Origin of the sequence: Cronobacter sp. HA18003 (genome assembly GCF_011605905.1) — a bacterium.
GTDB classification, from domain to species: Bacteria; Pseudomonadota; Gammaproteobacteria; order Enterobacterales; family Enterobacteriaceae; genus Cronobacter; species Cronobacter sakazakii.
Genome location: NZ_JAANQO010000011.1, coordinates 2,066,552 through 2,112,810, shown reverse-complemented (window position 1 = coordinate 2,112,810; position 46,259 = coordinate 2,066,552). Strand labels below are relative to the sequence as shown.

Sequence of the window (46,259 nt, the reverse complement as noted above, 5' to 3'; positions counted from 1 at the left end):
CGGAAATCCGCAACATCAAAATTTGCAGCCCCCTGCGTGTGACGGCCATTACCAGTGATGCTGACGGCAGTAATTATGGCCGCCTGCTGGAGTGGGAGGACACCAACGGCAACAGCCGCAAATGGGCTATGCCGATGGAGCTGCTTGGCGGAAGCGGGGAAGAGCTGCGTCGTGTGCTGCTGGTTAACGGGCTCTCCTATATCAACATCAACGGGATGGCGCGTGCGCATCTGATGGAATATATCTCGCTGTGTAAACCGGACAGAAAAGTGACCTGCGTGAACAAAACAGGCTGGCACGGTGGCGTCTATGTGCTTCAGGACGAAGTGATAGGCCGTGACGCGCAGTCTGTGATTTTACAGACCAGCAGCGTGCAGGGCCGTGACTTCCGGGTGAACGGCACCGCAGACGAATGGCGCGAACAGATAAGCCGCTACTGCGTGGGGAATGCGCGGGTGGCTTTTGCCGTCAGCCTGGCTTTTGCCGCACCGCTGCTGCAACTGGTCGGCATGAGCGGGGGCGGCTATCACCTCAAGGGCGAATCCACGGACGGCAAAACCACCACCATGAAAGTGGCTGCTTCCGTCTGTGGGGGAACCGACTTCTGGCATACGTGGCGCGCCACCGGTAATGCGCTGGAAGGCACGGCCAGCCGCCGCAACGACGCCACGCTGATGCTTGACGAAATCCGCGAGGTGGACGGGCGCGAAGCCGGTAACATCGCCTATATGCTGGCGAACGGGCAGGGCAAGGCCCGCGCCAGAACGGACGGTTCTGTACGGGAAACCAGCCGCTGGAACCTGCTGTTTCTGTCCACCGGGGAGCTGTCACTGGTTGAACACGCCGCAAATGCCGGAGAACGCACCTATGCCGGTGTTGAGGTCAGGATGATCCAGATCCCCAGCGATTCGGGCAGATACGGCGTGTTTGAGGAGCTGCACGGCTTCAGCGGCGGCAAGGCGCTGGCTGAGCACCTTGAACAGGCAGTGAAGCTGCATCACGGCGCGCCGTTCCGTGACTGGCTGCATCACCTGACGCAGGATTTACCGCAGGTGACCAGCGAGGCGAAAGCCATGCTGAAGGCGTTCACCCGCAGGCTGACGCCGCAGGATGCGGGGAATCAGGTCGGGCGTGCAGTCACGCGCTTTGCTCTGGTGGCAATGGCCGGGGAGCTTGCCACCCGCGCCGGTATCACCGGCTGGCCGGAGGGTGAGGCTTTCCGGGCCGCTGAGCGTTGTCTGGCTTCATGGATGGCTGACCGTGGCCATACAGCCAATCAGGAGGATAAGGCCGCACTGGAACAGGTGTGCGACTTCATGACCCGCAACCAGTTCAGCCGCTTTGCCGACTGGCATGACGAGCGCAACCGGCCTGTATCCATGATGGGGTTCCGTAAGGTGGAGAAGGGCGGTAATGACAGCGAGCCGGTAACCACCTTTTATGTGCTGCCGTCCGGCTGGAAGGAAATCTGCAGGGGTTTTGATGCCCGTAAGGTGGCGCGGCTGTGCGTAGCCGCCGGGTGGCTGGAGGCGGGCAGCGAAGGGCGTACACAGACCAACGTCCGCCTGCCAGAGATAGGGCTAAAGCGGGTGTATCAGTTTAACAGTCAGGTACTGGGGAGCGCGGACCCGGTTTAAATCGCGCGAGTCTTATTTATCTGAGGTAACACTGGTAACAGAGGTAACAGCCTGTGTTTATGCGGCGTGTGACCGTTACCAGTCAGAAAACATGAGTGGTAACACTGGTAACAGAAAACAGCCTGTTACCGCGTGTTACCACAGTAAATACCGCAGTGGTAACGGGATTTATCTTTTAATATCAAGGATGTTACCGGTGTTACCACTGTTACACGTCTCTGACAGAAAGCGCCATGTCCGGAGCCTTATTTCTGGCGGGCCTGTTTTTAAGGAATAACCATGCGGATAATGAAAATGACCTGCCCGGTATGTCTGGCAGACGCAAAAATACGCAAGACTAACCGCAAACATCCCCAGCTGGCTGATGTGTACTGCCAGTGCAGTAATATGGAATGCGGGCACTCCTTTGTAATGAATGTCTCGTTCTCACACACCATCAGCCCCAGCGCGCTGAGCGGCCAGGGGCGGGTAAAGGAGCTGATTGACTCACTGGGAGAGCATGACCGCAAAAAGGCGCTGGCGTTGTTACAGGAGGCCGAAGAAAAGCATTAACAGTAACTGCCGGGCGTTCTGACGAACATGCCCGGCACCCTGTTTTCGGTGTCTGTGTTTTTCAGTTTCATCCTGAAAAAATCCTTTTATTATCAATCGCATGTAAAATTTTCTTTGCTTGAAAATCCTGTCAGTAGGTCACAAAAAGTTAAATTTAAACTGTAAAATCAGTGAGTTACTTCTATGCCGCACAGTTACGGAAAGGCATTAAAGTGAAAAACAGTGAAATTTCTTTCAACTTTTTCAGTCTGCTTTCTGGCTCGCCAGCCCGGCAGTGGCGCGGGCTGGCGATACCGACTGTAAAAACTCAAAACTGAAAAAATTTTGTGATCCAGAACCCGCAGGCGGGTGCGGTGTAGTGCCGTTTTTGTCTGCAAACGTTTTATTTTGTGGGCCTACGGCTGCGCCAGCGCAACGAGGCGGGCGGGATCTGTTTCATGGGTGGCGGCGCCTGGTTTACGTGATGTGGCGCTGTAGTGCAATTTTTGCCGAAAAAATTTTTATCAGGGTTGCTTAAGAATCTAATACGTCTGATCACATTTCTTATAACCATATTCTTGCAACGGTCTTAGCTTAAATGTCATGATTCTAAGGGTGATGCTCATCAATCGAGGCGGAGTTAACCTTAAGGGCAATATATGGCGAGTAAAGCAAATTTAGTAAACTTGGATGCAATGATTAAGCGTGCAGACTTTGCAACAGAGACTGATGATGAAACTACTTTTGATACAATTAATAGTATATCGGTCAGAGATTTGAATGATTTTACGGCTATATTAAGAAAGCCAGACTTTCAGCGAGAGACAAATCACTGGTCACCTAATCAAGTCGTTTCAATGCTTGAAAGCTATGTTAACGGTGATTTAATACCAGCAGTAATTCTATGGAAAAGTTCATATATATTTGTTATTGACGGCGGGCACCGTCTGAGTGTTTTGAAGGCTTGGATCGAAGATGACTATGGTGATGGGCCATTATCTTTGAAATATTTTGGCTCGGAGATTTCAAAGGAGCAAAGGAGTATTGCCGATAAAACTCGGAAACTCATTAACGAGCGCGTGGGCAGTTGGAGCCATTTTAAGCAAAGGCTTCAGGATGAAGATATATCATCCATAGAAAGAAATAAAATCACAAATATATTAACTAGAGGGCTGACAATTCAGTGGGTTAAAGGTAACGCTGATAAAGCCGAAAGCTCTTTCTTTAATATTAATATGCAAGGAACTGCACTGGATGAGGTTGAAGAGCTCCTTTTGAAAAATAGGCATAAACCAACATCTATTTCGGCGCGTGCTGTGATTCGTGCGGGAAAAGGTCATAGGTATTGGTCTGCTTTTAATCAGGAATACTCTGATAAAATAGAAAGTGCTGCTAAAAAACTACACTCAATATTATTTGACCCAGATTTAAATACTCCGGTGAAGACGCTAGATTTACCACTTGGCGGCGCACGAGGCGTGAGGGTTGCAATTCAGTTACTTATTGATTTTATTCTTATTGCCAATAGAGATCAACAAGGTAATCCAAAATCTTTAGATAAGCAGGACGATGACGATTCCGGACTAACAACGATCCAGTCGCTTAATAACGCAATAAAATTGGCTGAAGTTATTACAGGCAACGGTGATGGGAGTTTAGGGTTACATCCTGCGGTTTATTTTTATGGCCCAACAGGTAGACATACCAGTCCAATGTTTTTAGGAACATCTGCATTAATTGCTGAAAAACTTAAAAACAATGACAGGGTTTTTTTCAAAAAATTTACCAATATAAGGTCTAGATTAGAGTCGATTTTGGTTAAAGATAAAGAATTGATTTCTTTGATTATTCAAAAGAACAGCCATAGGTCCAGAGATGTTAAATATAAGGAATTTTTGAACGATTTAATTAAAAGGTTAGAAGACGAGCAAGATCTTTCGGAAACCGAATTAATTCAATTAGCTGGGTTGCAGGGGAAAATAGTTGCAGGCGATATTGCATCAAAAGCGAAGAAATTCACTGATGATCAAAAAAGCATGATATTTATTAATACTGCGTTACAATCTGCTATAAAATGCCCTATTTGCAACGGATATTTGGACACTACAAAATCAGTGTCATATGATCATATTATCAGGGTTAGGGAAGGTGGGGTAGGGTCTTATAATAATGGTCAGTTAACCCATCCATATTGCAATCAAGCTATTAAGAACTAAAGTTTATAAAAAGATATGAATTTTTTTGAAGTATATTAAGGTTGTATTTGATAGTGTCATGCCGCTGAAGGCATGACACTTTTTATAGGTGGCATTAAAAGATAAAACAGATCTAATAACTCGTAGAAACACAAGGTGGGGGCATCTTTGGGGGCATTTTTATGTATTGAAACTTAGATTATTCAAAAATCAATAACTTATGTTATTGTTGTGTTCCTATTATCACCACTAACCCTACTAACCCTACTAACCTTAGTAGTTTTAATAATTACTCTCTTTAATGTATTTTCATGTAAGGTTTGTCCGAGATTTTAATAAAAGGTTTGTGTTCTACTGAATTCTTATATAACAGTAAAATTCATACCATAGCGGTTTTTTATCTTTAAATCGTAATTTTCAACAATATATATTATTGAATATCTTTTCCATATTTGAGATTTAATTTTTTACATTTGTATTGCTCTATCGTTTAGCCAATTTAAAAAAAATGCATTATTTAATAATTTAATAATTTAATAATTTAATAATTTAATAATTTAATAATTTAAATGAAAATTTCTTATTTATAAGAAATATATTTAATCTTAAAATTTAGACCTCCACAATCTTAAAGGAATGTATTATGAAACAAATTGCTATCTTCAATCATAAAGGAGGAGTGTCCAAAACAACAATGACATTCCACTTGGCTTGGATGTTAGCCTCTCTAGGTAAGCGAACTATGGTAGTTGATTGCGATCCTCAATGTAATCTTACCGGCGTATTTTTGGGAGAGGTAGATGCAGAAGATTATCCTTTTGAGAGCGCTTCACTTCAAAAGCCAAAAAATATACGCGATGCTGTACGGCCTGCTTTTGAATCTCGACCTTATATAATAGAAGCTACTGAACTTTATGAATCTCCTGCCCAAAATGGACTGTACTTATTACCGGGGCATGTTGGTTTGGCCGAGTATGAAAGCCAACTTGCAGTATCTCATGAATTAAGCAATTCTCTGTCAGCTTTACAAAATATTCCTGGAGCGCTTCATCATGCAATAAAAAAAACAGGTGAAGCTAACCATATTGATTTTGCTTTAGTTGACATGAGTCCCAGCCTAGGAGCCATCAATCAGAATCTGTTCATGACAAGTGATGCTTTTATTATTCCTATGGCACCAGACCTTTTTTCTTCTATGGCATTACGATCTTTATCAAGAACATTACCAAAATGGGCAGAATGGGGACGAAAAGCAGCAAGTAATGCCACTCTTAAATCAGCTGATTATCCTTTTCCTGATTTAACACCTAAATATTTAGGATCATCGGTTCAGAATTTTAGGAAAAGGGCCAGAGGGAACGAGGAAGCGAAGCCAACTCAAGCTTTCCAAAGATGGTTTGACAGGCTTGCAGAGACACGTAATACAGAGCTACTTGATGCACTTAAATCTGTTCATATGTTACTTAATAACAAAGATTATGATGATGCGGGCGCACCATTGAAAGATTTTATCATGGAAATCGGATCATTAGATGGATTAATTGCAACAGCACAAGAATTAGCAAAACCAGTATTCGCTATCAACCTTCAGGCTGACACTGATTTTAGAGGTAATGTGGCGGATACATACCGAGCTAAAATTGAAGATGTGCGTCAAGGTTTTGAAGCTGGTGCTCGAAAAATAATTGCTTTAACGGACAAATTCTAAATGTCTAGATTCGATAATGCCATGATAACGTTTCAGCATGCAATGGCACGTGCTAAAGAAATGATAAGTTTATATGATGCATTGTGTGCGTTACGAAAAACGCAGCCTGAAAATGATGATGCACTTAGATCAGCTTATTTTCAAATTGTTAGCTCTTTCGACTTTTTTGCACATGAAATTGCTGCCATAGAGGCAAGATATCGCTTTGAGAATGGAATAAGAACTAGAAATATCATACTCCCCATGGAGATTATGACCATTCAGGATAAAAATGATAGAATAAATGCTGCAGAATTAAGTATTAGAAATACAAATTCATTCAAAGCCTTTGTTGATCCTGGAAAACTTGCAGAGATGCTTGCTTGTTATTGTAAGGAACCGTGGAAGAAAATATGTGAAGAAATGAATGCAGGAAAAGAGTTGTCTGAGCAGAAGACAATGCAGGAACTAAAGGGAAATCTTAAAAGCATTTGGAAACGTCGGAATAGAATAGCACATGAAGCTGATGTAGATCCGACTCTTGCTGGAGTATCGCTTTGGCCTATCTATAAAGAAGACACCGAATTCACGATGGCTTTTATTAAGGATGTCGCCAATCAGTTACCTAAAGTTATTGCAGTTGAACTTCCTGAAGAAGCGGAAGATAAACAAAGTGAAGAGGGCGAACAATAATATTAAATACAAGGCATTGAAGCTGCCTTGAATTGATTTGGTTCTTGATGGCTTCAATGATTCTTATTGTAAAAATCACACTTGAATATTCTTTAATTTATATAGATTTAATAACATAGTCTCTCAGGCAATACGGGTGTTCAGTCCGGTAAAGGATATTTATAAATAGATATTAATTATCTATGCATATACTTGAAATTTCTCTGTTAAAACATTTAAATACAAATTGTCCGATACTCTCGCCTTCTTTTCGCACCTTTTGCATTCTCCGGACAACCTCATGTGGTACGCGAGTGGCGAGAATTTGAGACTTTCCATGAATCGCTTTGGTGGTCATTCTGGTCATCCTCTGATTTGAACGCTTTGTCTTTAATAACACACTTTTCAAGATTGCAGTGTTGAACACATTACGAGTAATGTTTGCCTTATCTGAGCCTACCGCTCAATAAGCGAGACCCGAAAGTGCGCCAACACTTCCGGGCCTCTGACCACAAACGTTATACGGAGTAACGCTATGGCTAACGTCAATAGTAACACACCCGCACGCCCTGAAAATGAGGGCCATAATCTCAATCTGAACGCTCCCGCCACCCCGATGCCGCCGTCGGCGCATTCCAGAATGTTGAGCCTGCATACGCTGTGCGAAGGGCCGATCACGGCGGAAATGGATTTCTTCCCGCTCGCCACGCTGTGTGAAGAAACAGTCAGCGAACTGATTGAGTGTAAGGACGCGACGCTGTTTCTGGCGCTGGCCGGGAGACTGGCGCTGATGCTGGAATCCCTCGCGGCCGCGCTCGACAGACCGGTGCCGGCGCATCTGTTTGCTTCACTGACGGCCGACACGCTCCCTTCAGAGGTGCCGTTCTGCATCGGCAGCGACGCGCAGATGCTGAGCCACTACTGTAAGGCACTGAACATGGCGTTGATAAGCCGCGCGCACCCGCCGGAAATAGCGGAAACGCTCACAGGGCTGCTGTTTGATCTCGTGAATCATCTGGTGGAATTTGTGAGAGCGCCCTGTTTTGTGCGCACTGAGGAGGGCTATGAAGACTGGGCCGGGCAGCACGTCATGTCGCTGAACTGACAATAAGGCCGGGGGTTCCCGGCCTTTTTTATCTGGCGCGCCAGTACAAGGCAATAATCAGAAAGAGATTAAACACCTTTTATTCCAGGCTCGTTATGTGAAGCATCTGTATTTCTTTTATACGCTGTCTGTTCATATTGATATTACAGGCCGTGGCGGCATTCCCCAGGTAGTGCGTGCTCGCTGCTTCTGCCACTGCAACGCCGCAATAATCATCACGATATTTAAGCCATTCGGCCTGGCTTTTTTTGAATAATTCAATCATCCGTTTTTTGCGGTCTTCATCGCCCATCCACCATTTGGTGTAATCAAAGTTCTCCATCTCCTTAAGCTTGTCCGCATAAGCCTTATTGAGCGCCCCGGTGGATTTATCATCAATGTCACCTAAGCATTCGCTGTTCTCGTCGCCATATTGATCTTCGCAGGCTTTTACTTCATCGTTTCGCGTTACGTTTGCTGTCTCAGCCGCCAGCGAAGCGTGGCTGACCAGCAACACAGAAATGATAAAAACGATTTTTTTCATTACAGTAAATCCCTTACTTTTCGTCTTGAGCCTGAACCCTGTATACCGCCATTCTACTGCGCGTAGCCGCCTTTAACCGACGTCTCTTTAAGATAAAAATCTGTCGCCCTGCCAGAGGTGTTAGCACGGGTAACCAGGGGTCTTCACCTGGTCGTCTCAACCACGATTAACTGTATCTCTTTAATGCGCCGCTTGTTCATATTGATGTTACAGCCTACCGATGCCGCGCCAATAAAATGCGTTTCCTGCTCGCCGATAGTCGCTACCTCGCAGTAACTATCCCGGTAGGTCAGCCAGTCACGCTGGCTTTTGCGAAAGGCCTCAATCATCCTTTTTTTACGGTCTTCATCGCCCATCCACCATTTGGTGTAATCAACACGCTCCAGCGATTTAAGCTTCGTCTCATACGCCTGTTTGAGTTCGGCTTCGGTTTTATCGTTGAGATCTTCCAGACACTCGCTGCTGAATTCGTAATACTTATCTAAGCACTGGTCGACGGCGTTATCCGCGTTAATATCTTTCTGATCGGCAGCCATTAAGTTATGGCTGATCAAAAGCGTGGAAACGAGAAAGACGATTTTTCTCATTGCGGTAATTCCTTTACTTTTATCCTTTATCTCCGCGTTACATGCAATCTGTAGAGGGCATAACTATCAGGGTGTTAGCCCGTACAGACTTTCAATCTCATGCTGCCGTGCATGATTCATGTCGATAACACACTGAGTCTCAATGTCGTATTGCGTGGGTGCCCATTCCCCTACAAGAGAAGCGCGCGCCGCACAGAATGCCTCTCTGGATTGCAGCCAGAGCGCCTGTGAGCGCGCAAACCTTTCCCGGAAGACGGCGCTCATCGTCACGCCTCCAAAATCGTTTAATTTGAAGGGAACGTCATAATTTTTATCAATCGCTTTATAGAGCCGTTCAATGGTTTTACTAAGCGCCTCATCCGAACGTTCTCTCGCCTGCGCTTTGCATTCTGACTGGCTTTTTCCGTCTTCTGCATATTCCGGCAGAGAAAAGCAGGGAGCGAGTTCTTTACCAAACTGAAAAGAAACGGCCAGTGCGGCAGCGGGAATAAAAGGCACCGCGATGAGAAGTGCCGTTATTAACTTCATCTCTTTATCAGGCTCCGTTGGGTTAGCGTTCCGGCATAATTCTTCACCGTTTCATCTCAACCACTGTCAACTGTATCTCTTTGATGCGCCGTTTGTTCATATTGATGTTACAGCCTACCGACGCCGCACCGAGAAAGTGAGTACCCTGGGCTGCGGTAGTCGCTACGTCGCAGTAACCGTCCCGGTAGGTCAGCCAGTCACGCTGGCTTTTGCGAAAGGCCTCAATCATCCTTTTTTTACGATCTTCATCGCCCATCCACCATTTGGTGTAATCAACACGCTCCAGCGATTTAAGCTTCGTCTCATACGCCTTTTTGAGTTCGGCTTCGGTTTTATCGTTGAGATCTTCCAGACACTCGCTGCTGAACTCGTAATACTTATCTAAGCACTGGTCGACGGCGTTATCAGAAGTAATGTCTTTTTCATCTGCCGCCAGCGAAGCGGTAGCTATCATTAACAACGGGATTATTGCCATGATCCTCTTCATTTTTGCAGATTCCTTATTCTTATTTGTGTTCTTTGCGCGTCGCGTCTTGAGCTTACGTCATTTCGAAGATAAGTAATAATTTCATTCCTGCTACCGCCTTTCGCTATAATTGCCACCATCTCATTTGCGGTAACATTACCCTGAAAAATGGTGTCGATAAATGTATCTCTAATCACGGTATCAATGCGGCTCCAGGGTAACGCATTCGGTATATTTAAATGACGGGCATGTCGGTCATAAACCCCCTTAGCATATATGACCTTTTCCTGATACGCGATTTCAAATAACCGAATTTGTTGCTGATGAGTAATCTCGCCTACCAGAGGCCCATAAAATTGAACAAACATCTCCGCTTCTCGTCCGGTAAGATAAGCGGCTTTAGAGCAAATGACAGCCTTATATTCCTCAATATCTGCGTGTCGCAGCGTAGCGATTATTTCGCCGGCGCTGCGCTTCTTCATATCAAACCCCCGCCCAAGCGTTACACCAGACTCAAACCTGGGATGGTGGAGTATCCTCGAAAATTGCAGCAGATGTTTCGGTTGTCTGAAAGGCGCAACGGCGGTGATGTAATCCACGCCTTCACTGTCAAACGTCGTCTGGCCTTGCCGGACAATAAGGGGCCCTGCGACATGCCGTGGCCGCCAGCGGGGCGTCGTGGCTTCATGCAGGGCGTGCATAAACCAGTAATCAACCGGATGAATCAGCCCGGATGGTTTCATATTCAGTAAGCGCTGATACCAGTAAATAGCTTCCTGCGTTTGCAAATCACAGCGTCCATTTATGGTAATGTATCGCCCCGTCGTTTGACTGTAACCCGCATCGGCGATGAGTTTTTGTAGTATTTTAACTTCATCCGGATTATTCGTTCCACAGAAGCCAACCGAACCTGTGAGTCTGAATACCCTCGGGTTGGGGTAATGACGTTTTGGCATATTTTTCTCCCTGCCTGCCTGACAATCCGTTATTCCCGGGATGGTAGGCGGCGGGAGTAAATATAAATATGATTCCTGTCATTCTTTAAAAGGGTATTATACCGTTCAGCATTCAATGCTAATGCTATTAGTCGATGCTGTTAATGGAATTGGTTATACATCTTATGAATGCTTTTTATATTTTCATTTTGCTGCGGGTTATTTGTTTAATAAATATTATGGCGCCTCTGTAAGGTGAATGTTGATGAAAAAAGAAGAGGCCGAACAGGCCGTTCTTGACTGGTACAGAGAAACATGGAACGGGAAACCTTTTATTTCAGGAAAACCCTGGACGCTGGATCCCGATCGTTTTGCTTCCTGCCTTAATGCGCATAAAGCACGTTGCGCCAGCGCCATTAACGCTGCGTATGCTTGTTGAATCCGCAAAGGCGGGCCACTGGCTTTATGAGTAATCAACGGGCTGCAACTGATAAAGCCGGTGTCTTCCGGCCTTTGTATGTGGTGCAGGTCAGAAAAAATCATTTACGGAAGAAAGCGCTCATGACCCGAAGAGGCCTGTTTATATCGGTATTGTTCTTTATGCTGGCAGGCTGTGTCACGTTGCCGCCAAGAGATAAGGCCAGCGTGACAGCGGTCAGGGGAAATATCTGCATCCGCTTGCCGGCACAACAGGGCGAAAGGCTCGACTGGATGGAAATCATGGAAAGCGCCAGGCCATCCAGCACTATTATTCATTATGACGTTGCTCACCCGGTTTGGATTGCCGCCGGGGAGTGTTTACCCGTTAAAGGGTTTCACTTCGTTGCAGGAAAATCTTACTCGGTGCTGATTGCGACCGTTATCAACGCGAAAGAGGCGCGTCAGTACGAATCAAGATTTACAATGGGGCAAGGGCTGGCTGTCATTCAGGAATAATCGAACATGTAGGCGCTATATAACACGTTGAAACAACGTGACGGCAAACCGCAGCGGCCTGGCATAGTATAAAACCCATTAAGTTTTGGATGGCCTGCAACAGTGATCAGTAAATACGAAGCCTTGCGCATCGCAAAAGCCTGTGCGAAACAGTATCGCTTAATCTGGAATGAGAAAAACCTGACGGTAACGAAAGGCCGGCTTGATGAAACGCCCTGTTTTATTGTGTCGACGCTTGACGACGGTATGGCAGAAACCGGCGCCTGGATGGATTTTGTCTTTTCTACGCCGGTGCGGTTTTATATCGATGCGTTAAACGGCACGTTTTTGGGGTATGAAGCAGGCAACCGCGGCGTGAACCGGGTCAGGCCTGCGTCATCTTAATTATTTGAAGTTACCCCGCCGCCAGCAAACAGATCTTCAGCGCCACGTTATACGACGCCTCAAACGATTTCACCGGCAGAAACTCAAAGCGCGAATGGAAGTTATGCGCGCCGGTAAAGAAGTTCGGCGTTAACAGGCCTTTGGCGGAGAGCGCCGCGCCGTCAGTGCCGCCGCGCATCGGAATGGTTTTTGGCGCAATGTCGAGCGCCTCCAGCGCCTGGTAAATCAGGTCAATCGGGCGGCGGTCGTCGCCAATCGCATTGCTGATATTGCTGTAAACGTCGCTGATGGCGATTTCCACTTTCGCGGTCGGGTGCGCGGCGGCGATTTTTTCCGCCACGTCATGCAGCTGCTGTTTACGGCGCTCAAAGGCCTTAAGGTCGAAATCGCGAATGCTGGCGTTCAGCGTCGCGCTGTTCTGGCTCGCCTGCATTCCGTTAAACCACACATAGCCTTCGCGCCCGGCGGTATGCTCCGGCGTCTCCTGGCGGTCGAAGTGGCTGATAAAATCGGTCGCCATCAGCAGCGGGTTCACCAGCACGCCTTTCGAGGCCATCGGGTGCGCCGTCACGCCGGTAAAGCGGATCTCCGCCTGCGCCGCGTTAAAGTTCTCATACACCACTTCGCCCAGCTCGCAGCAGTCGATGGTATAAGCGAAATCCACGTCAAAGCGCGCGAGATCCAGCGCCTTCGCGCCGCGCAGGCCAATCTCTTCATCCGGCACAAACGCCACCACGATATCGCCGTGGCGCATCTCAGGCGTCAGGTTCTCCAGCAGCGTCATCACCACCGTCACCGCCGCTTTGTTATCCGCGCCGAGCACGCTGGTGCCGTCGCTGAAAATAATCTCTTCGTTCGGGTAAGCGGTTATCTCCGGGTGCTCCGCCACGCGCAGCCAGATATCTTCTCTGGCGTTCAGGCAGAGATCTTCACCGGTAAACGTGAGGATCTGTGGATGAATCTCCGGTGACAATCCGACGTCCACAGTGTCGATATGCGTTATAAAACCGATGCGCGGCGCGCCCGGCACCGTGCCCTTTTTCACGGCGGTGACGGTCGCGTGTTCATCAATAACAACGTGCGTGAGACCCAGTGTTTGCAGCTCATCGGCGAGGGCGCGGGCCATCTCGTGCTGGCCCGGCGTGCTGGGCAGCGTGGTGGCGGACGCATCACTCTGGCTGGTGATTGCCAGGTAGCGAAAAAAGCGGCGGGTTAATTGACTGCCGAGCGATGATGGCATGGTGGATCCTTCTTTATTTGTGTTATCAGGTGTTTGCGTTGTGATTTTAATGTTATTGATGAAGTGACGAAGAGTCAGGCTCCTTTGGCACGAAATAAAAAACATAAAGGAATTACGATGATTAGCAAGCACACGATTCACGCGCTGGCGCTCGCCGCCCTCACTACCAGCGCCGCGGCAGGCGCGAGCACGCTGGTGTATTGCTCTGAGGGCTCGCCGGAGAACTTCAACCCGCAATTGTATACCTCCGGCACCAGCGTCGATGCCAGCGCCGTGCCGGTCTACAACCGCCTGGTGGATTTTAAAACCGGCACCACCGAACTCGTGCCGAGCCTGGCGGAGCGCTGGGAGGTCAGCGACGACGGTAAAACGTACACCTTCCATCTGCGCAAGGGCGTGAAATTCCAGAGCAACAAATATTTCAAACCGACGCGCGATTTCAACGCCGACGACGTCATCTTCTCGTTTATGCGCCAGAAGGATCCGAAACACCCGTATCACAACGTCTCGAACGGCAACTATTCCAACTTTGAAAGCCTGGAGTTCGGCAAGCTCATCACGGCTATCGATAAAGTGGATGACCACACCGTGCGCTTTACGCTGGCCCACCCGGAGGCGCCGTTCGTGGCGGATCTCGGCTGGTATTTCGCCTCAATTCTGTCGGCGGAATATGCCGACGCGATGCTGAAAGCCGGCACGCCGGAGCGCGTGGACATGGATCCGATCGGCACCGGGCCGTTTAAGCTCGCGCAGTACCAGAAAGATTCACGCATTTTGTTTACGGCGTTTGACCAGTACTGGCAGGGCAAAGCGAAGCTCGACCGGCTGGTGTTCAGCATCACCCCGGACGCCTCGGTGCGCTACGCCAAACTTGAGAAAAACGAGTGCCAGGTGATGCCGTTCCCCAACCCGGCGGATCTGCCGCGCATGAAGCAAAACCCGGATCTCACGCTGATGAGCAAATCGGGGCTGAATACCGGCTTCCTCGCGTTCAACACCCAGAAACCGCCGCTTGATAACGTCAAAGTGCGCCAGGCGCTGGCGATGGCCATCAACAAGCCCGCGATTATCGACGCCGTTTTCCAGGGGACCGGCACGGCCGCGAAAAACCTCCTGCCGCCGGGCGTCTGGAGCGCGGATCAGGGGCTTAAAGATTACGACTACGCGCCGGAGCAGGCCAAAGCGCTGCTGAAAGCGGCGGGGATGCCGGATGGCTTTAGCATCGATCTCTGGGCGATGCCGGTGCAGCGGCCCTATAACCCGAACGCCAAACGTATGGCGGAGATGATCCAGGCCGACTGGGCGAAAATTGGCGTGAAGGCGCACATCGTCACCTATGAGTGGGGCGAATATTTAAAACGCGTGAAAGGCGGCGAGCATCAGGCGGCGCTGATGGGCTGGACGACCGCGACCGGCGATCCGGATAACTTCTTCGGCCCGCTCTTTACCTGCCAGTCCGCCAACGGCGGCTCGAACTCCGCGAAGTGGTGCTATGCGCCGTTTGATAAGCTCATCAGCGAGGCGAAAGCCACCAGCGATCGGCCGAAGCGTGAATCGCTCTATCGTGAGGCGCAGCAGATGATGCACGATCAGATGCCCGCCGTGATGATCGCCCACTCGACGATCTTCGAGCCGGTACGCAAAAACGTCACCGGTTATGAAGTCGATCCGTTCGGCAAACATATTTTTTATCAGGTGGATCTTAAGAAATAAGCCTGCGAAACCGCCTCTGCGGAGGCGGTTTTATCACGGCGACGGGCGGGAGAGGTTACGCGAAAATGCCACATTCGCCACCGACTGCACTTTCCAGGCATTCCCTTCTTTGACCATGCAATCAATCACCATGTGATCCTGTTTTTCACCAAACGCGATATAGACCTGCTCGCAGGCCGCATCGACATCGCTGGCGACGGCGGCGATTTATCACTCCCCGCCTTCCCCCGTCACACAGCCCACCCACGCTTTTTGTGTAACGGCGCGCCACGTCTCACCCTGGCGTTCGAAAAACGCGGTGGTTTCATTTAACAGCGCATCCGGGGAAAGATGCGGCGACTGCAACAGCGCCAGCAGCCCTTCGTAGCCCGCGCAGGTGTGCCACTGGCACTGCGCCACGTAACCGATATTATTCTCCACCCGCATATGCTGGAAAAACGGCGCGTGAAGCGCAGTGACGGCCTCGCGCTGCGAGGCCACAAGCGGCACGAAAAGGAGCAGGGCGCTGTCGGTGCCGTTCGCGGGCAGGGTAAAACGGTGCGGCGCGGGCAGCGGGCGCGGCGGCGTCGGGGCGACGATCGGGAAGGGGAAATCGGTTAAGCGGCGCGCGAGCACGTCGCGCAGCAGCGGGCCGCCGCCCTCAAGCGTGGCCTGCCACGCCTGTGCGCTGGTGTCGCCTGCCGCCTTCAGCAGCTCGCGGGGAAGCTGCGCCAGCAACCGCCGTACCGCGATGGCCTGAGCTTCCTGCGCCTGCGCGCGCGCCGCCAGCCGTTCGGCTTCCGCGCCGTAGCGGTCATCCGGCTCCCAGAGGTATGTCATCATCTCGGTCGCCAGCATCATCAGCAGCGCCTCATCGCCGCAAAGCGTGATGCGCCAGCGCCCTTCAACAAGGCCTGTGCGCAGCGCGCCGCCGCTCAGGCGCGCCCGGTCGCACAGCGGGCGCAGGCGCGCGAGCAGCTCCATGCCGCGACGATCGCTGACCCGCGTGCCCGGCGCGGGCTCAAGCGTCAGCGTGATGCGCTCCGCCTCTGGCCGCCATGCCAGCGGCGCGCTGTCGCCCGGCAGCGCCACGGAAAGCGGCGGTGGAAAATGCGGCGCGGGCGTAAACGCCGTCACAGGCGGTGCGTCACCCGGCGCATACGGGAAATCGCCTGTGGTGAGCGTTAGCGCCTGTGTCGTCACCGTCGCGCCGTGTACTTCAGGAGAGAGCCACAGGCGCGTCGGGCGCTGGGCCAGGAGTGCCGCCAGCAGCGGGCGCAGCGCGTTACCCTTCACCGGCGGCAGGCCGAACGCGCGGGCGCGCAGATGGTCCATCGGCGCGAGCGCATTAACGTCTTCGTCGGCGAGGCGCAGCAGCGGCGAAAGCGCGTCCTCCGGCAGCGCGGCAAGCGCCGCTATCCACTGGCGTAACTGCGCCTCCACGTGCGCCGGATTCACGGCGTCACGGGTCAGCGCGAAAGAAAACCGCAGCCAGAGCGTGTCGTCATCCAGCGCATCGGCCTCAAGTGCGGCGTCATCGGCGAGCGTCTGCGCGCGCAGCGCGGCCATCAGTCCGCCGGGCGCTTCGCTGTGCAGGCACTGCTCCAGCAGGCGCAGGGCCGGTCGCACGTCAGCAGGCAGCAAAAAGCTCAGTTCCAGTTGCGCAAAGCCCGGCTGCGCCAGCGCGCCCGATTCACCCGTGCGGGCATTGATGGCGAGCGGTGCGGCCCCCCCCGGCCGGATGCGCGCGGCGGCCTCGCAGGCAAGCTTCTCCAGCGTCTCCAGCGGTTGCGGGCCGCAGAGCCACAGGTGCAGGTTCCCGGCGTGATAGTGCTGATGATGAAAGGCTGTCAGTGCCGCGCGCAGCCGCGCCGGATCTTCGCCGAAGGCTCTCTTATTGCCGATGCGCAACCGCGTGAGACGCGCATCGCCCGCCATTAACGCCAGCAGCGCCGCCTCGCGCCGGGTGGCGGCGTCCTGCGCCAGCAGCCGGTATTCGGCGTCAATCACCTGCGCCTCCTGCATCAGCGCCGCTGGCGTAAAGCGGGGCGCGGCGAGCATATCGGTCAGGCGCGAAAGCCCGGGCGCCAGCGCCTGCGCAGGCACTTCAAAGAAAAACGCGGTCTGGCACAGCCGGGTGGAGGCGTTAAGCCGCCCGCCCTGATCCGGCACCCAGCGCATCAGGCGCTCGTCATCGCGGTAGCCCTCGCTTTCGCGAAATAGCATATGCTCCAGCAGATGCGCCAGCCCCGGCCAGTCGTCCGGCTCGTGCAGGCTGCCCGCGTTGACGCGCCACAGCGCCGCGGCCTGCGTGGCCTGCGGCTGGTGGATAAGCGTGAGCGTGATGCCGCTAGCCAGCCTGCGCGTTTGGATCATTGCGGCGTTTTGAAAATGAGTTGTGAGTTGGCGCGGTTGCGAAACCGCAGATCGCCAATGTCCATCTGCGTGCTATTGGCCGCCTCGCGCGCGGCGAGGATCGTGCCGTGGTGCGGCGATTTACTGCACACCGGGTCGGCGTTGGCCGCATCGCCGGTCAGCATAAATGCCTGGCAGCGGCAGCCGCCGAAATCCTGCTCTTTTTCCGGGCAGGAGCGGCACGGCTCTGGCATCCAGTCGTTGCCGCGGTAACGGTTAAAGCCGAACGACTCATACCAGATATGCGACAGCGACTGCTCCAGCACCGACGGGAATTTCACCGGCAACTGGCGCGCGCTGTGACACGGCAGCGCGGTGCCCTCCGGCGTGACGGAGAGGAAAATCGCGCCCCAGCCGCCCATGCAGCCTTTCGGGCGCTCTTCGTAATAGTCCGGCGTCACAAACAGCAGGTTAGCGAGATTGCCGGTGTCGGCCATCTTCTCGCGGTAGTGTTTCACCACCTCCTCGGCGCGCGCGATCTGCTCGCGGGTCGGCAGCAGCCCTTCGCGGTTCAGGTGCGCCCAGCCGTAAAACTGACAGGTGGCGAGCTCCACGTCGTCCGCGTCCAGCTGGATGGCGAGCTCGATAATGCGGTCGATCTGGTCGATGTTGTGGCGGTGCAGCACGAAATTCAGCACCATCGGGTAACCGAGCGCTTTTACGGCTTTCGCCATCGCGAGCTTCTGGTGGAACGCTTTCTCGTTGCCCGCCAGCGCCGCGTTCAGCGTCTCGTCGCTCGCCTGGAAGCTTATCTGGATATGATCCAGCCCGGCGTCGGCGAAGGTCTGGAGCTTTTTCTCAGTAAGCCCGATGCCGGATGTGATCAGATTGGTGTAAAAGCCCATGCCGCGCGCGGCAGCGATAAGCTCCGGCAGATCTTTACGCACCAGCGGCTCGCCGCCGGAAAACCCGAGCTGCACCGCGCCCATGGCACGCGCCTGGCGAAAGACGTCAATCCACTGCTCTGTCGTCAGCTCATTCTCCTGCGCGGCGAAATCGAGCGGGTTTGAGCAATACGGGCACTGCAGCGGGCAGCGGTAGGTCAGCTCCGCCAGCAGCCACAGCGGCGGGTTTACGGGTTTCGCGTCACTCACGGAAAATCACCCATTTTTGTTGATACGCGAGGCCCAGAAAGCCCAGCACATCGTCGGTCAGCGGGGCGGCTTCCGGGAAGCGCGCTTCCAGCGTGTCGATTATCGCGCCCGCGGTCTGCTGGCCGTCCACCAGTTGCAGAATGGCGGCGGCGCTCTCGTTCAGCTTCGCCATGCCTTCCGGGTAGAGGATCACATGCGTGTTCTGCGCCTCTTCCCATTGCAGGCGGTAGCCGCGGCGAAATTGCGGAATATGATGGCGTTCAGGCTGCATCAGACCAGTCTCCGTTTGTGCCACACCGCCTCGCGGGTGACGGTGTGATAAGGCGCTCTGTCCAGCGTATAGGCCATGGTCATGGCGTCGAGCATGCTCCAGAGGATGTCGAGCTTAAACTGCAAAATCTCCAGCATTCGCTGCTGGCGCTCCATCGTGTTGCAGTATTCGAGTGCGAGCGAAAGCCCGTGCTCGACGTCGCGGCGCGCCTGGTTTAAGCGGCTGCGGAAGTAGTCATAGCCTTCCGCTTCAATCCAGGTGTAGTGCTGCGGCCAGCTGTCGAGGCGCGCCTGGTGGATTTGCGGGGCGAACAGCTCGGTCAGCGAACTGCACGCGGCCTCTTCCCAGCAGGCGCGGCGGGCGAAGTTGACATAGGCGTCCACCGCGAAGCGCACGCCCGGCAGCACGCGCTCTTCAGAGAGCAGCGATTCGCGCGACAGCCCGACCGCCTCGCCAAGACGCAGCCAGGCTTCAATGCCGCCTTCGCTGCCGTCATAGCCGTCGTGGTCGAGAATGCGCTGCACCCACTGGCGGCGCACTTCCGGATGCGGACAGTTCGCCATAATGGCGGCGTCCTTGATGGGAATGCTGGTCTGGTAATAGAACCGGTTCGCCACCCAGCCCTGGATCTGCTCGCGGGTCGCCTCGCCGTTATGCATGGCGATGTGATAAGGGTGGTGAATGTGATAGAACGCGCCTTTCGCGCGCAGCGCCGCTTCGAACTCGTCGGGCGTCAGCAGTCGTTGCTCGGTCATAAAGCCTCTTATAGCGCGATTACCATCCCGTCGTGGCTCACCTCAATGCCCAGCTGGTGCAGGGACTGGCGCTCCGGGGACGCCTCGTTGAGGATCGGGTTGGTATTATTAATATGAATGAGAATCTTGCGCTCCGCGGGCAGGCGCGCCAGTAAGGCCGCCAGACCCTGTTCTTCCGACAGCGCCAGATGGCCCATCGCTTTGCCGGTGTTATGGCCAACGCCGGTGGCGGCAAGCTCGTTGTCGCGCCACAGCGTGCCGTCAATCAGCAACACGTCGGCGCGCTCAAGCCACGGCAGAATGGCGTCGTCCGGCTCGCCGAGGCCCGGCGCGTAGAGCAGGCTTTTCCCGCCTTCTTCTTCGATAAACAGCGCGACGTTATGGCCCGGTAGCGGGCGATCGCGGTACGGCGAGTAGGGCGGCGCGTTGCTCAGCAGCGGAATGGCGGTGAAATGCACGCCAGGACAGACCCGCACCTGAAAGCGCGACAGCGGCGCAATCGGGTGATGAATCAGCCCGCCGTTCCAGTGGGAGAGCATCGGGAAGACCGGAAAACCGGTGCAGAGATCGTCATGCACTTCCGGCGTGCACCAGACATGGTGCGGGCAGCCTTCACGTAAATTGAGTAATCCCGCGCTGTGATCTATCTGGCTGTCGGTGAGAATAATCGCGCCGATGCCGGTGCCGCGCAGCACCCCGGGATTATGCAATTCGGGTGAAGCGAGAAGCTGGTGGCAAATGTCGGGCGAGACGTTGCACAGCACCCAGTTTTTCCCGTCATCGCTGACGGCGATGGAAGACTGGGTACGCGCGGACGTTTTCATCGTGCCGTTACGCACGCCCTGGCAATTGGCGCAGTTGCAGTTCCACTGAGGGAAACCGCCGCCCGCCGCAGAGCCGAGAACTTTGATTTGCATGTGCAGAACCGGAAAGGAAAAGAGAAAAGGTGCCCGCGAAGCCGCGGGCACAGGCGATTAACGGTTGGAAATGTACAGGGTCACTTCCAGACCCAGGCGCAGGTCAACAAACGCAGGTTTAGTCCACTTGGTCATAGTCTTACTCCTCATCTAACGGGTGATTTTTTACCACCCTGGTGAAACCGATTACCGGCGCGCTTATGTTGCGTAAATGTGATCGAGATCGCAACTTAAATGCTTATCCATTTATTGCGATTCTCCCCAGGCGAGCCTGAGCACGCGCAACCAGTTGCGCCAGGCAAGCTTTTCCAGCAGCGGCGCGTCGAAACCTGCCGCTGCCAGCGCCTGCATCAGACGCGGTAAACCGGTGACGTCGCCCATCGCATCCGGCAGGCTGATGCCGTCGAAATCCGATCCGAACGCCACGCGGTCTTCACCCAGTTTAGTAATCAGATACTCAACGTGCGTAACAATTTCGGATAAGGGCGTATCGCCGTTGCGCTGCCCGTCGGCGCGCAGAAAGGCGGTGCCGAAGTTCACGCCGACCAGACCGTCGCTCGCGTTAATGGCCGCGAGTTGCTCATCGGTAAGGTTGCGCGGCTGCGCGCAGAGCGCGTGGGCGTTGGAGTGGGTCGCCACCAGCGGCCCGCCGCCGATGGCCGCGGTATCGAAAAACGCCTTCTGATTCATATGCGAGACATCCACCAGCACATGCCGCTCGCGGCAGGCGCGGATGAGCGCTTTACCGGCAGGCGTTAACCCGGCGCCGGTATCGGGCGAGCCAGGAAACGGCCCGCTGACCCCTTCGCCAAAAATGTTCGGCGTGTTCCAGAACGGCCCAATGCTGCGCACGCCCTGGGCGAGCAGGGCGTCGAACGGCTCCAGTTGGGCGTCGATCGCCTGCGCGCCTTCGATATGCAGCACCAGCGCCACCACGTCATCCGCCATGCACTGCTCGATATCCGCCACCGTCCGGCAGACGCGCATTTTCCCGCTGGAGGCCTGCGCCATCGCGTGAAACAGCCCAATCTGCGCCTGCGTGATGGCGAGCGGATCGTGCATCGTTTCGGCATCCGCCAGCGGCAGATTACGCATCTGCGCGACATACTCCGGCGGCGGCACAAACACCGCGAACAGCCCACCGGCAAAGCCGCCCTGGCGCATCCGCGGATAATCCAGATGGCCGCCTTCCAGGCCGCTGAACACCGCCCCGACAGGCTCGGCCTCCGCGCGTAGCCACAGGCGCAGCAGCAGATCGTTATGGCCGTCAAACACGGGTGGGAAAGAAGAGTGAAGGGCGTGCATCGGCGCTCCGAAGTAAAAAAACGGTTAACTTATTGTGGCATGGGTGAGGGGCGACTGCTTAAACGTGGGTGCGGTTTGGGGAGAGGGGGCGTTGAGATTGTTTTTATTTCAACATCTGTAAGCGACGTAGGCCTTTCGCGGATCTGCTGTATCTTTTCGTCTGAGGTTTGTAAGTAAATATCATCATCTATGCGGTATTCAGTGTTGCCGCTTCGGGTTTATCCTGAGGGGTTAATATATTAATTGCAAATGATAATTAGCACTTTATGACCTAAATGAATGATCTTGGCAGTGGTAATGCAAATGATCCCACTATCTTTATTGGTTTTCTTTTGTTTTATGGCGGAAGGCGGCGAGTTGAAGACATTCATAACAGCAGGCTATTCTAAAAAAGAAATATATCATTGGGGATTTTGCAGAAGATAATTTTTTTGCGGTTCGTCATGTTTCAACGAAAATGGTTTGAGCCGCTTAATAAAAGCGTATAATGATATTTCACCCAATGGATATATAAGGATGTGATTCAATGAGTGGACTCGCGCAGCCGTTAACTGTTTTTACAAGTCAAAAGCCTTTTAACGATCGCAACGCTGATGATATGAAGTATGGCGATCTGGATGAGAAAACGCTTAAGGAGCGTTTTAAACTGTATCAGGTGTCACCCTTTATTGATTATTGTACCTATCGTTCTCCCTATGATCACCCGGCGCTGCGCCGCCTTGCGCCTTATACGAAAGAAAGAGTGATTGAAATGCTTTTTAATGATATGAAAACGCAGTCCAAAGCTTTCTCTTTTGTCGGCACATATAAAGGCCTTATCGCCAGATTAATTGACCATATGCATTACAAAGATGGTGCGGATTATTATGATTTGCAGATGAATGAAGCATATAGAAAAGTTATAACCCAGGATAAAAGTAATACAAGTGCAGTAGGTACTATCAAATATATTCTTGATAGACATAATTTTGATAAGTATGTGTTAACGAAAGATCATTTTACAAAACCTTTTACGAGTGTGCACTTGCCTAAATTTGTTGGTTGGCAGTCATGCATTAACGGTTTGGGAATTTCCATACATGATGTTAATAGTACACAAATTTCTATTGACTCGCTGGTTCTGAATAATAAAAAATACATTGCTGTTATTCGTTTTAAAGGTCAGGATCATTTTGGGCTTGATACTGATGATATCAGTAAAGTACAATTTAATGCCTTTACTTTCTTTAGAATCTGGTTTGTCTTGCAGAGGTTCAATAAATTCGGCTTTAAACCATTTTTTACAAATTTTGAAGCTAAAATAACCATTGCAGGTGAATATAATGTTTAAGCAAATCCTTTTTGCTTTGTTGTTAATATGTTTTACATGGTTTTGCTGGGGTTTTCTTGCGCCAACAGAAATAATTAGGGTGGCTGATGGTAAAGTATATATTAATCATCCGCCGCTCACAGATCGGGGTAAGATTGACTGGTGGAATAAAAACAAAGATAACCTGCAAGAAAAATATCATTTAATCGATAACCCCGAAGACTTTACAATCACCATCATGTATTTCGGAGGGTATGTCGCGGCACCGACAGGCAGTAACGATGGCACTATAGACGATTATAATTGTTTCGATGATATTAAAAGTGATGAAAATTGTATTTATAATGATGTCGTGATGAGGGTTGGAGGAGATTATAGTAAGAAAGTTTTCTTTGGTCTGGATGGAAAACTTTACAGACAAACCCCCGACGGTAAACTCACGCTACTTGAAACTCATTAAATGTTGAGCCTCTGCGCATTAGTGGCGCAGAGGCATTATCTGTGTGCGGCTTATTATTTAAATCTGATATAAGAGGGCACATATTTCATAAACCAGTACAGCACATGCACCAGCCACATAAACGTCAATACACCTGCGTGCTCGGGAACAACATAATGAAAAATAACACCGCCGAGCACAATGAAGAAAAGGGCGACGTAAGGTAAATACGGCTCAATGAAAAAGAAAATAGCTTTTTTCAGCATGACGATTTTCCTTATTTATCTCCCGTCCCGCGCTTCGGTTATTCTACACGGCTCCGGCACATTCCGCTTCCCTGTACTACCCTTTATTTTTAACCTGTTGAAGGAGGCACGATGGCACAGCCGCATCTGATCGATACCCTGGAATTTGGGCCGGAAAACGCGCCTGAGTGTAAATATGAAATCTACGGCGAGGATGACAAACAGCCGCAATACGCCACGCGGTTGGTGCGTGACGATAACGGTGAATGGCAGCCGCAGCAGGATGAGATCCGTTTTGCCGCGCAGCAGGAGCAGCAGGCCGCCAGCAGCACGATGGATTACGGTTACAGCGACGGCGCGCCGGAACTGCGTGATCTCCTGGCCGAAGCGAAAGAACACTGCGAGCGCGACTGGCAATCGCGGCAGTAACGTCAGCCCCGCTGCGCCAGCGGCGGGAATTTCCTGAAATAAAACGCGGCCTCGCGATAACATCAGCGCGCTCTGTTTCCTCTCTCACTAAAACCCGCCTCCCTTTTATTTATTGCGATTTTACTTATTCCACAAAGCGTTATCTGTGCTCAATGCCGGGCTGAGCACGCCATCACACGCTCTGAAACCGCCATACGCTTAAGCGCCTGTGTTGACTTAATTTGTATAAAGCGTATTTTTCAGGACATGAAAACTATTCTGATTATCGCCCCGGAAGGGGGCATGCTGCTGGAAGCGACCGGCATCGCCGATATCTTTACCCGGGCCAACCAGTTGCGGTCTGCGGATGCCCCTGAGCCGCACTATCAGGTGACGCTTGCCACCACCCAGCCGCATCATGTGATCCACGGTGCCTCCGGCTTTAAGCTGCTGGCTGAGCACCGCCTGTGCGATCTCGCGCCGCACACGCCTTTTGACACCATCATGGTGACGGGCCGCGGGCTGACGGAAGAAGAGGGCGACCAGGTAGCGCAGTGGCTGGCACAGGCGGCACCGTATGCCCGGCGCGTGGTCTCGGTGTGCGGCGGGGCGCTGCTGCTGGCGCAGGCTGGTCTGCTGGACGGGCGACGCGCCACCACCCACTGGCGGCTGCTTGATACGCTCGCCGCGCGTTTCCCGGCGGTGACGGTAGAGCGCGGGCCGATTTACGTGCAGGACGGCGATATCTGGACGTCGGCAGGCGTAACCTCGGGGTTTGATCTGACGCTGGCGCTGCTGGAAGAAGACGGCGGTTTTGAGCTGGCGCGCAACGTCGCGCAGGAGCTGGTGATGTATCTGCGTCGCCCCGGCGGCCAGTCGCAGTTCAGCCGCTATCTGCTGACTCAGGCGAAAACGCCTGGCCCGATCCGCGATCTCCAGGGCTGGATCCTTGAGAACCTGGCGCAGGATCTCAGCGTTGAGCGGCTGGCGGAACACGTGGCGATGAGCCCACGCAATTTCACCCGTGTCTTTACGCGCGAAACCGGCGTGTCGCCCGCCCGTTATGTGGAAGAGGCGCGCCTTGACGCCGCCCGCCAGCGCCTGGAGCAGGGGAGCGAAAGCATTGAGCAGGTCGCGACGCAGTGCGGTTTCGGCAACGGTATCAACCTGCGCCGCGTCTTTGAGCGCAATCTGCATCTCACGCCGTCCGACTATCGCGAACGCTTCTGCGTGCGCATGATGGCGTAAAGTGATCTAATCTCGTCATTTACGCCATTGGCTCTCTGTTACACACTCTCTACAGAACGTTAACAGAGGAGCTTCATCATGGTTAAAGTAGGCATTAACGGATTTGGCCGTATCGGCCGCAACGTACTACGCGCCGCGCTGGGCAATGAGGCGTTTCAGGTGGTGGCGATTAACGATCTCACCGACAGCAAAACCCTGGCGCATCTGCTGAAACATGACTCCCTGCTCGGCACGCTGCCGGCGACCGTAGAAGCGGGCGAGGGCGAGCTGAAGCTCGACGGGCGCGCCATCCGCGTCTTCTCCGAGCGCGACCCCGGCAATATTCCGTGGAGCAGCGTGGGCGTGGAAATTGTCATCGAAGCCACCGGTTTCTTTACCGACAAAGCCCAGGCCGAAGCGCATATCACCAAAGGCGGCGCGAAACGCGTCATTATTTCGGCCCCGGCGAAAAACGACGACCTGACCATCGTGATGGGCGTTAACCATGAGCAGTACGATCCGGCGCTGCACCGCGTGGTCAGCAACGGCAGCTGCACCACCAACGGTCTTGCGCCCGCAGCCCAGGTGCTGCATCAGCAGTTCGGCATTCAGCACGGCCTGATGAACACTACCCATGCCTACACCAACAGCCAGGCGCTCCACGACCAGCCGGAAAAAGATCTGCGCGGCGCGCGCGCGGCGGCGCTCTCCATCGTGCCGTACTCCAGCGGGGCGGCGAAGGCGATCGGTAAAGTGATCCCTGAACTCGATGGCCGCATGACGGGTTACTCGCTGCGCGTACCGGTGCCGGTGGTGTCGATTGTCGATCTCACCGTCACGCTCGCCCGAGATGTCACCGTGGAAGAGGTCAACGCCGCGTTTCTGAAGGCCTCTCAGGAAGGGCCACTGCAAGGCATTCTCGGCTACAGCGATGAACCGCTGGTCTCCAGCGACTACCGCGGCGACCCGCGCTCGTCCATTATCGACGGTCTCTCAACGCTGGTGATTGGCGGCAACATGGTCAAAATCCTCGCCTGGTATGATAACGAATGGGGCTTCTCAAACCGGCTGGTGGATCTGGCGCTGTTAATGGCGCGCCGCGGCCTGTAACGTGTAGTGGTTGATAAAAAGGATGGCCCTGAGCCATCCTTTTTTATTATGCGCGCCGCCCGTCCGGGATACGGGCAATCACCTTGATTTCAAAGTCAAAACCCGCCAGCCAGTTCACGCCGACGGCGGTCCAGTTCGGGTACGGCGGTGCCGGGAAAATAGCCTGTTTAACCGCCATAATGGCCGGGAACTGGCGCTCGGGATCGGTATGAAACGTGGTGACATCCACCAGATCGTCAAAGGTACAACCGGCGGCGGCGAGCGTTGCGCGCAGGTTCTCAAACGCGAGGCGTACCTGCGCTTCGAAATCCGGCTCCGGCGTGCCGTCGGCGCGGCTGCCCACCTGGCCTGAAACAAATAGCAGATCGCCGCTACGGATGGCGGCGGAATAACCGTGTTCTTCATACAGCGCATGACGGTTAGCGGGGAAGATAGGTTCGCGAGAAGTCATAGGGTGTCCTGTTAATGTTGGGCAAGAAGCCGGGTGCGCCTTGCCGGGAATTGATTTAATATACGCGGCGTATGTGAACAATCATTGCACATACGCCGCGTATGTCAATTGAAATACGTCGCGTATGTGAAAAGGAGATCCTATGGCCGCAAAACGGCGCATCGACACCATGGAAGAAAACCGCGCGAAACTCATCGCGGCGGCGCGAAAGGCGTTTGCTGAGAAAGGGTTTGCGGCGGCTTCAATGGATGAGCTCACCGCCAGCGTCGGGCTGACGCGCGGCGCGCTGTATCATAATTTCGGCGATAAAAAAGGACTGCTCGCCGCCGTGGTCGCCCAGGTGGACGGCGAGATGGCGCAGCGCGCGAAAGCGACCGCCGCAGGCGTGGAAGACCCGTGGGAAACGCTGATCGCCGAAGGCGTCGCCTATATTCGGATGGCGCTGGATGAAGAGGTGCGGCGCATTGTGCTGCTGGATGGCCCGGCGTTTCTCGGCGATCCGGCGCAGTGGCCGAGCCAGAATAGCTGCCTCGACGCCACGCGCGAGACCGTTATCAGCATGATGGCGCGCGGGATAATCAAACCGGTGGACGCCGACGCCGCCGCGCGGCTGCTGAACGGCGCGGCGCTTAATGCCGCGCTGTGGGTGGCCGCAAGCCCGGAACCGGAAGAAGCATTGCCGAAAATGATCGAGGTGTTTACGCTGCTGGCAGGCGGTCTGCGCGCCTGAGTATGAAAAAAGGATGGCCTGGTGCCATCCTTTTTTGTCAGCGAAACCGAAAGAATGGATGTATCGCAAGAGGTTTCTTTCAGGCAACACGTCACGGCTAAGCCAGCCATCATTGATTAACCGCCTGAAACAGCCTCACTAAGACAGGCGCGAAAGTGATAACGCCCATTTGGCATAAGGCGCTTTTAGCATGGCCGGGCTGTAAGCGATACTGAGCCGTTCGCAGGCCATTTACAGGTCTTTCCAGTCAGGCAAATTATTGGCCTTTTTACGCCAGCTATGAAACGCTGCCATGATTATGCCGAACAGAAGCCCACCTGCGAGGCTCCTTAATATCGCCGAGGAAGGTTGGACGCCCATTGCTTGCCATGTGAAAAACCACATAACGAGCCCCCATACAAGGCTAAACCCGAATCCCATAATTAATGTTACTTGCCAGAACGGCGCGAAAGGTAAGGGAGGGATTTTTAATCCTGACTTCCATAACAGACGCAACAGAGGAGGGGCATAGTTGCTGCGCCACATGTTTTTACTTTCCATCATGGTAAGTGCACGTTCCTTTTTTCGCTCAAAACTCATCTTTGTTCTCCCTGAATGACGCTTTATCTGTTTGTACAATTTGTATTGTGATTGCTTGCATTCACATCTGGGCTGAACCGCGCTGACTTCACCTGGTATCATAACTCAAAAGATACTGTTTAATTCCGTCCCACGCCCATACCAAATCCCTAATACCTGCCTGCCCTCAAACGAAGCCGTTTTAATTTCAGGTTCAGCTGGCGAATAACAAGCCCATCTTTTTGCGTTCTGCGCATCCCGGTCCAGACTGAAAGCTGGGCCGCGCCGCCCTTCGGGCCTGAAGCGGCGCGGCAATCTGCTGATAAAAAGAGGGGCCGCTATGTCTGAAGAACGAATGATCAACACCACTATCGTTATCACCGGGGCGTCGAGCGGTTTTGGCCGCGGGGCCGCGCTGGCGCTCGCCAAACGCGGCGCGAACGTCGTGCTGGCGGCGCGTCGGGGCGAGGCGCTGGAGGCGCTGGCGCAGGAGATAAACGCTGACAACGGCCACGCGCTGGCGGTGGAAACAGACGTCAGCCAGCCGGATCAGGTGGAGCGCCTGGCGCAGGCGGCGATCGCGCGCTTCGGGCCGATTAACGTCTGGATCAATAACGTCGGTATCGGGGCGCTCGGCTGGTTCTGGGAGATCCCGATAGCCGACCATGAGCGGCTGGTGGATGTGAACCTGAAAGGCGTGATTTACGGCGCGCACGTGGCGATGAAACATTTTATCGCCCAGGGCTTCGGCGTGCTGATTAACACCGGCTCGGTGGACAGCGAAGTGCCGCTGGCGTTTCAGTCGAGCTACGCCGCCACCAAAGCCGCCGTGCTGAGCCTCGGACGCACCATTAACGAGGAGCTGCGGCTTAACGATTACCACGACATCAAAGTGGCGACCATCATGCCGTGGGCGGTGGATACGCCGTGGTGGACGCACGCCGCCAACTATACCGGCCACGCGCCGCGCATGGCCGCGATGGATTCGCCGGAGAAAGTCATCGACGCGATGGTCAAAGCCTGCTTCAAACCGCAAGAGGAGATCCCGGTGGGCTGGAAGGCGCGCTCGTCGAATTTATCGCACCATCTTTTCCCGGATATGACGGAAAAACTCTCCGCGAAAGTGATTAACCGCTCGGTGGAAAAAGCGCAGCCGCTGGCCCCGACGACCGGCGCTATCTATACGCCGATGGCGGACACTACGACCATTGACGGCGGCATTCGCGCGCGAATGAAGCAGGAGGATAAAGCGCGCTGAGGCTCAGCACTCGCGCAGGGCTTTCACCAGGCGTGCCATTTCATCGAGCAGCCGTTCACGAGAGGCGTTGCGATCGCCCAGCGGCGCTGTGGAGCGGCGCTCGATAAAGCGGGTCGGCAGCAGGGTGGAGCCGCTCTCGCCGTGGCCCGTGAGGCGCGCCACCATGCGGCTCACCGCCTGCGCGCCCAGCCGGTTGAAATCCTGCTCGACGGTGGTAAGCGGCGGAATGAAATAGGCGCTGTCCGGCGTGTCGTCATAGCCAATCACCGACACATCCTGCGGCACGCGCAGGCCCAGTTCATCCAGCGCGCTCATGGCACCGAACGCCATCTGATCGTTCGCCACCACCAGCGCCGTGATATCGCGCCGGGTGCGGAACAGGCTCAGCGTCTGCTGCCAGGCGTCTTTCGAGCTCCAGTCGCCGTGTAAAACCGCGCAGGGGGCCAGCCCGTGCGCGCTAAGCACCTCCTGCCAGCAGGCGAGACGCATGCCGGATGCCACCGAGTGTTCTGGCCCTGCGAGCAGCGCGATGCGCTGATGGCCGCCGTTCAGCAGTAACTCCACGCTCTGGCGCGAGCCGTCGCGCGGGTCAAAGCTTACGTGAAAGACGTCGCTGTCGGCGGGTACATCGAGAAACAGGCACAGCAGATCGCTGTTGTCGTTAACGAGGCTTGCGGCCGCCTCCGCCCCGAGCGGCAGGTTGATAATGACGCCATCCACTTTCTGCGCACGCATTTCATTGAGCGAGCGTTGTAGCTCCTCCAGCGTGCCGGTTTCCAGCGTGGCGATCACCACGCTGTAGTCCGCTCGCGCGGCGTGGCTTTTAATGGCGGCGGCAATCTGCGACGGCGCATGCAGCGCCAGAGAAACGGTGATAAACCCGAGCGTGCGGGTGGCTTTCCCGGCCAGCAGTTGCGCGCTGCGGTTTGGTACAAACTGTAGAGCGTCCATGGCCTCCAGCACCCGCTGGCGTGTCGCGGGCGAAACCATCTCCGGCTTATTAAGCACGCGCGACACCGTCTGGTGCGACACCCCGGCTTTCTGCGCCACGTCATCCAGCGTGCTGAGTCGTTTTTTCATCGCCATTCCTCTGCCTGTGTGGCCTGAATCATCGGCCATGGCGCGCGATAAAGTCAATTTATGGCGTGCAATGTCGTTCGCTAACATCACTGTTGTGACGAAGATCGCAATTCACGATCCTGCATGCGCTGTGATGTGATCCAGGATCTCATTCTGCAACGCCGCCATTCGCGATCTGTCCGGTTTCCCGCCATGCTGATCCTTTATGTTAGCGCACGACATTTTATTCTTTCCAGGGAACCATCATGACAGAAAACCCCACCACGACCGCTTTTAACGAACTTCAGACGCGCCCGCTGGCGACGATCCTTGCCCGCAACGACTGGCAGAACCCGGCGATCACCAGCGTTAACCGTCTGCCGTCCCATACGCCGCTGCACGGCTGGCGCGACGCCGATCGGGCGCGCCGGGGAGAGCCATCCGACGCCGTGCTGTCGCTCGACGGCGAATGGCAGTTCAGCTTTTTCGCCAGCCCTCACCAGGTGCCGGAAGTCTGGCTGGCGGCGGATCTCAGCGACGCCCGCGCCACGCCGGTGCCGTCAAACTGGCAGATGGAAGGCTACGACACGCCGATCTACACCAACGTGCGCTACCCGATCCCGGTGAATCCGCCGTTTGTGCCGGACGACAACCCGACAGGCTGCTATTCGCGCGATATCGAGGTGCCGCAGGCGTGGCTGGAGACGGGCCGCACGCGCATTATCTTTGGCGGCGTGAATTCGGCGTTTTATCTCTGGTGTAACGGTCAGTGGGTGGGCTATTCGCAGGACAGCCGCCTGCCGGCGGAATTCGATCTTACCGGCGTGCTGCACGCGGGCCGCAACCGCCTGTGCGTGCTGGTGCTGCGCTGGTCGGACGGCACTTATCTGGAAGATCAGGATATGTGGCGCATGAGCGGCATTTTCCGCCCGGTCAGCCTGCTGCATCTCCCGGAGCAGGCGCTGGCCGATGTGCGCGTGCATACCGAGCTTGCGCCGTCGCTGCGTCACGCCACGCTGTTCAGCGAGGTGGAAGTGACGCCCGCTGCGTGCGGGCTTAGCGTGACACTCGCGCTGTGGCACGGCGAAAACGAAATCGCGAGCCAGACGCTGCCGCTCGGCTCCGCCCCGATTGATGAGCGTGGCAACTACGCCGAGCGCGTCACGCTCTCGCTTGACGTTGACAACCCGCTGCTGTGGAGCGCCGAAACGCCGCATCTGTATCGCGCGGTGGTGACGCTGCTGGATGCCGACGGCATGCCGCTGGTCTCTGAGGCGCACGACGTCGGCTTTCGTCGCGTGGAAATCAACAACGGCCTGCTGACGCTCAACGGCCAGCCGCTGCTGATCCGCGGCGTTAACCGTCACGAGCATCACCCGGAAAAAGGCCAGGCGGTGGACGAGGCGGCGATGGTGCAGGACATCCTGCTGATGAAGCAGAACAACTTCAACGCCGTGCGCTGTTCGCACTACCCCAACCAGCCGCGCTGGTATGAACTGTGCAGCCGCTACGGGCTGTACGTGGTGGACGAAGCCAATATCGAAACCCACGGCATGGAGCCGATGAGCCGTCTTTCGGACGATCCGGTGTGGCTTGGCGCGTACAGCGAGCGCGTCACGCGCATGGTGAAATGCAACCGTAACCACCCGAGCATTATTATCTGGTCGCTCGGCAATGAGTCTGGCAACGGCGCGACCCACACCGCGCTCTATAACTGGATCAAGCATCAGGACCCGACGCGCCCGGTGCAGTATGAAGGTGGCGGGGCGGATACCCGCGCGACCGACATCATCTGCCCGATGTACGCGCGCGTGGAGACCGACCAGCTGATTCCTGCGGTGCCGAAATGGTCGATCAAAAAGTGGATTTCAATGCCTGGCGAAACCCGCCCGCTGATCCTTTGTGAATACGCCCACGCGATGGGCAACAGCCTGGGGAATTTCGCTGATTACTGGGCCGCGTTCCGCCAGTATCCGCGCCTGCAGGGCGGCTTTATCTGGGACTGGGCCGACCAGGCCATTACGCGCGTCGAGCCTGACGGCAGCCGCTGGTGGGCCTACGGCGGCGATTTCGGCGACACGCCGAACGACCGTCAGTTCTGCATGAACGGGCTGGTCTTTCCGGACCGCACGCCGCACCCGGCGCTCTTTGAGGCGAAGCATCAGCAGCAGTTCTTCCAGTTCCGTCTGGTGAGTGAAAACCCGCTGCAAATCGAGGTGACCAGCGAATACCTGTTCCGCGAGAGCGACAACGAGCGCCTGCTGTGGAGCATCGAGGTGCGCGGCGAGACGCGCCTGAGCGGGGAACTGACGCTGGAGCTCGGCCCGCAGGCGTCCCGCGTGCTGACGCTCAGCGACACAGGCTTTAGCGCCCGCGCGGGCGACGAGGAAATCTGGCTGCATGTGCGCGTTGAACAGCCGCAGGCGACGCCGTGGTCGCCGGAAGGGCATCTCAGCGCCTGGGCGCAATGGCCGCTCGCCGCACCGCTCGCGCTGCCGGAGCCGGTTGCGGCAGGCGACGCGCCGCAGCTTGAGATCACCGACGCGGAATTTGTCATTCGCCACGGGTGTCAGACCTGGCGCGTGAGCCGCGCCAGCGGTCAACTGATACAGTGGAGCGACGACGGCGTGGATCAGATCCTGACGCCGCTTGCCGATCAGTTCATCCGCGCGCCGATCGATAACGATATCGGCGTCAGCGAAGTGGAACGCATCGATCCGAACGCCTGGGTGGAGCGCTGGAAAGCCGCCGGGCTGTATAACACCGAACACCGCTGCCTGGCCTGCGACGCGCAGACCACCCGCGACGGCGTGGAGATCGTCGCGCAGCACGCGTACTTCGTAAAAGGCGTGGCGGACGGCCCGGCTATTCTCAGCCGCTGGCGCATGGTGGTGGATAACCAGGGCGCGCTGCACTGCGATATCGACATCGCGCGCAGCGCCGCACTGCCGCCGCTGCCGCGCGTGGGCGTCGTCTGCCAGTTACGCGGCGGCGAAGAGACGGCAAGCTGGCTCGGCCTCGGCCCGCATGAGAACTACCCGGACCGCCTGAGCAGCGCGTGCTTCTCGCGCTGGACGCTGCCGCTTTCAGAGCTCACCACGCCGTATATTTTCCCCGGCGAAAACGGCCTGCGTTGCAACACCCGCGAGCTTAACTGGAACGGCTGGCAGGCCGAAGGCGAGTTTCATTTCTCGCTAAGCCCTTACGGCACGCGTCAGCTGATGGAAACCAGCCACTGGCATAAATTGCAGCCGGAGGCCGGGATCTGGCTGACCATTGATGGCTTCCATATGGGCGTTGGCGGCGATGATTCCTGGACACCGAGCGTGCACCCGGAATATCTGCTGACCGCGCGGGAATACCGCTACCGCTTTACCCTGCGCAGACGGCAAGGCTGACAGGGCGCGACCGCCGGGGCGCGCCCCGGCGGTTAACAACAAAAACAACCTCCACACAGAAGGTGAAAGATGAATAAGCCTGCCCTGACCCCGGTTGAAAAACAGAACTTCATATTCTTTTTGCTGTTCTTCTTTTTCTACTACTTCATTATGTCGGCCTACTTTCCGTTTTTCCCGGTGTGGCTGGCGGATGTCGCGCATCTCAGTAAAACGGATACCGGCATTGTCTTCTCGTGTATTTCGCTGTTCGCGATTATCTTCCAGCCGGTGTTTGGTCTCATCTCCGACAAGCTCGGGCTGCGCAAACATCTGCTGTGGACGATAACCGGCCTGCTGGTGCTGTTCGCGCCGTTTTTTATCTTTGTGCTCAAGCCGCTGCTGGCGTTTAACATCTGGGTTGGGGCGTTTGTCGGCGGCTGCTATCTCGGGATTGTCTTCTCAAGCGGCTCCGGCGCGGTGGAGGCGTACATTGAGCGCGTCAGCCGCGCCAATAATTTTGAATATGGCAAAGTGCGCGTCTCCGGCTGCGTGGGCTGGGCGCTGTGCGCCTCGATGACCGGCATGCTGTTTGGCGTGAACCCTAATATCATCTTCTGGGTGGCGTCGGCGTGCGCGCTGATCCTGGCGGGCGTGCTGTGGTTCTCGCGCCCGGCGGGGGAGAGCGGCAACCTGATCTCCGGCACGAAGGAGACCAGCCAGGCGTTCTCGATGAAGCTTGTCAGCGAGCTGTTCAGAATGCGCAGCTTCTGGGCGTTTATCATCTATGTGGTGGGCGTGGCGAGCGTGTATGACGTCTTTGACCAGCAGTTCGCCAACTTCTTTAAAGGCTTTTTCTCAAGCCCCGAGCGCGGCACCCAGATTTTCGGCTTCGTTACCACCGGCGGCGAGCTGCTTAACGCCACCGTGATGTTCTTCACGCCGTTTATCATCAACCGCATTGGCAGCAAAAACGCGCTGCTTATCGCGGGCGCGATTATGTCGATGCGCATTATCGGCTCGTCATTCGCCACCGCCGACTGGCAGGTGATCATCCTCAAAACGCTGCATATGTTTGAGCTGCCGTTCCTGCTGGTGGGCACGTTTAAATACATTTCCGCCGTTTTTGATCCGCGCCTTTCCGCCACGCTGTTTCTGGTGGGCTTTAATCTCTCCAAACAGCTCTCCGGCGTCGTGCTCTCCACTTGGGCGGGCCGGATGTATGACACCGTGGGCTTCCAGCAGACCTATCTGGTGCTTGGGTTGATTACGCTTGGCTTTACCGTTATCTCGTTCTTCACGCTCCAGGGCCGCCCGCGCCCGGCGCTTGAAAAATCGCCCGATTCTTCGCTGGCCTGACGGCCACACCGCTCACGGGGGAGCGCGGCTCCCCCAAATTCTTCATGATGAATAAATTGCATGGTATTGATGCGACAAATCTGTCCATTAAGGGAAGAGTGCCGGGCCGCTTTCTTATACACTATGTGCCGCTATGGTAATCCGCCCGTTCCGACGCGGCTCCCAGAAAGCCAATGGTGAGGCTTCTGCCGCGCAAAAAAGAGTAAGACAGATGGAAATCAAACACAAAAAAAACCGTTCGCTTTACATTCCCTACGCAGGCCCCGTTCTGCTGGAGTTCCCGCTGCTGAATAAAGGCAGCGCCTTCAGCATGGAGGAGCGCAGCAACTTCAACCTGCTGGGGCTGTTGCCGGAAGTGGTGGAAACCATTGAAGAGCAGGCGGAGCGCGCGTGGCGACAGTTTGAAGATTTCAAAACGGATATTGATAAACACATTTACCTGCGCAACATCCAGGACACCAACGAAACCCTGTTTTATCGCCTGCTGGAAAACCATCTTGAGGTGATGATGCCCATCATTTACACCCCGACGGTGGGCTCGGCCTGCGAACGTTTTTCCGAAATTTACCGCCGCGCCCGTGGGGTGTTCATCTCCTGGCCGAACCGCCACAACATGGACGACATCCTGCAGAACGTGCCAATCCATAACATCAAAGTGATCGTGGTGACGGACGGCGAGCGTATTCTCGGCCTCGGCGACCAGGGTATCGGCGGCATGGGCATTCCTATCGGCAAGCTGTCGCTCTACACCGCCTGCGGTGGTATCAGCCCGGCGTATACGCTGCCTATCGTGCTGGATGTCGGCACCAACAACCAGCAGTTGCTGAACGATCCACTCTATATGGGCTGGCGTCACCCGCGTATCACCGACGACGAGTATTACGCGTTCGTTGATGACTTTATCCAGGCGGTGAAACAGCGCTGGCCGAACGTGCTGTTGCAGTTTGAAGATTTCGCGCAGAAAAACGCGATGCCGCTGCTTGAGCGCTATCGCGACGAGATCTGCTGCTTTAACGATGATATTCAGGGCACCGCGGCGGTGACGCTCGGCACGCTGATTGCCGCGAGCCGCGCGGCGGGCAGCCAGCTCAGCGAGCAGAAAATCGTCTTCCTCGGCGCAGGCTCCGCCGGGTGCGGCATCGCCGAGCAGATCATCGCGTGGATGCGCACCGAAGGCGGCTTAAGCGACGAACAGGCGCGCGCCCGCGTCTTTATGGTCGACCGTTTCGGCCTGCTGACCGACAACATGCCAAACCTGCTGTCGTTCCAGTCGAAGCTGGTGCAAAAACGCGACAGCCTTAAGGGCTGGGATACGCAGAGCGATTCGATCTCGCTGCTGGATGTGGTGCGCAACGCCAAACCGGACATTCTCATCGGCGTCTCCGGCCAGACCGGGCTTTTCACCGAAGAGATTATCCGCGAGATGCACAAGCACTGCGCCCGCCCGATTGTTATGCCGCTCTCTAACCCGACCTCACGCGTCGAGGCGACGCCGCACGACATCCTGAACTGGACCGACGGCGCGGCGCTGGTGGCGACGGGCAGCCCGTTCCAGCCGGTGACGGTGAAAGAGAAAACCTACCCGATTGCGCAGTGCAACAACGCCTATATCTTCCCCGGCATCGGGCTGGGGATTATTTCGTCCGGCGCGCTGCGCGTGACCGATGAAATGATGATGGCGGCGAGTGAAGCGCTGGCCTCGCATTCGCCGCTGGTCAATACCGGCAGCGGCCTGGTGCTGCCGCCGCTGACGGATATTCAGCAGGTGTCGAAGGATATCGCGTTTGCGGTAGGCAAAATGGCGCAGCAGCAGGGTGTGGCGGTGAAAACCTCCGCCGAGGCGCTGTTACAGGCCATTGAGGAAAACTTCTGGCTGCCGGAATACCGCAGCTACCGCCGCACCTCTATCTGATGCGGCTTCACGCTGGCGCGCCTGCGCCAGCGTCTCTTCCCGTTGTTTGTTTCATCTGCCCCAGCGCGCCCACAGCGTTCTGCCCGCCACGGTCGTTATCAGCGAACAGATAACCGACACCACCGCCAGTTCAATAAAATAGGCGTTAAAGTCATCCAGGAAAGGCACCACGTTCACCACGGCGGCGACGTCGCGTAGCTCGGCGGTATGCAGCAGTGCGAAAAGCACCGGCGGGATATTCAGAAAGAAAAAAATAAACAGCAGGCAAAAGATAATGGATTCAAGGGTGTTGGCCGGGGTGACTCTCATTGACGCGCTCGGTTCTGAATAAAGGACAACCCCGACGACGCCTGTCGCCGCGGGGTCTGGCCTCGCATCATACCTGAAACCGCGCCCCGACCACAGGTGATTTTATCGCCGTTTTTTTATGACAATTGTTATATTTCTGTAACACACTTTCCGTAGCCTCACGTGCATAAAAATGATTCCCCTTGAAATCGATATTTCGAAAGGAAACCGCAATGGGCAGACCGTTAAAAACCTTATTCAAACGTGAGCATAGTGAAGAGATCAGCAACCCGAGCGATAACCGCGCGTTTTCGCAGGTCGCGGAAGTCTATTTGTCGCGCCGCCGCCTGTTACAGGCAGGCGCGGTCGCCGGTGCCGCGGCGGCGTTTCCGTTTCTGCTGAAACCGGAAAACGCGCTGGCGAAAGCGGTCTCGAACGCGAGCGGCAATCTCGGCAAAGCCACGGCGCTCGGTTTCACCAGTCTGCCGGTTTCCACGGAAGATACCGTTATCGTGCCGGAAGGCTACATTGCGAAGCCCTTCTACAAATGGGGCGACGCCACCGGGCTTGCCGGGAATCTGCCGGTTTTTAAAACCGACGGCAGCAATACCACGGAAGAGCAGGCGGCGCAGGCCGGGATGCACCACGACGGCATGGCGTGGTTTAGCCTGCCGCAGGGCGGGAACAGCGCCGATCACGGCCTGCTCGCCATGAACCATGAATACATCGATAACGGTCTGCTGTTTAAGGATGGTGACGCCAACTGGAGCGCCGACAAAGCGCTGAAAGGCCAGAACGCGATGGGCGTGTCGGTTATCGAAGTGAAAAAAGCGGCCCAGGGCTGGGAAGTGGTGCGCCCGTCCTCTTTCGCGCGCCGCATCACCGTGAACACGCCGATGAAAATCACCGGCCCGGCGCTGCACAACCCGCTGATGCAAACGGCTGACGATCCGAAAGGCGAAACCATTCTCGGCACCATGCAGAACTGCGCCAACGGCTTTACGCCGTGGGGCACCTACCTGACGTGCGAAGAGAACTGGTCCGATATTTTCGTGAAAAAAGCGGAGATGAACCCGCTGGAAAAACGTTACGGCATCAGCGACAGCGACGACTCCTACCGCTGGAACGAAGTGGATAAGCGCTTCAGCGTCGACGCCACGCCGAACGAGCCGAACCGCTTCGGCTGGGTGGTGGAAATCGACCCGTACGATCCGCATTCGGTGCCGCGCAAGCACACCGCGCTTGGCCGCATCAAGCACGAAGGCGCGGCGGTGACGCTCGCGCCGGATAACCGCGTTGTTGTCTATATGGGCGATGACCAGAAATTCGAATACATCTATAAATTTGTCTCGGAAGGCAAATTCAACCCGCAGGATCGCAAAGCTAACATGCACCTGCTGGAGAAAGGCACGCTGTATGTGGCGAAATTTAACGACGACGGCAAAGGCGAGTGGCTGCCGCTGGTGTTCGGCCAGAACGGGCTCGACGCCAGCAAAGGCTTTGAAAACCAGGGCGACCTGCTGATCAAAACCCGTCTGGCGGCAGACGCCGTGGGCGCCACCAAAATGGACCGCCCGGAGTGGATTGCGGTCGATCCGTACCACACCGGCAGCGTTTACTGCACGCTCACCAACAACAGCGATCGCGGCAAGGAAGGCAAAGCGCCGGTGGATGCGGCCAACCCGCGCGCCAAAAACGTTTACGGCCACATCATGCACTGGCTGGAGGAGAACGGCGACCCGACCGCGCTGGCGTTTGCCTGGGATATTCTGGTGATGGGCGGTCGCACCGATACCGACAAACCGGAAGCCAAAGGCAGCATGAAGGGCGCGGAATTCGGCAGCGCCGACGGCCTGAGCTTCGATCACCGCGGCGTGCTGTGGATCCAGACCGATGTGTCGTCATCGACCATCAACCGCAAAGATTACGAAGGTATGGGCAACAACCAGATGGTGGCGACGATCCCCGGCACCAACGAGTTCCGCCGCTTCCTGACCGGCCCGCGCGGCTGCGAAATTACCGGCATCGCGTTCACGCCGGATAACCGGACGCTGTTTATTAACATCCAGCACCCTGGCGAGCCGGGCGAAGGGCTGAGCGATCCGCAGCATCCGACGGCGGTGTCAAGCTGGCCCGACGGCGATAAAGCCGGCCGTCCGCGCTCCTCGACCGTCGTTATCGTGAAAGCCGATGGCGGCATGATCGGCACCTGATTTCTGCTTCATCCGTCATTAAAAACGCAGGCGCGGTTAGCCTGCGTTTTTTTATTAGAAAGCCCCGTCAGGCCGCGCGCTGACTTCCTTCACAGCTTTGTGGTGCGGTTTAGAATCATCTGTTATATAACATTCTCTTTTATTCATGTTTACATTCAGGCCTTTCGGTATATTCCTCCAGGATAAGACTGAAAGTCAGAAAGCCTGCGCCTCGCGCGCCGCTGAAGGAAAGTAAAACCTTATGATAGTTTTAAGGAACATCTCGAAGCTGTTTCATCAGGGTAAGGACACCATTACGGCGGTAGATGACGTCAACCTGGAAGTCGAGCGGGGACAAATCTACGGCATCATCGGCTATAGCGGCGCGGGGAAAAGCACCCTGATTCGCCTGTTAAATGGCCTCGAAAAACCGACGTCCGGCAGCGTGACCGTGGCGGGTAAAGAGATTTCCGCCGCGCGCGGCGAATCGCTTCGTCAGGCACGCCTGAAAATCAGCATGGTGTTCCAGCACTTTAATCTGCTCTGGTCGCGTACCGTCAGTGAAAATATCGCCTTTTCGATGCAGATCGCGGGCGTGCCGAAAGCGGAAATCAAAACCCGCGTGGCGGAGCTTATCGATCTGGTCGGGCTGAAAGGGCGCGAAAACGCTTATCCGTCGCGCCTGTCCGGCGGGCAGAAACAGCGCGTCGGCATCGCCCGCGCGCTCGCCAACCGCCCGGATGTGTTGCTGTGCGACGAAGCCACCTCGGCGCTCGACCCGCAAACCACCGATCAAATCCTCGATCTGCTCCAGGACATTAACCGCCGCTTCGGGCTCACCATTGTGCTGATCACCCATGAGATGCATGTGGTGCGCAAGATTTGCGATCGCGTGGCGGTGATGGAAAACGGCCGCGTGGTGGAAGAGGGCGACGTGTTGCAGGTCTTCACCCATCCGCAGCAGCCCATTACACGCCAGTTTGTGCGCCAGATTAGCCAGGAAGGGGCCGACGACGCGTTCGACCCGACGCTTGCGGGCGAGCTTAACGGCGCGGTGATTAAACTGACGTTTGTCGGGCACAGCACCCACCAGCCGGTCGTTGGCGAGCTGACGCTGCGCTACGGTCTGCCTTTTAATATTCTGCACGGCAAAATGACCCAGACCGCCCACGGCGTGTTTGGTCAGCTCTGGCTGCATGTGGTGGCGACGCCGGAACAGCTTGAGAATATCCTCGCCGATTTACGCCTGCATGAGATCCACTGCGAGGTTATCAAACATGCTTGAGTCCCTGTTTCCCCATCTGAAGATTGACCAGCTCCTGGCCGCCACCCAGGAGACGCTCTACATGACCGCGCTCTCGGGCGTCGCCACCTTTGTGCTCGGCATTGTGCTGGGGCTGGCGCTGTTCTTAACGGCGCGCGGCGGGCTGTTTGAAAACCGCCTGGTCTATGGCGTTATCTCCATCGTGGTGAACGTGTTCCGTTCCATCCCGTTCATCATTTTGATAGTGCTGCTGATCCCATTTACCAAAACGATTATCGGCACCATTCTCGGCGCGAACGCCGCGCTGCCGGCGCTGATTGTCGGGGCCGCGCCGTTCTACGCGCGTCTGGTGGAGATTGGCCTGCGCGAAGTCGATAAAGGCGTGATTGAAGCCACCCGCTCGATGGGCGCGCGCATAAGCACGCTGATTTTCCGCGTACTGCTGCCGGAATCGTCCCCGGCGCTGGTGTCGGGAATTACCGTCACCCTGATTGCGCTGGTGAGCTACAGCGCGATGGCCGGGGTGATTGGCGCAGGCGGGCTTGGAAATCTCGCTTATCTGGAAGGATTCCAGCGTAACCATAACGACGTCACGCTGGTGGCGACGGTCGCGATACTGGTGATCGTCTTCATCATTCAGTTCATCGGTGACGCCTTAACCTCTTATTTAGATAAACGCTAACAACAACAGAGAACACACATCATGAAAAGAGTACTGACGCTGATTGCCGCCGCCACCCTGAGCGTTTCCGCCTGGGCCGACACCCTGACCGTGGGCGCGTCCAACGTGCCGCACGCGGAAATTCTGGAGCAGGCGAAGCCGATTCTGGCTAAGCAGGGCATCGATCTGGAAATCCGCCCGTTCCAGGATTACATCCTGCCGAACACGGCGCTGGCGAGCCGCGACATCGACGCGAACTATTTCCAGCACATCCCGTATCTGAACAGCGTGCTGAAAGATCACGCCGACGATAAAACCTATGATTTCGTGAGCGCGGGCGCGATTCACATCGAGCCTATCGGCATCTACTCCAAAAAATACAAATCCCTGAAAGATCTGCCGGAAGGCGGCAAAGTCATCATGCGTGACGCCGTGGCGGAAGAGGGCCGTATCCTCTCTATTTTCGAGCGTGAAGGCGTCATCAAGCTGAAGCCGGGCGTGAACAAAGTGGACGCGCGCATCAGCGATATCGTTGAGAACCCGAAAAAGCTCAACTTCCTGCCGAACGTGGAAGGTTCTCTGTTGCCGCAGATGTATAACAATGACGAAGGCGACGCGGTGGTGATTAACGCCAACTACGCCATCGACGCGGGCCTCGACCCGGTGAAAGATCCGATCGCGGTGGAAAGCGGCGAGAACAACCCGTACGCCAACATCATCACCGTGCATAAAGGCGACGAGAAGAAAAAAGATATCGTGGCGCTGGTGAACGTGCTGCACTCCAAACAGATTCAGGACTGGATCCGCACCAAATATAAAGGCGCGGTTATTCCGGTGAATAACTGATTGGCTATAAATAAAAAAGGGAGCTTGGCTCCCTTTTTTATTATTGATGGGCTTAAATCCTGTGCCCCGGATTGTCGCAGGCCAGCGCATTGGCGGCGCAGATAAGCGACAGATGGCTTAAGCCGAGCGGCATGTTGCCGCGCCAGCCGCCGGTGCGGGTGTCGTACATCTCATTAAAGATCTGCACGTTGCCGCTCTGACACAGGGTATCAAGAATCTCTTTCATCTCCTCCTGCGCCTGGTTGCGCTTTTCAGCTCCGCCAGCGCCTCGACGCGCCAGAAGGCGCAGGCCACAAAGGTGCTTTCTTCCACCTCGACGCCCGAATAGCGGTAGAGCATCGGGCTGTTATGGCCGAGTTCCTGATAGATCGCCTCAAGTGTGGATAGCATCCGCTTGCGGTTAATTTTGCTGCCGTAATAGTGGGTGAGGCTGATGGCGGCGTCGAGCGTCTCGCTGCCCGCGTAGAAGGTGTACGCCTGGCGGCTCTCGCTCCAGCAGTGCGTTTCAATCCACTCGCTGATGCGGTCGCGCTCGCGCGCCCAGCGGCCTTTCCATGTCGGCTCGATATGACCAATCTCCGCCAGCGCCACGGCCTGATCGAGCGCCAGCCAGCAGGCCATTTTCGAGTGCGTATAGTGACGCTCCTCGGGCAACTCCCAGATGCCGGAATCGGGCAGCCGCCAGCGATCGGCGCAGCGGTTCGCCAGATGGCCGAGCAGGCGCGAGGTGGCGAGATCGAGCACGTGCCCCATCTCAACGAACAGCCGCGCGGTGCCGAGCAGATCGCCATACATGCTCGGCTGAAACTGATCGCGCGCGTTATTGCCGACCCGCATCGGCTGCGTGCCCTGATAGCCTTCGAGCTGCGGGTAGCGCTCCTCCGGCACCAGCCCGCCTTCCAGCGTATAGCAGGCGCGCAGGTGGCCGTCGTGGCGGATAATCGTCGAGGTAAGCCAGGAAAACGCCGCCTTACAATCTTCAAGCGATCCCAGATAGACAAACGATTTGATAATCAGGCAGGCGTCGCGCACCCACGCGTAGCGGTAGTCATAATTTTTCTCCTTGCCGATGCCCTCCGGCAGTGACGTGGTGGCGGATGCCGCCAGCGCCCCGGTCGGCGCGTACCAGAGGAATTTGAGCGCCAGCGCCGAGCGCTTCACGTGATGCTCAAACGGGCCGTTCCAGCAGAGATTCTCCGCCCAGTCGCGCCAGGCGTGGTCGCTGGTTTCAATGCGCTGGTCGATTTTCTCAAGCGGCGGCACCGCCAGCGGCTCCTTTTCGGTCGCCACCAGTGCTATCAGCGAGCGCGAGCCGGGAGAGGTGGTGAGCGTGCCGCGCATGCCCGTATCGTCGCAGTAGTCGGTTTGCACATCATCCGTACAGCGCACGGCGACCATTAAATCGTCGAGATGGAAAATCGTTTTCTCCTGCACGTGATCCAGCCACGGCGAACAGGTGCGGGCGCGCGTGCCGGGCTTAAAAACCACGTTCAGACGCACATGGCCCTTAATGCCTTCAACGCGGCGCGCCATCTCGCTCCAGGGCAGGCGGCCTGCGAACGTACTGTTGATGGATTCGGTAATCAGCACCTCGCCGGAGGCGGTTTTATAGCGCGTCTCCAGCACGTTGCTGTTCTCACGATAACTGCGCGACATCTCCCACTCGTCTTCGGGCGTCAGCGCGAAGTAGCCGCCTAGGGGCGCGTCGAGAATGCGGTCAAACAGCGGCGGCGAATCGAGATTCGGCACGCACCACCAGTCGATTGCGCCGTCCGGCGCGATAAGCGCCACCGAGCGGCCTTCGCCGATAACGGCGTAATCGCCGAGGCCCGCGTAGCCGTTCTCGCGCGCGGGGGAGCGGTAGGTCTTATTTTTCACAGGCAGAATAATCCTTTCTCTGAACAGGCGCGGGCACCGGCGACGAAACGGTAGTGCCTTAAGCGTAGACCATGAGAGCGCGGTCACAGTTTGACCAGAGAAGGGCGGTGAAAAAACGGCCCGCCGGGTGGCAGGCCGTAAGGGGCAGGATTAACGCAGGTTGTTCGGGAAATCCGCGGGCAGTTCGCTTGCCGGGCAGGCGATGACGCTTTCGTCATTGGCACCGCAGTCGCGCACAAATGTGATGGTGGCGAATTCGTCGATCACTTCGGTCGGGTAAGCCGGGCCAGCTTCGCGGTAGGCTTCCATCTGTTCAATATGCTCGTTCTGGAAGCAAACCGTTTTCTTCGGATCGTTCATCACCCAGCGCGGGAAGAAAATCGTGCCGTGGAACAGACGGTCGCCGAGGTTAGCAATCAGGCTCACGTCGGTGCCGGTCGGTTCGGTCCAGGAGACTTTATAGGTGTTTTCACCCACGCGGACGATATAAACGCGCTGATCTTTCACCCAGCGGTTGCCGACGATGCCGCTGTGGATGCGGTAGTCGATGGTGTTGTCGTTTTTAATGTACAGCTCGTAGTTCCAGCCGTTGTCGTAGGTGTAGACCAGATGTTTACCCACAAAACCGCTTAAATCGTGTTTGTCGAAGTGACTCATTGTTGGCCTCCTTTGTTTCGTTGTGTACAGCATAGGCCTTTATTTTTTTAATGAATAACGCTAATTTTGCATAAAATTGATTCAAAATTTCGATGAGTTATGCATAAAACAACGCTGGAACAATGGGCTTTACTGGACAAAGTGGTCGAGGAAGGCAGCTTCGCCCGTGCGGCGGAAAGCACGCACCGCAGCCAGTCGTCGGTGAGTTACAACCTGGCGCTGCTACAGGAGCGGATCGGCGTGGCGCTGCTCGAAACCCAGGGCCGCCGCGCGGTGCTGACGCCCGCAGGCGAACTGCTGCTGGCGCAGGTGCGCCCGCTGCTCAGCGCCTTTAGCTGGGTGGAGGCGCATGCCGCGACGCTTCGCGACGGCGTGCGCACCCGCATCGATCTGGTGGTGGACAACATTTTTCCGCGCGAGACGCTGTTTGCTATCCTGCGCGAGTTTCAGCGCCAGCATCCGTCCACGCAGGTGCAACTGACTGAAGTGCTGGAGAGCCAGAGCGACGTTATCGCCGCGCATTCCAGCGCCGATCTGCTGGTGCTCTCGCGCCGTGAAGACAGCCTCGGGCGCGGCGAATGGCTGATGAACGTGAATTTTGTGGCGGTGGCGCACCGCGATCATCCGCTGGCGCAGATGCCGGGGCCGATTGGCGATGAAGCGCTCGGGCGTTTCGCCCGCATCCGGCTTGCAGGCGGGCAAACCCAAAGCCCCGGCGGCGCGCCGGAGCAGTGGGTTTTCTCAACGGTGGATGCGGCTATCGAAGCGGTGATGCATCAGGTGGGGTACGGCTGGCTACCGGAGGCGCGGATCGCCGGGCCGCTCTCGCAGGGGCTGCTGCGCGCGCTACCGCTCGCTCACGGCGCGCGGCGTGCAACACCGCTGCATCTGATGGTGAAAAAAGATTTACAGGTGCCGGATGCCGCCGTCAGCACGCTGATAGCCCTGTTCAGCCGTCTGTGCGAGGCGTAGCGGTGCGCCGGTTGCCAAGATAAATCAGCGCCAGCGCGACGGCGAGACAGAGCACCGCGCCAAGACGGCTTAGCGAGAACGGGATAGCCGCGTTGCCGAGCCAGCCGAAATTATCGATAAGCATACTCATGGCGAGCTGGCCGAAAATCACCGCCACCGTCGCGACCGCGGTGCCGATGCGCTGCAC

45 protein-coding genes and 2 pseudogenes (1 of these 47 cut by a window edge) are annotated in these 46,259 nt (G+C 55.7%); 25 read left to right on the top strand and 22 right to left on the bottom strand.

All coding sequences use genetic code 11. The features are described 5' to 3' along the window. From G6041_RS11105 to G6041_RS11085, 5 genes are all read left to right on the top strand, one after another. On the top strand, positions 1-1,637 hold a 1,637-nt coding region (locus tag G6041_RS11105; protein ID WP_166491660.1), incomplete at its 5' end, for a DUF927 domain-containing protein. A 279-nt stretch (positions 1,638-1,916) separates the two neighbouring features. Next, positions 1,917-2,189 carry an ogr/Delta-like zinc finger family protein gene (locus G6041_RS11100; protein ID WP_012125597.1) on the top strand — a complete coding sequence of 91 codons (273 nt, stop codon included), beginning with the start codon at positions 1,917-1,919 and terminating at the stop codon, positions 2,187-2,189. 638 nt (positions 2,190-2,827) lie between these two features. Then, a complete protein-coding gene (locus G6041_RS11095; RefSeq protein WP_076727234.1) occupies positions 2,828-4,384 on the top strand; it encodes an HNH endonuclease in 1,557 nt (518 codons plus the stop codon). Positions 4,385-5,006: 622 nt separating this feature from the next. Beyond that, positions 5,007-6,071 carry a ParA family protein gene (locus tag G6041_RS11090; protein ID WP_080515378.1) on the top strand — a complete coding sequence of 355 codons (1,065 nt, stop codon included), beginning with the start codon at positions 5,007-5,009 and terminating at the stop codon, positions 6,069-6,071. Further along, a complete protein-coding gene (locus G6041_RS11085; protein ID WP_012125591.1) occupies positions 6,072-6,743 on the top strand; it encodes a HEPN domain-containing protein in 672 nt (223 codons plus the stop codon). It begins immediately after the preceding gene. Positions 6,744-6,915: 172 nt separating this feature from the next. Here the strand turns inward: G6041_RS11085 and G6041_RS21575 are convergent, their stop codons facing one another. Then, complete coding sequence (locus tag G6041_RS21575) at positions 6,916-7,080, bottom strand: YlcI/YnfO family protein (RefSeq protein WP_094301155.1); 165 nt, start codon at positions 7,078-7,080, stop codon at positions 6,916-6,918. Between the two features lie 177 nt (positions 7,081-7,257). Between G6041_RS21575 and G6041_RS11080 the strand changes: the two genes are divergently transcribed. Next, a complete protein-coding gene (locus G6041_RS11080; RefSeq protein WP_041460597.1) occupies positions 7,258-7,827 on the top strand; it encodes a hypothetical protein in 570 nt (189 codons plus the stop codon). Positions 7,828-7,906: 79 nt separating this feature from the next. Here the strand turns inward: G6041_RS11080 and G6041_RS11075 are convergent, their stop codons facing one another. From G6041_RS11075 to G6041_RS11055, 5 genes are all read right to left on the bottom strand, one after another. Further along, positions 7,907-8,350: a lysozyme inhibitor LprI family protein gene (locus tag G6041_RS11075; RefSeq protein ID WP_012125589.1), complete on the bottom strand. Its 444-nt coding sequence runs from the start codon at positions 8,348-8,350 to the stop codon at positions 7,907-7,909. Between the two features lie 143 nt (positions 8,351-8,493). After that, positions 8,494-8,937 (bottom strand): lysozyme inhibitor LprI family protein, encoded by a 444-nt coding sequence (locus G6041_RS11070; RefSeq protein WP_012125588.1) that lies wholly within the window; start codon positions 8,935-8,937, stop codon positions 8,494-8,496. Between the two features lie 66 nt (positions 8,938-9,003). After that, a complete protein-coding gene (locus G6041_RS11065; RefSeq protein ID WP_012125587.1) occupies positions 9,004-9,465 on the bottom strand; it encodes a lysozyme inhibitor LprI family protein in 462 nt (153 codons plus the stop codon). 43 nt (positions 9,466-9,508) lie between these two features. Continuing rightward, positions 9,509-9,952, bottom strand: coding sequence for a lysozyme inhibitor LprI family protein (locus tag G6041_RS11060; protein ID WP_012125586.1), 444 nt, complete (start codon positions 9,950-9,952; stop codon positions 9,509-9,511). Beyond that, positions 9,949-10,887, bottom strand: coding sequence for a peptidoglycan-binding protein (locus G6041_RS11055; protein WP_012125585.1), 939 nt, complete (start codon positions 10,885-10,887; stop codon positions 9,949-9,951). The genes G6041_RS11060 and G6041_RS11055 overlap by 4 nt, the downstream gene beginning before the upstream one ends. Positions 10,888-11,131: 244 nt before the next feature. On the opposite strand from G6041_RS11055, the pseudogene G6041_RS11050 reads away from it, so the two are divergent. The 3 genes and pseudogenes from G6041_RS11050 (at position 11,132) to G6041_RS11040 (ending at position 12,186) form a co-directional block, all read left to right on the top strand. Then, a pseudogene (locus G6041_RS11050) lies at positions 11,132-11,339 on the top strand (DUF1493 family protein). Next, entirely contained in the window at positions 11,332-11,802 is a 471-nt protein-coding gene (locus G6041_RS21430) for a putative T6SS immunity periplasmic lipoprotein (RefSeq protein WP_012125581.1), read from the top strand. The pseudogene G6041_RS11050 and the gene G6041_RS21430 overlap by 8 nt, the downstream one beginning before the upstream one ends. Positions 11,803-11,904: 102 nt before the next feature. Further along, positions 11,905-12,186 (top strand): hypothetical protein, encoded by a 282-nt coding sequence (locus tag G6041_RS11040; protein ID WP_012125580.1) that lies wholly within the window; start codon positions 11,905-11,907, stop codon positions 12,184-12,186. A gap of 10 nt (positions 12,187-12,196) precedes the next feature. Here the strand turns inward: G6041_RS11040 and pepT are convergent, their stop codons facing one another. Further along, complete coding sequence (gene pepT / locus G6041_RS11035; protein WP_041460596.1) at positions 12,197-13,426, bottom strand: peptidase T; 1,230 nt, start codon at positions 13,424-13,426, stop codon at positions 12,197-12,199. A 117-nt stretch (positions 13,427-13,543) separates the two neighbouring features. Here pepT and G6041_RS11030 point away from each other — a divergent pair, with 117 nt between their 5' ends. Next, positions 13,544-15,139, top strand: a complete 1,596-nt coding sequence (locus G6041_RS11030) for an ABC transporter substrate-binding protein (RefSeq protein WP_012125578.1) — start codon at positions 13,544-13,546, stop codon at positions 15,137-15,139. Positions 15,140-15,349: 210 nt separating this feature from the next. Here G6041_RS11030 and pqqF read toward each other — a convergent pair whose 3' ends face one another. From pqqF to G6041_RS10995, 7 genes are all read right to left on the bottom strand, one after another. Then, a complete protein-coding gene (pqqF, locus tag G6041_RS11025; protein ID WP_012125577.1) occupies positions 15,350-17,494 on the bottom strand; it encodes a pyrroloquinoline quinone biosynthesis protein PqqF in 2,145 nt (714 codons plus the stop codon). Beyond that, on the bottom strand, positions 17,491-18,627 hold the full coding sequence (pqqE, locus tag G6041_RS11020; protein WP_012125576.1) for a pyrroloquinoline quinone biosynthesis protein PqqE: 1,137 nt from the start codon (positions 18,625-18,627) through the stop codon (positions 17,491-17,493). Before pqqE ends, pqqF begins: the two co-directional genes overlap by 4 nt. Further along, positions 18,620-18,898, bottom strand: coding sequence for a pyrroloquinoline quinone biosynthesis peptide chaperone PqqD (pqqD, locus tag G6041_RS11015; RefSeq protein WP_004387128.1), 279 nt, complete (start codon positions 18,896-18,898; stop codon positions 18,620-18,622). Before pqqD ends, pqqE begins: the two co-directional genes overlap by 8 nt. Beyond that, positions 18,898-19,653: a pyrroloquinoline-quinone synthase PqqC gene (gene pqqC, locus G6041_RS11010; protein ID WP_012125575.1), complete on the bottom strand. Its 756-nt coding sequence runs from the start codon at positions 19,651-19,653 to the stop codon at positions 18,898-18,900. The genes pqqD and pqqC overlap by 1 nt, the downstream gene beginning before the upstream one ends. An 8-nt stretch (positions 19,654-19,661) precedes the next feature. After that, positions 19,662-20,570, bottom strand: a complete 909-nt coding sequence (pqqB, locus tag G6041_RS11005) for a pyrroloquinoline quinone biosynthesis protein PqqB (RefSeq protein ID WP_012125574.1) — start codon at positions 20,568-20,570, stop codon at positions 19,662-19,664. Positions 20,571-20,627: 57 nt separating this feature from the next. Beyond that, complete coding sequence (gene pqqA / locus G6041_RS11000) at positions 20,628-20,705, bottom strand: pyrroloquinoline quinone precursor peptide PqqA (RefSeq protein WP_004387125.1); 78 nt, start codon at positions 20,703-20,705, stop codon at positions 20,628-20,630. A 111-nt stretch (positions 20,706-20,816) separates the two neighbouring features. Further along, positions 20,817-21,875 carry a dipeptidase gene (locus G6041_RS10995; RefSeq protein WP_012125573.1) on the bottom strand — a complete coding sequence of 353 codons (1,059 nt, stop codon included), beginning with the start codon at positions 21,873-21,875 and terminating at the stop codon, positions 20,817-20,819. A gap of 526 nt (positions 21,876-22,401) precedes the next feature. On the opposite strand from G6041_RS10995, the gene G6041_RS10990 reads away from it, so the two are divergent. Continuing rightward, positions 22,402-23,205 (top strand): DUF3289 family protein, encoded by an 804-nt coding sequence (locus G6041_RS10990; RefSeq protein WP_012125571.1) that lies wholly within the window; start codon positions 22,402-22,404, stop codon positions 23,203-23,205. Further along, positions 23,198-23,644 (top strand): DUF943 family protein, encoded by a 447-nt coding sequence (locus G6041_RS10985; RefSeq protein ID WP_012125570.1) that lies wholly within the window; start codon positions 23,198-23,200, stop codon positions 23,642-23,644. Before G6041_RS10990 ends, G6041_RS10985 begins: the two co-directional genes overlap by 8 nt. A gap of 53 nt (positions 23,645-23,697) precedes the next feature. Here G6041_RS10985 and G6041_RS10980 read toward each other — a convergent pair whose 3' ends face one another. Further along, positions 23,698-23,889: a hypothetical protein gene (locus tag G6041_RS10980; RefSeq protein WP_012125569.1), complete on the bottom strand. Its 192-nt coding sequence runs from the start codon at positions 23,887-23,889 to the stop codon at positions 23,698-23,700. 111 nt (positions 23,890-24,000) lie between these two features. Between G6041_RS10980 and G6041_RS10975 the strand changes: the two genes are divergently transcribed. The 3 genes from G6041_RS10975 (at position 24,001) to gap (ending at position 26,613) form a co-directional block, all read left to right on the top strand. After that, entirely contained in the window at positions 24,001-24,297 is a 297-nt protein-coding gene (locus G6041_RS10975) for a hypothetical protein (RefSeq protein ID WP_004386323.1), read from the top strand. A gap of 246 nt (positions 24,298-24,543) precedes the next feature. Further along, entirely contained in the window at positions 24,544-25,524 is a 981-nt protein-coding gene (locus G6041_RS10970) for a GlxA family transcriptional regulator (protein WP_012125566.1), read from the top strand. A 78-nt stretch (positions 25,525-25,602) separates the two neighbouring features. Then, positions 25,603-26,613: a type I glyceraldehyde-3-phosphate dehydrogenase gene (gene gap, locus G6041_RS10965; protein WP_007887986.1), complete on the top strand. Its 1,011-nt coding sequence runs from the start codon at positions 25,603-25,605 to the stop codon at positions 26,611-26,613. 46 nt (positions 26,614-26,659) lie between these two features. On the opposite strand, the gene G6041_RS10960 is transcribed toward gap, so the two are convergent. Then, complete coding sequence (locus G6041_RS10960) at positions 26,660-27,064, bottom strand: RidA family protein (protein ID WP_007864971.1); 405 nt, start codon at positions 27,062-27,064, stop codon at positions 26,660-26,662. A gap of 142 nt (positions 27,065-27,206) precedes the next feature. Here G6041_RS10960 and G6041_RS10955 point away from each other — a divergent pair, with 142 nt between their 5' ends. Further along, the gene (locus G6041_RS10955) at positions 27,207-27,794 is read left to right on the top strand and encodes a TetR/AcrR family transcriptional regulator (RefSeq protein WP_012125565.1); all 588 of its coding nucleotides are present in this window, start codon (positions 27,207-27,209) and stop codon (positions 27,792-27,794) included. A gap of 231 nt (positions 27,795-28,025) precedes the next feature. Here the strand turns inward: G6041_RS10955 and G6041_RS10950 are convergent, their stop codons facing one another. Further along, the gene (locus G6041_RS10950) at positions 28,026-28,373 is read right to left on the bottom strand and encodes a DUF6404 family protein (RefSeq protein WP_012125564.1); all 348 of its coding nucleotides are present in this window, start codon (positions 28,371-28,373) and stop codon (positions 28,026-28,028) included. Between the two features lie 319 nt (positions 28,374-28,692). Between G6041_RS10950 and G6041_RS10945 the strand changes: the two genes are divergently transcribed. Then, positions 28,693-29,610 (top strand): SDR family NAD(P)-dependent oxidoreductase, encoded by a 918-nt coding sequence (locus G6041_RS10945; RefSeq protein ID WP_007895807.1) that lies wholly within the window; start codon positions 28,693-28,695, stop codon positions 29,608-29,610. Between the two features lie 3 nt (positions 29,611-29,613). On the opposite strand, the gene G6041_RS10940 is transcribed toward G6041_RS10945, so the two are convergent. Then, on the bottom strand, positions 29,614-30,690 hold the full coding sequence (locus G6041_RS10940; RefSeq protein ID WP_041460734.1) for a LacI family DNA-binding transcriptional regulator: 1,077 nt from the start codon (positions 30,688-30,690) through the stop codon (positions 29,614-29,616). A gap of 245 nt (positions 30,691-30,935) precedes the next feature. Here G6041_RS10940 and G6041_RS10935 point away from each other — a divergent pair, with 245 nt between their 5' ends. From G6041_RS10935 to G6041_RS10925, 3 genes are all read left to right on the top strand, one after another. After that, positions 30,936-34,067, top strand: coding sequence for a beta-galactosidase (locus tag G6041_RS10935; protein ID WP_012125561.1), 3,132 nt, complete (start codon positions 30,936-30,938; stop codon positions 34,065-34,067). 69 nt (positions 34,068-34,136) lie between these two features. Beyond that, positions 34,137-35,402: an oligosaccharide MFS transporter gene (locus tag G6041_RS10930; RefSeq protein WP_012125560.1), complete on the top strand. Its 1,266-nt coding sequence runs from the start codon at positions 34,137-34,139 to the stop codon at positions 35,400-35,402. Positions 35,403-35,613: 211 nt separating this feature from the next. Continuing rightward, positions 35,614-37,314, top strand: a complete 1,701-nt coding sequence (locus G6041_RS10925) for an NAD-dependent malic enzyme (protein WP_041460595.1) — start codon at positions 35,614-35,616, stop codon at positions 37,312-37,314. Positions 37,315-37,365: 51 nt separating this feature from the next. Here the strand turns inward: G6041_RS10925 and G6041_RS10920 are convergent, their stop codons facing one another. Continuing rightward, complete coding sequence (locus G6041_RS10920; RefSeq protein ID WP_007901720.1) at positions 37,366-37,623, bottom strand: hypothetical protein; 258 nt, start codon at positions 37,621-37,623, stop codon at positions 37,366-37,368. A gap of 212 nt (positions 37,624-37,835) precedes the next feature. Between G6041_RS10920 and G6041_RS10915 the strand changes: the two genes are divergently transcribed. From G6041_RS10915 to G6041_RS10900, 4 genes are all read left to right on the top strand, one after another. After that, on the top strand, positions 37,836-39,815 hold the full coding sequence (locus G6041_RS10915) for a PhoX family protein (protein WP_054628513.1): 1,980 nt from the start codon (positions 37,836-37,838) through the stop codon (positions 39,813-39,815). Positions 39,816-40,056: 241 nt separating this feature from the next. Then, positions 40,057-41,079, top strand: coding sequence for a methionine ABC transporter ATP-binding protein (locus G6041_RS10910; RefSeq protein ID WP_007887807.1), 1,023 nt, complete (start codon positions 40,057-40,059; stop codon positions 41,077-41,079). Beyond that, on the top strand, positions 41,072-41,740 hold the full coding sequence (locus G6041_RS10905; protein ID WP_012125557.1) for a methionine ABC transporter permease: 669 nt from the start codon (positions 41,072-41,074) through the stop codon (positions 41,738-41,740). The genes G6041_RS10910 and G6041_RS10905 overlap by 8 nt, the downstream gene beginning before the upstream one ends. A 21-nt stretch (positions 41,741-41,761) precedes the next feature. Beyond that, a complete protein-coding gene (locus G6041_RS10900) occupies positions 41,762-42,565 on the top strand; it encodes a MetQ/NlpA family ABC transporter substrate-binding protein (protein WP_004387056.1) in 804 nt (267 codons plus the stop codon). Positions 42,566-42,617: 52 nt separating this feature from the next. Here the strand turns inward: G6041_RS10900 and G6041_RS10895 are convergent. Together G6041_RS10895 and G6041_RS10890 are read right to left on the bottom strand one after the other, a co-directional pair. Beyond that, positions 42,618-44,443 (bottom strand): annotated as a pseudogene (locus tag G6041_RS10895) (glycoside hydrolase family 15 protein). A gap of 150 nt (positions 44,444-44,593) precedes the next feature. Then, positions 44,594-45,100, bottom strand: a complete 507-nt coding sequence (locus G6041_RS10890) for a phenolic acid decarboxylase (RefSeq protein WP_014729483.1) — start codon at positions 45,098-45,100, stop codon at positions 44,594-44,596. Between the two features lie 99 nt (positions 45,101-45,199). Between G6041_RS10890 and G6041_RS10885 the strand changes: the two genes are divergently transcribed. Next, positions 45,200-46,072, top strand: coding sequence for a LysR family transcriptional regulator (locus G6041_RS10885; protein ID WP_012125553.1), 873 nt, complete (start codon positions 45,200-45,202; stop codon positions 46,070-46,072). On the opposite strand, the gene G6041_RS10880 is transcribed toward G6041_RS10885, so the two are convergent. Further along, positions 46,050-46,259: the 3' end of a DMT family transporter gene (locus tag G6041_RS10880; protein WP_007701287.1), read on the bottom strand. 258 nt of this gene lie beyond the right edge of the window; only the last 210 of its 468 coding nucleotides appear in the window; its start codon lies off the right edge, out of view; it ends in the stop codon at positions 46,050-46,052. The genes G6041_RS10885 and G6041_RS10880 overlap by 23 nt on opposite strands.

Bases quoted from the DNA above. Each gene is read 5' to 3' on its own strand.
- G6041_RS11100 (WP_012125597.1), top strand. From the start codon at position 1,917: ATGCGGATAATGAAAATGACCTGCCCGGTATGTCTGGCAGACGCAAAA.
- G6041_RS11095 (WP_076727234.1), top strand. From the start codon at position 2,828: ATGGCGAGTAAAGCAAATTTAGTAAACTTGGATGCAATGATTAAGCGT.
- G6041_RS11090 (WP_080515378.1), top strand. From the start codon at position 5,007: ATGAAACAAATTGCTATCTTCAATCATAAAGGAGGAGTGTCCAAAACA.
- G6041_RS11085 (WP_012125591.1), top strand. From the start codon at position 6,072: ATGTCTAGATTCGATAATGCCATGATAACGTTTCAGCATGCAATGGCA.
- G6041_RS21575 (WP_094301155.1), bottom strand. From the start codon at position 7,080: ATGACCACCAAAGCGATTCATGGAAAGTCTCAAATTCTCGCCACTCGC.
- G6041_RS11080 (WP_041460597.1), top strand. From the start codon at position 7,258: ATGGCTAACGTCAATAGTAACACACCCGCACGCCCTGAAAATGAGGGC.
- G6041_RS11075 (WP_012125589.1), bottom strand. From the start codon at position 8,350: ATGAAAAAAATCGTTTTTATCATTTCTGTGTTGCTGGTCAGCCACGCT.
- G6041_RS11070 (WP_012125588.1), bottom strand. From the start codon at position 8,937: ATGAGAAAAATCGTCTTTCTCGTTTCCACGCTTTTGATCAGCCATAAC.
- G6041_RS11065 (WP_012125587.1), bottom strand. From the start codon at position 9,465: ATGAAGTTAATAACGGCACTTCTCATCGCGGTGCCTTTTATTCCCGCT.
- G6041_RS11060 (WP_012125586.1), bottom strand. From the start codon at position 9,952: ATGAAGAGGATCATGGCAATAATCCCGTTGTTAATGATAGCTACCGCT.
- G6041_RS11055 (WP_012125585.1), bottom strand. From the start codon at position 10,887: ATGCCAAAACGTCATTACCCCAACCCGAGGGTATTCAGACTCACAGGT.
- G6041_RS21430 (WP_012125581.1), top strand. From the start codon at position 11,332: ATGAGTAATCAACGGGCTGCAACTGATAAAGCCGGTGTCTTCCGGCCT.
- pepT (WP_041460596.1), bottom strand. From the start codon at position 13,426: ATGCCATCATCGCTCGGCAGTCAATTAACCCGCCGCTTTTTTCGCTAC.
- G6041_RS11030 (WP_012125578.1), top strand. From the start codon at position 13,544: ATGATTAGCAAGCACACGATTCACGCGCTGGCGCTCGCCGCCCTCACT.
- pqqF (WP_012125577.1), bottom strand. From the start codon at position 17,494: ATGATCCAAACGCGCAGGCTGGCTAGCGGCATCACGCTCACGCTTATC.
- pqqD (WP_004387128.1), bottom strand. From the start codon at position 18,898: ATGCAGCCTGAACGCCATCATATTCCGCAATTTCGCCGCGGCTACCGC.
- pqqC (WP_012125575.1), bottom strand. From the start codon at position 19,653: ATGACCGAGCAACGACTGCTGACGCCCGACGAGTTCGAAGCGGCGCTG.
- pqqB (WP_012125574.1), bottom strand. From the start codon at position 20,570: ATGCAAATCAAAGTTCTCGGCTCTGCGGCGGGCGGCGGTTTCCCTCAG.
- pqqA (WP_004387125.1), bottom strand. From the start codon at position 20,705: ATGACCAAGTGGACTAAACCTGCGTTTGTTGACCTGCGCCTGGGTCTG.
- G6041_RS10995 (WP_012125573.1), bottom strand. From the start codon at position 21,875: ATGCACGCCCTTCACTCTTCTTTCCCACCCGTGTTTGACGGCCATAAC.
- G6041_RS10990 (WP_012125571.1), top strand. From the start codon at position 22,402: ATGAGTGGACTCGCGCAGCCGTTAACTGTTTTTACAAGTCAAAAGCCT.
- G6041_RS10985 (WP_012125570.1), top strand. From the start codon at position 23,198: ATGTTTAAGCAAATCCTTTTTGCTTTGTTGTTAATATGTTTTACATGG.
- G6041_RS10980 (WP_012125569.1), bottom strand. From the start codon at position 23,889: ATGCTGAAAAAAGCTATTTTCTTTTTCATTGAGCCGTATTTACCTTAC.
- G6041_RS10975 (WP_004386323.1), top strand. From the start codon at position 24,001: ATGGCACAGCCGCATCTGATCGATACCCTGGAATTTGGGCCGGAAAAC.
- G6041_RS10970 (WP_012125566.1), top strand. From the start codon at position 24,544: ATGAAAACTATTCTGATTATCGCCCCGGAAGGGGGCATGCTGCTGGAA.
- gap (WP_007887986.1), top strand. From the start codon at position 25,603: ATGGTTAAAGTAGGCATTAACGGATTTGGCCGTATCGGCCGCAACGTA.
- G6041_RS10960 (WP_007864971.1), bottom strand. From the start codon at position 27,064: ATGACTTCTCGCGAACCTATCTTCCCCGCTAACCGTCATGCGCTGTAT.
- G6041_RS10955 (WP_012125565.1), top strand. From the start codon at position 27,207: ATGGCCGCAAAACGGCGCATCGACACCATGGAAGAAAACCGCGCGAAA.
- G6041_RS10950 (WP_012125564.1), bottom strand. From the start codon at position 28,373: ATGAGTTTTGAGCGAAAAAAGGAACGTGCACTTACCATGATGGAAAGT.
- G6041_RS10945 (WP_007895807.1), top strand. From the start codon at position 28,693: ATGTCTGAAGAACGAATGATCAACACCACTATCGTTATCACCGGGGCG.
- G6041_RS10940 (WP_041460734.1), bottom strand. From the start codon at position 30,690: ATGAAAAAACGACTCAGCACGCTGGATGACGTGGCGCAGAAAGCCGGG.
- G6041_RS10935 (WP_012125561.1), top strand. From the start codon at position 30,936: ATGACAGAAAACCCCACCACGACCGCTTTTAACGAACTTCAGACGCGC.
- G6041_RS10930 (WP_012125560.1), top strand. From the start codon at position 34,137: ATGAATAAGCCTGCCCTGACCCCGGTTGAAAAACAGAACTTCATATTC.
- G6041_RS10925 (WP_041460595.1), top strand. From the start codon at position 35,614: ATGGAAATCAAACACAAAAAAAACCGTTCGCTTTACATTCCCTACGCA.
- G6041_RS10920 (WP_007901720.1), bottom strand. From the start codon at position 37,623: ATGAGAGTCACCCCGGCCAACACCCTTGAATCCATTATCTTTTGCCTG.
- G6041_RS10915 (WP_054628513.1), top strand. From the start codon at position 37,836: ATGGGCAGACCGTTAAAAACCTTATTCAAACGTGAGCATAGTGAAGAG.
- G6041_RS10910 (WP_007887807.1), top strand. From the start codon at position 40,057: ATGATAGTTTTAAGGAACATCTCGAAGCTGTTTCATCAGGGTAAGGAC.
- G6041_RS10905 (WP_012125557.1), top strand. From the start codon at position 41,072: ATGCTTGAGTCCCTGTTTCCCCATCTGAAGATTGACCAGCTCCTGGCC.
- G6041_RS10900 (WP_004387056.1), top strand. From the start codon at position 41,762: ATGAAAAGAGTACTGACGCTGATTGCCGCCGCCACCCTGAGCGTTTCC.
- G6041_RS10890 (WP_014729483.1), bottom strand. From the start codon at position 45,100: ATGAGTCACTTCGACAAACACGATTTAAGCGGTTTTGTGGGTAAACAT.
- G6041_RS10885 (WP_012125553.1), top strand. From the start codon at position 45,200: ATGCATAAAACAACGCTGGAACAATGGGCTTTACTGGACAAAGTGGTC.